Source organism: Sinorhizobium sp. CB7 (assembly GCF_041357635.1).
Lineage (GTDB): Bacteria > Pseudomonadota > Alphaproteobacteria > Rhizobiales > Rhizobiaceae > Rhizobium.
Genome location: NZ_JAULLL010000017.1, coordinates 57,417 through 112,168, shown reverse-complemented (window position 1 = coordinate 112,168; position 54,752 = coordinate 57,417). Strand labels below are relative to the sequence as shown.

The window sequence follows — 54,752 nt, the reverse complement described above, 5'->3', positions numbered from 1 at the left end:
GCTATAATGCGCTGCAAAAGCTTACTTATCTGATCGTCATCTTCATCTTGCTGCCGCTGATGCTAGCGACCGGTCTCACCATGTCGCCGGCCATGGATGCGGGCTTTCCGTTCTTGCTCGATCTTTTCGGCGGACGTCAGTCGGCGCGGGCGATTCACTTCATCAGCGCCTCAGCGATCGTGCTCTTCGTGATCATCCATATCGTCATGGTGATTCTCTCCGGCCTCTGGAACAATCTGCGCTCCATGATCACGGGCCGCTACAGTATCGAAACGGAAGGAGCCGACCGATGACCTTTTTCATCACGCGCAGGCGCCTGCTGATTGGGTCGGCTGCCGGACTCGGCGCCATTGGGCTCACCGGTTGCGACGACCTCTCGGAGAACCCGAATGTTCGCAACGTGCTCGACATGGCTGAAAACCTGACGATGAAAAGTCAGAGGCTTCTGGTTCCGAAGGACAGACTCGCGCGGGAATTTTCGCAAGCCGACCTCTCCCCGGTCTTCAGATCGAACGGCACCAGCCAACCCGACAGCGAGGAATATGCACGCCTGTCCGAGACCGGCTTTGCCGACTGGCGGCTCAAGATCGACGGCATGGTGGAGCGACCGGTTGAACTTTCGCTTGCGGAGCTGAAGAAGCTACCGTCCCGCACGCAGATCACCCGGCACGACTGCGTCGAGGGATGGAGCGCCATCGGAAAGTGGACGGGCGCTCCCCTCGGCCCGATCCTGCAGAGCGTCGGACTGAAGCCCGGCGTGCGCTATGCCGTCTTCTATTGCGCCGATCAGCTTGAACAGACGCTTGACGGCAGTGGCACCTATTACGAAAGCATCGACCTGATCGACGCCTTTCACCCGCAGACGATCCTTGCCTATTCGCTGAACGACAAGGATCTTGATGTTCCGCATGGCGCTCCGCTCCGGCTTAGGGTCGAGCGGCAGCTCGGCTATAAGCACGCGAAATATTTGATGCGCCTCGAGATCAGGGACAGCTTCGCCGGTATCTGGGGCGGGAAGGGCGGTTTCTGGGAAGACCGCGGCTACGAGTGGTATGCGGGGATATAAGGTGAGGGCAGCCAGTTCTTTTGGCGATCGAGCGCATTGCATCCTCGGCTGCGCTCATGCCGCTCCACAAGTGATCCTTGAAATCGCTCGCGATCAGGTGCCGGTTCGAAATGACAGGGTGACCGGGGCGCGTCCTGTCCGACGCGGCGTCCTCGCTTCGCCAGGTATTAACTGACGCAAAGTCAGGCTTTGTGCGGCTTCGACCATCTGCCTGAGATGATCCTCATCGCGGACGCCCTGTCGATAGAGCGCGATGGCGATGGCGGCTATCCTTTGCGCCTCTTCCGAGTCCTTCGGCGCCCCGAATTCTGTTCGCACGGTGTCAAATACGCGTTGGCATAACGCCAGATCCCGGGAATTCAACGGCTCCTCGGGTCGCCCCATGACCGTCTTCACCATGGTGGCTCACCTCTCCTGAGGCCCGCCCCGAGAGGTGGCGGGCCGATATTGAGAATTTAGAAGTCCATGCCCGCGCCCGGCGGCATGGCCGGAGGCGCCTCCTTCTTCGGTTTCTCGGCGACCATGGCTTCCGTCGTCACCAGCAGGCCCGCGACGGAGGCCGCGTCCTGAAGGGCGGTGCGTACGACCTTGACCGGGTCGATCACACCCATCGCGTAAAGGTCGCCGTATTGGTTGGTCTGAGCATTCCAGCCGAAGGAGAAGTCCGTCTTCTCGCGCAGCTTGCCGACGACGATCGAGCCTTCCGCGCCCGCGTTCTCGGCAATCTGGCGAACAGGAGCCTCGATCGCGCGGCGGACGATGTCGACGCCGACGCGCTGGTCCGGATTCTCGGGCTTGAGGCTATCGAGAGCCTTGATGACGCGCAGCAAGGGCACGCCGCCACCCGGCAGGATTCCTTCCTCAACGGCTGCACGGGTCGCATGCAGCGCATCGTCGACGCGATCCTTCCTCTCCTTCACCTCTACTTCCGTCGAGCCGCCGACGCGGATGACTGCGACGCCGCCAGCGAGCTTGGCAAGGCGCTCCTGCAGTTTCTCGCGGTCGTAGTCGGAGGTGGTTTCCTCGATCTGTGCCCTGATCTGAGCGACGCGGCCCTGGATATCCGGCTTCGAACCGGCACCGTCGATGATCGTCGTGGTTTCCTTCTCGATGACCACTTTCTTTGAGCGCCCGAGCATGTTCAGCGTGACATTCTCAAGCTTGATGCCGAGATCTTCGGAGACGACGGTACCACCGGTGAGGATGGCAATATCTTCGAGCATGGCCTTCCGGCGATCGCCGAAGCCCGGGGCCTTCACGGCAGCAATCTTCAGGCCGCCACGCAGCTTGTTGACGACGAGCGTTGCAAGCGCTTCGCCTTCGACGTCTTCAGCGATGATGAGGAGCGGCTTGCCGGACTGGACGACGGCTTCGAGAATGGGAAGCATGGATTGCAGATTGGAGAGTTTCTTCTCATGAACGAGGATATAGGGATCCTCGAGCTCGACCCTCATCTTGTCCTGGTTCGTGACGAAATAAGGGGAGAGATAGCCGCGGTCGAACTGCATGCCTTCGACGACTTCGAGTTCGGTTTCGGCGGTCTTGGCTTCTTCGACCGTGATGACGCCCTCGTTGCCGACCTTTTCCATGGCCTCCGCCAGGAACCGGCCGATCTCCGCATCGCCATTGGCCGAGATCGTACCGACCTGGGCAATTTCTGAATTGTTGGAGATCTTGCGGGCATTCTTCCTCAGTTCGGCGACCAATGCTTCGACTGCGAGGTCGATGCCGCGCTTCAGGTCCATCGGGTTCATGCCTGAAGCCACGGCCTTGGCGCCTTCGCGAACGATGGCCTGGGCAAGCACGGTCGCGGTCGTCGTTCCGTCACCTGCGACATCGCTGGTCTTGGAAGCAACTTCGCGCAGCATCTGTGCGCCCATGTTCTCGAACTTGTCTTCCAGTTCGATTTCCTTGGCGACCGTAACGCCGTCCTTGGTGATGCGCGGTGCGCCGAAGGACTTGTCGATGACGACATTGCGGCCCTTCGGCCCAAGCGTGACCCTGACGGCATTGGCGAGAATATCGACGCCACGTAGCATGCGCTCCCGGGCATCGACGTTGAATTTGACTTCTTTTGCAGCCATTTCCTCACTCCTTATAAACGGCTAGCGTGACGGCAGATACCGCGTTCAGGCGGCCTGCTCCCCTGCGTCCTCGGCCCCGATGATCCCCATGACATCGCTTTCCTTCATGATCAGAAGGTCCTCGCCGTCCATCTTGATCTCGGTGCCGGACCACTTGCCGAACAGGATGCGATCTCCCGCCTTGACATCAAGCGGCTGGATCTGGCCAGCCTCGTTGCGCGCGCCGGGACCTACGGCGATGACCTCGCCCTCCTGCGGCTTTTCCTTGGCTGTATCGGGAATGATGATGCCGCCCTTGGTCTTTTCCTCGGACTCGACGCGGCGGACGAGAATGCGATCGTGAAGCGGTCGGAACGTCATGTCTTCCTCCTGGACAAGTGACGATTATGTTTGATGCTCCTCCTCCCAGACCGGAGCCCCAGCCCGGATAGCCGCCGCGCTTCTTGTCGAGCGTTCGGCGATAATGATCTGGTTTGAAGATTTTCATTTTCAAGGGGAAGAAATGAAAAAATTAGCACTCTGTAATATAGACTGCTAATTACAGGAAAGAAATAATGAATTGGCCTTGCAGGTTGGACTGTCCTGATATCGGCGGACTGCGGTAGCTTTGGAATTATAGCGCGGCTTGCATTTCTTCATGCGATTTGAAATGTCAGCTCAATGGCTGCCGATGGACAAGCGCAACGGCATCGAGCGCCGCGTTCGACACGACGCTCTATCGGGACCGGCGCGCCCGCTTCAGGATTTCATTTCCTGACGCCTATTTGGTGTTGATCGCAATTCGTTTGCCGGCCGACTGTGCCTTTTCCGTCTTCGGCAAAGCAATCCGCAAGACGCCGTTCTTGAACGTCGCATCGACCTTGCTCTCGTCGATCTCGTAGCCCAACGGAATCCGGCGTTCGAAGCGGCCGTAGAACCGCTCGGAGAATTGTTTGTCCTTGTCCTCGCTCTCGGCGCGTTTTTCCCCGCGCAGCGTCAACACGCCGTTGTCGAGCAGGATTTCGACGTCCTTATCCTCAAGTCCGGCCAATTCCGCCGTTATCAGGATTTCCTGATCCTTGTCGGTGATTTCGACATTCGGCCAGTTGGCGCCAAACGCCGGAAAGCTTCCGAAGCTTGTCGGCAAGCGCGGTTCGAATCCGCGGAAGGCATCATCGAACAAGCGGTTCATTTCCCGATGCAGGGCCAGGAAAGGGTTCCGCTCGATGTCGCGATAGGAAATTGGAGCCTGACTGCTGCGGCCCCAGGGAATGAGATCACGTACATTCATTATTCAGCTCCTTTCAATTCAACTGACGCCGGCGACCGCCGGCGTCAAAGCATGTGAGATATTGACTGCTATGCTACCTGTTTTTCGCCTTCGATCTGGTGAACCCCGGCAGCGGGCGAGTCGTCTCGAGCGATCTCGATCTTGCGCGGCTTCATACCTTCCGGCAGTTCGCGTACGAGATCGATCGCCAGAAGCCCATTGACGAGGCTTGCGCCTGTGACCGTTACATGGTCGGCGACCTGGAACCGGCGCGCGAAGTTGCGGCCGGCAATGCCGCGGTAGAGATATTCAGCCTTCTCTTCATCGGCCTTTGTGCCGCTGACGACGAGCATATTCCGCTCATGGATGATCGAAATTTCATCCTGGCTGAAGCCTGCGACTGCTATCGCCACCCGGTATTGGTCTTCGCCGGTGCGAATGATGTCGTAGGGTGGCCAGTTATCGATGGGCGCGGCGCGATTTGCGTCGTCGAGCAGATCGAAGATGCGGTCGAAGCCGACGCTCGAGCGGTAGAAGGGGGAGAAATCAAATGCTGTCCTCATAGCCATATCCTCCTTGGAAGCAACATGGATAGAAGGAAGCCGCCGAAGAGAGCGGCTCCCCGACACACCAGCCCCATTTGGCGGCCGGTAATATCGATTTAGTGAATAAATTCAGCGTTTCAAGGGGTAAAGCTGAGGATTTAGATACGCATTTAACACGGCACCCATATTGCCGATACACGCGATAAACGTGTAGACTGAAGTGGCGCATCGCAGAGGGGAACCTGCATGGACATACGTCTGGCCACGCCGGCGGAGGATCACATTCTCGTCCGGCATTATCTTGGAATATGGGAAAGCTACGGCACACCAACCGATCATATTCAGGAGGACGCAAAAGAGCGGATCTCCCGCTTTATTGCCGAAGGCCGCGAGAGGCGGCAACTTGCGTCATTTCTGGCGGTATCCGGCGACAAGGTCGTCGGTTCCGCCTCGTGCCAAAAACATATGTCTCCCTTCCCGGAAATCATCAAGCCGGCATTCCGTCAGCACGGCTATATCTGGAGCGTCTTCGTCGAGCCGGATCATCGCAGACAGGGGCTCGCGAAAAGGCTGACCGACCATGCCGTGCAGTATCTCAGATCCATCGGTTGTACGACGGTCGTTATCCATGCTTCGGATGCGGGCGAGGCGGTCTATGCATCCCTCGGCTTCATGCCGGCAAAGGAGATGCGGTTGAAGTTCGAGCAGGGTGACGATTCCTGATGAGCCCATCATGGCCACCGCCGTGTATCGCGCTGTCCGATTCCAGCCGTTGTTGTGCTACACTAACAAAGGGCTTCTGAGAGCGCGAAGAATAGCGAGGACGGCATGTCGAAGGGCATTGGCGATACCGGCGGATTTGCGGAGATGGCGACATTCGTCCGGTCATTTCAGATCTCGAGGATGATTTCGGTGGCAGCCTCGCTCGGTATTGCCGATCGACTGGCTGAAGCGCCGCAGCCGGCAGATAGGCTGGCGCAGGAATGCGGAGCGGATCCTGGGATGTTCTTGCGTCTCTGCCGTGCCTTGGCGGCGTTCGGCATATTCACTGTCGATAATGAGGACAATGTCGCCCACAGCGATCACTCACGCTGGCTTCGCACGGATGCCGTACCCACACTCCACTACGCTGCGCGATACTGGGGCATGCCCAGCACCTGGACGACCTGGGGCGAGCTGGAACAGGCAATCCGGACGGGGAAGGCGCCATTCGAGGAGATCTTCGGAAGGCCCTATTTCGATTATTTGAAGATGAATCCGGCCGATGCCGAAATTTTCGAAAGCTTCATGCGCCACAGTCCCGACGACCGCCATGCCGCGGTGGTCGAGGCATACGACTTCTCCGGCAAGGAGGTGGTCGATGTCGGCGGCGGAAACGGCGCGCTTCTCGCGGCGATATTGGAGGCCAATGCGGATGCGAAAGGCCTTCTCTTCGATCAGCAGGCCGTCGTAGCGTCGGCGGGCGAAGTCCTCGGCAAGCACTCGGATCGCTGCAAGATCCAATCGGGAGATTTCTTCGACAGCTTGCCCGCCGGTGGCGACATCTACACGCTTTCGCAGATATTGCATGACTGGAGCGACGAGGCCTGTCTCAAGATCCTCAGCAATTGCAAAGCCGCCATGAGCGAAGCAGCACGCCTGCTGGTGATCGAGCGGGTGCTCGAGGTGGAGCCGTCCCGTTCCCTTGCGCTGAACTTCCTCTCCGACATGCATATGATGATGATGTTTCCGGGGGCAAAGGAGCGGGCGCCTGCCGAATTCTCGCAGCTCTTCCGGCAGGCAGGCTTTGCCGATCCGCGGATCATACCGACGCGTTCGGTATTTTGCGTCCTGGAGACGCGCCTGCTCGGCTGAAGCGGTCACACCACCAGCGCGAGGACAGCGATTGCCGTCAGATACAGGGAGGCGATGTCTATCGAGCGGCCTCAGTCATCATCGAACGTAAACTGGACGGCGACCCGATCGACAGTATTCAGATGCCGCCCACCAAACGGAAGATATCCCATGGAGAGTACAGACCAGAACCGCAGTCCGGCCGAAACCTATGACGAATTCTTCGTTCCTGCGCTGTTTGCGCAATGGGGAAACGTCGTCTGCGACGCGGAGGGAGTGGCACCCGGTCAGCGGGTGCTGGATGTCGCATGCGGTACGGGCGCATTGACACTTTCGGCCGCCGATCGTGTTGGAGCGACCGGCTCGGTTGTCGGGCTGGATGCGAATCCGGAGATGCTGGCGGTAGCGCGGCGAAAGCCGACCCGGATCGAATGGATCGATGGCAGGGCGGAGTCGCTGCCGATGCCGGACGGCAGTTTCGACGCCGCGGTCAGCCAGTTCGGCATCATGTTCTTCGACGATCGCCCTAAAGCCATGCGCGAGATGATGCGCGTTCTTCGTCCCGGCGGAAGGTTGGCTGTCGCCGTCTGCGACAATATCGGACACTCGCCGGGCTATTCGGCCTTCGCCGCGCTATTGGACCGTCTTTTCGGATCTGCGGTTGGAGACGCGTTCCGCGCGCCCTTTGTCCTGGGTGACCGCGAAACCCTTCTAGGCATCTGCAAGGAGGCAGGGATTACCGGCGCCGAGATCGTCCGCCACACCGGATCGGTGCGCTTCAAATCGATCGCGGCTCTGGTTTCGACCGAGCGGGCCTGTGTCTGGACCTTGGGAGGGCTGCTCGACGACAAACAGTTCGAGCGTCTGCTCGCCGGCGCCGAGACGTCCCTGCAGCCGTTCGTCAAGACCGATGGATCGATCGAGTTCGATATGCCGGCGCTTATCGTTACGGCGGTAAAGCAGGCAACGTCTTAAGACTGAACTTTCCTGCCTGCCCAAGATTTGCCCGAAAGGCCCGTTCATCAATCGCGCATGACGTGCAATCGGGGGAATCGCTGCCGTGTTCATAGCTCATCTGCCGGCCGGTTATCTATTAACAAGCCGTCTGGTTCGAAAGCATCCGACCCGCGGATCCGCGCTGCTTGCGGTGGGTCTTGTCTGCTCGGTGCTGCCGGATATCGACCTCGTCCATTTCTATCTGATCGATCATCGTCGGCACGTGCATCACGACTATCTGACCCATACGCCTTTCTTCTGGCTCGCGGTTGCGGCCCTTCTGGCCCTGGGTTCGGTTCTGGCCGGCAAGCGGCAATGGTTGGTCCTGGTGTGGGCGGGACTGCTCAATGTTCTGTTGCATCTCGTTCTCGATACCGTCGCCGCTGACATTCGCTGGCTGTTTCCCTTCTCGGACATGCGGATGAACCTCGTCCATGTTCCCGCGCTTCATCAGCCCTGGTTCTTGAACTTCATCCTGCATTGGACGTTTCTCTGCGAGCTGGCGATCATCATCGTTGCGATCGTTATGTTCGTGCGTAAATGGCATAAGGGGCGCAGTCGAGTGCCGCAGGAAGCGGCTCTCGGCTGAGCGGTGCGGAGGCGTAGCAGTGCCGAGCCTCGCGAGAGTTTGCCCCTCACCCCAGCCCTCTCCCCGTTTTTGACGGGGAGAGGGGGCGCTCCGAGGCTGCCGCATCCCCTTCGCCCCGCTTGCGGGGAGAAGGTGGCCCGAAGGGTCGGATGAGGGGCGCGCGCCGCACGGCACTGTCCTTCGCTTGCGCTCAGAACGCTCGTCGCTTTCGCTCCTCGCCCCCCTCATCGCCTCGCGCTGCTCGGCACTTCTCCCCGCTGGGGAGAAGGGGGTATTCGCTGCAATCCCTCACTCGAACCCCTTGCCCGCGCGGGGCGAAGGTGCGCGAGGGCGAGCCGGCCTCGCAGTCAACGCATTCCGACATGGGTCCCGATCTGCTTGTCTCGACCCAGGCTCCACCGCCCTCGAAGGTCGCGAGATTGCGAAACGGGTTTCCCTAAAGCTCACAGCTAGCCGTGAACGGTCTCCGCATGCCGCTGCAGGCGCCGGCCGTAGGCCTGGCTGATGCGGTCGAAGATGATAGCGATGCCGACGATCGCGAGGCCATTGAAGATGCCGAGGGTAAAATATTGATTGGCGATCGCTCTCAGCACCGGCTGGCCTAGCCCCTGAACGCCGATCATGGAGGCGATGACGACCATCGCGAGCGACATCATGATCGTCTGGTTGATGCCGGCCATGATGGTTGGCATGGCGAGCGGAATCTGAACGTCCTTGAGACGTTGCCATGAGGAGGAGCCGAAGGCATCGGCGGCTTCGAGCACATCCTTGTCGACAAGGCGGATCCCGAGGTTGGTCAGGCGGATCATCGGAGGGATCGCATAGATGACCACGGCGATCAGGCCTGGCACCCTCCCGATGCCAAGGAGCATCACGACCGGGATCAGGTAGACGAAGCTTGGCATGGTTTGCATGACATCGAGGATCGGATTGATTGCCGCTTGCAGCCGATCCGAGCGCGCCATCAGGATGCCGATGGGAATTCCGATCGCGATCGAGAGTACAGCACAGACGAAGATCATCGAGATGGTCTTCATCGTGTCTTCCCACATGTCGAAATAGCCGATGACGAGCAAAGTGATGAGACAGCCCGCAACGACCTTCCAGCTTCGGCTGGCGAACCATGCGATCAGCCCGATCAGCACAAGGATGATCGGCCAGGGAGTCGTCGTCATGAAACGCTCAGAATGAATCAGGAAGACCTGCAGAGGATTGAAGAATGCTTCGATCGGATCACCGTAGGTCCGCGTGAAGGCGCGAAAGCCTTCATCGATCATCTTCTTGAGATTCCGCAAGGTATCGTCGTTCATATGCGGAAATTTGGTCAGCCATTCCATAGGGAACCCCCTGCCGGACTTCAGTGCCCGGTCTTTGCTTGATTAGCTACTGCATGGTTCCTTAAATCAGAACCGATCCAGGGATAAACCATGCAGTACTTCAAAGTGTTACAGCAACCTTTGTGCGTCTTATGAGACGCATGGGGCTGTAGAGCGGCAAGCGTTTTCTGGACGCGCCAATGGCTCTGCCGCTTTTGACGCAGAGCGTGAAAGGGCAGCGTCAAGGGCGCTGCCCTGAAGCCGATTAATCAAAGCGCAGCTTTGATCTTTTCCGCGGCATCCGGAGAAACCCATTTGGTCCAGAGGTCCTGATTCTCCTCGAGGAAATGCTTCGCGCCATCCTCGCCGCTTGCCTGGTTGTCGGTCATCCAGGCCATGAGCTTGTTGACCGTGTCATTGGTCCAGGCGCGCTTCTTCAGATAGTCCATCACCTCGGGGCTTGCCTGATCGGCGAATTTTTTCGTGACCAGTGTTTGAACCTTGTCCTTCGGCCAGTCATTGGGCTTCGGGTCCGGGCAATCGGCCACGGTATTGCAGCGCTTCCACTCGGCCAGGTCCGCAGGCGCGCCATGCTCAAGTTTCACCATTTCGTATTTTCCGAGCAGCGCCGTCGGCGCCCAGTAGTAGCCGACCCAGCCCTCTTTCCTTTCGTATGCCTTGGCGATCGAGCCGTCGAGACCGGCGGCCGAGCCGGTATCAATGAGCGAAAATCCAGCCTTCTCACCGCCATAGGCCTTATAGAGCTGCGTTGTCACGACCGTACCGCCCCAGCCCTGCGGCCCATTGAATATGGCGCCTTTGCTGGCGTCGTCGGGATTCTTGAAAATTTCAGGATGCTTGAGTGCATCCGGGATCGTCTTGATGTCGGGGTGAGCGTCGGCAACATATTTGGGGATCCACCAGCCCTGGACACCGCCATCCGACAGCGCGACGGCAGCTCCGATCAGCTTTCCTTCCTGCAAGCCGCGATTGACGACTTCCGGGACGAGATCGACCCAGCCCTCGGGCGCTATATCCGGCTCGCCCTTTTCGACCATCGAGGTGATTGTCGGCACCGTGTCGCCCTGAATGATGTTGGCCGAGCAGCCATAGCCTTCGTTCAGTATGAACTTGTCGAGACTGGCCAGCACTTCGGCGCTCTGCCAGTTCATGCTCGCAATCGTCACATCGCCGCATTCGGCCGCGGATGCTGCGCCATGCAACCCGAGGAGTCCAAAAGCAAGGCATGTCGTCGCAAGTAAAGCTTTCATTCCTGTTCCCCTTTTTGAGCGGTGATAAGGGCAAGATCTCAAAAGCACCGCCACAATCGAGATCGAAAACCGCCATCGTCACGCACGTGGCTTTGCGCATTCTCGCCCGGAAAACCGACCTGTACTTTTCAGAATGCGTCAACTGCTCTTCCATAAGCACCGATAGTGCCAATATTCGGTGGAGGATCAAGCCGTCTCGTCCGCTCGCCAGCGACGAAATGGTTTACCTCGGCGTATCGATCTGGCAGCCTGCCTTCAGCCTCGTGACTCCCGTGTCGGAAGAGGCTGGAATGACATGATGGAGCATGACAATGCCTTCTCTTTCGGATGTAGCCCTTACCCAGTCTGATGAAGGCCGCTGGCCAAGTCAAAGAAGAAGAATACTTGATTGGCTGGTGACAGAGACGCAGGGGGAGCGCTTCATTGACAATATCCTCGTGGAAATGTGCCGGCGGCTTCAGGAAGCCGGCGTGCCGCTCGGCCGCGCGAGCCTGCATTTCAGGACCAACCATCCGCAATGGATCGGTGCGCGCATTCTCTGGCGCACGGGGTTGTCGGAGGCCGAAATCCGCACTTTCGACTACGGTGTCGAGGAGACGGAACAATACCTGATGAGCCCGATCAACGAGATCAACAGCGGGGCGCGCGAGGTCCGGCAGCGTTTCGAGGCTGGTTACGACAAGGGCCCTGCCTATGAGCTCTATGACGAGCTGCGCGCGGAAGGCATCACCGACTACATTGCCTGGCCGCTCTACCACACGCTCGGCAAGCAGCACGTCATTACCTTCGCGAGCGACAAGCCAGGCGGCTTCAGCGAGGAAGATATCGTATTCTTCCAGGACCTCGTGCCCGCCATAGCGCTCGTCAGCGAGATCAGGGTGAAGAACCGCATGGCGCGCACCATTCTCGAAACCTATGTCGGGTCCCATGCCAGCGAAAAGATCCTCGCCGGCGCCACGAGGCGGGGCAGCGGTGTGACCGTCAGTGCCGCGATTCTCATCTGCGATCTGCGCGACTTCACGCGGCTTTCGGATCTATGGCCTCGCGACGATGTCATCGAACTGCTGAACGGCTATTTCGACGCCATGTCCGGCCCGATCGAACGGCATGGCGGGGAAATCCTCAAATTCATGGGAGACGGGCTTCTCGCGATCTTCCCGACGACGGACCCAATGGCCTGCATCAATCTCCTCCATGCCATTCGCGAGGCGCAGAACAACGTTGCAGCCCTGAACGAGGAGAACATCCACAAGGGCCGCGATCCACTCAGCTATGGCGTCGGTGTGCATGTCGGAGACGTCATGTACGGCAATATCGGCTCGCGCAACCGCCTCGATTTCACGGTCATCGGCCCGGCCGTCAACATCGCCTCGCGCTTGGAAACCCTGACCAAGGAGGTCAAGCGGCCGGTTCTCTTGTCTCGGGCCTTCGTGGAGATGGCGGGGTGCGAAAACGAACTGGAGAGCCTCGGCTCTTTCCCGCTGCGGGGCCTCGGCGAGCCGGTCGATGTTTATGCCTTTTCCAGCGAGGCGCCGGAGATGCGCAGGATTGCCGTCTGAAGCAATTCCAGGAAAAGTGTGAAACGGTTTTCCGTTCGGAATTGCGTAAAAATAAGGAAAGCAATTCCAGGAAAAGTGTGAAGCGGTTTTCCGTTCGGAATTGCGTAAAATAAGGAAAGGCGATGTCGCGCCGCCGCTGCTTGCCGTCTGCCGAGATCAAAAGCTCTTTGGCTTTCGCGAGCCGCTTCTTTCGAGAATGAACTGGATCGCGCGGCTGATCCTTCTGGCCGCTATCAAGGCAGCGACCAATGTCCATATTGTATGGCAGCCGTTGTTTACCAGCCCTGACGGCGGCTGATCTTGAACAGGTTCGCCCTTTCGATGGCGTCTGCCTCGGCGTCATGTGCCATCCAGTTTTCGATCTGCTGGCGCCGGGACGATGCCGAGCGAACCGGTATCAAAACGGCGCGCGCCATATAGCTGCTTTCGGGGACGAGCAGGGCCTGCAGAAGATTGCTGAGCTGCGTGCGATGAAAGGTAACAGCTCTGACGAGTCCGTTCCAGGCGCCCGTTGCGTTACGGCGTTTGCTGTGCTCCGACATGTCTTCCTCCATTCGGTTGCATCTTGACTGCGAGAATAAACCTCGCGCCCAAGATGGGCATCTATACCGATGTATATACGAGGTAGACATTGATCTTGTTTCTCTAATACTTTGCATGATGGCATCAATGCGTCAGGATCAACATCAGATCGCAGAATGCTCGCGATCTGACGAAGTGGCGCAAATATGCGCGATGGAAAAGGATAACGAGGATGCCTGTCCCTTACCTTTCGATCGACGTTTCCGAGACTGCACGGAAAGAACCGAACCATGTCGAAGTCGCAGAAGACGATGCATGGCTCGAGGTTGTGCTGACTGAGACCTTGGAAGAAACTTTCCCCGTCGAGGAATTTCAGTATTCGTTCCGGTTCGACTGATTACGTGGAAATTCTCGGTGAATGCGATGGCTGCGGGTCAAATTCGAGTCCAGAGCTTTGCCCCTCACCCTAGCCCTCTCCCCGCAAGCGGGGCAAGGGGACGACCGTTCAAACCGGATAATAGATGAGTAACAGAACGTACCGGTTGCATGGATGACAGTTTACCGCTTGCTCGATCGTTCCCTCTCCCCGTTTTGACGGGGAGAGGGCTAGGGTGAGGGGCAGAACTCTCCGCGAATCCGATCGGCCGACGCGCCAAAGCCTCGGTGCCGGGCCGGTTGCTCACGCAATCTTATAATTCGGGCGCACATAGGCGACTTCGAAGCCCGCGCTGCGATAGTTGCGATATGATGCGTATTTGCCTTCTTCGCCTGCCGGCGGTTGACCGGTCTCGGCGGTAAAACCTGTAGCACCGGCGGCGACGCCGGCCTCGAGGCGCCGTGCAATGAGCGCCGATTGCGCTCCGCGGCCACGATAGCCGGGAAGGGTCGTGTCAATGCCGAGCCACCCCCAGTCTCCATCCAGGAAGAGCGCACCGCCGGCGATCGGATCATCGCCGTCATAGGCGAGGAAGATCTTCCATTTTGGCCGACCTATCAGGGATGCGAACCAGGGAACCGTAGATTGCGGCAACCCGAAGCCCGCATGGGCGATGTGGCCGAATTCCTGGGCGTCATGCTCGTCGGCGAGGCGAACCTCGAAAGAGGAGGCTCGCGAAGTCTGTCGAACCGCGTTTGCGCCGCGATGGTGTTTCGCCCAGCCGTTGCCGCTCTTCGCCAGGCCTCGTGTTTCCATCCAATGTCCGATCACATCGGGCTGGACAGGCGGAGGGATCTGTATCGCCCATGACGGGCTCGCATTGTTCTTCAGCCAGGCGATCGCCCGGTCAAGTTCGGCTTCGGTCGCGGGATTGCTATGGCCGAGACAGAGAGCCCGGTTGAACTCGGTACTCGGGATGCTTTGATCCGCCAGAGCGATGAGGGTGCCGAGGCGCTCAAATTTCAGCCCAGACTGTCGAACATAAGCCCCAGGCGCTGCCGCATACATATCCAGCCAGGCCTCGCCTTCGATGCTTTCGATGGCCGCAACATTCGGGCCCGGGCTCGCTTCGACACCTGCGTCCATCATGCGTCTCCCTTGTTCCGCTGAGAGGGGCCTTCAGATCGTACACAGTTTTCAGCGATATTTCGCAAGGGCGCGGAATGATTACAAATGACATCAATGGCGCTCCGTCCTTCAGGTCCTTCCGATCGATACCCGGCTCGTCGCTTCGCACTTAGATGAATTTCCTCCTCAGGTTTTACGATGAGGGTTAGTCGTTTACACATTGAAAAAGCAATCGCTAATTTAGTTATCTATAATAAGATGTAAGTCAGGGCGCACCAAAAAATGCGCAAAATGATCGAGGAAGAGGCTGGCAGCGTTGGGTCTGCCGCCTTCACGTTCGACGGGGGGGAGCATGATTTTTTCCAATCGCATGTCTTTGCGCCTGCCAATCTGCCTGATCGCTGCAGCAATACTCGTTCCAGGAGACTATTTTCTCCGAGGTTTCCCAGCGCTCGCGCAAGGGCAGGCGCCAGGCCCGGAGGCGGCCGCCCAGCAGGCTCAGCCTGCCGACGACCAACCCGCGCCGCTTGACGAAGATGATCTGGAAGTTCTGGTCGCTCGGATCGCACTTTATCCGGACGAACTGATCGCTCTCGTCAGTTCCGCCTCGCTCTATCCGCTACAGATCATCGAGGCGTCGCGCTATCTCGACAACCTCAAGAAGGATGCCAGCCTCAAACCGAAGGATAGCTGGGACGGCAGCATCGTCTCGCTCCTCAACTATCCCGAGATCGTCAAGATGATGAGCGAAGATCTCGACTGGACTCAGACCTTCGGCGACGCGATCGCCTACCAGCAGAAAGATGTTCTCGTTGCGATTCAGACACTGCGCGACAAGGCAGTCGCCGATAACATCATCAAGACCGACGATAAGATCAAGGTCGTTGAGGAGAACGATAACGTCATCATCCAATCGGCCGATCCCGACAGCATTTACGTTCCGCGCTACGAGCCGCAGATGCTCTATGCCGAGGATTATCCGCCGGAACCGATCGGATATTATGCCGATCCCTATCCAAACTATTACTATCCGACGGCGACCTTCTTTGCCGGTGCGGTCACCGGCGCGATTTTCGGCGCCGTCGTGGATTGGGACGATTGGGGCGTCTGGGGCGGGGACTTCGACGGCTCCGACATCGATATCGACTGCGACAAGTGCTTCAACAACATCAACGTCGACAGGAAGATGAATTTCAACGAAGTCGACTGGAAGAATGTCGACCGCAGCAAGATCAAGTTCGACAAGGATCAGTTCTCCAAGCTCGACAGGACAAACGTCAAGAACAAAATCCAGGCGAATGAGCGCAATAATATCCGCGAGAAAGCAAGGGTCGCGAAGAACGAAAACGTCTCGCGTCAGCGCGCCGGTTCCACCGCATTGAACGACGTCCGGGCAAACAGAGTGGGCGAACAGCGCGAGAGACCGGGGGCGGGCGAAGGAGAGCTGGGTGGAGCCGGCCTGGCAGCGGCTGCGGGGGCTGGCGCGGCAGGTGCGATCGCCGCACGAGGAGCAGGCGGCGCTCAGAACCGGCCCGCACGCAATGCCAGGGAAACCGGCAGGGTCAACCACCCGGTGAGCAAGCCAAAGCCGGCGGCGAAACGCGACAATCGACCAAGCCGGCCATCGGGGCTTGGCGAGGTGCGCTCCGGAAAGACGACGAAGCTGCAATCCAACCGCGGAGGCCAGGCGATGGGCGGCGGCATCAGCGGCGGCAATCGACCCCAAAAGCAAATCAGTCGCGGGGGAGGCGGTAGCAGATCCATGCAACGTCCGAGCGGTGGCAGGTCAATGCAGCGCCCAAGCGGCGGGGGCAGGTCGATGAGCCGCGGTGGTGGTGGCGGCCGCGGTGGTGGCGGCCGCGGCCGTCGTTAACAGGATCGAGCGAAGAGGAAGGAAACATGGCAATGCATCATAGCCGCATGATTTTTCGTTCGAGCCTTCTTTGTTCGGGTCTGGGGGTTCTCGTCCTCGGCGTCACGATGCTGGCAGGGGTGGCCAAGAGTGCCGATGGCGACAATCCGCCGCCTCTTACCGAATATGTGGCAGAAGCCGCGCCGCCGGAATATGACGATCCCGACAAGGCCCTTGCGGCGTTCAAGGATGCCCTGACGGCAAATGATTTCGACAAGCTTGCCGGCATTCTAGGTCTCGACGCGCAGAAGCTCAGGACCAGCGAAGGCGTGATGGATACCTTCGATAAGATGAAGGAAGGGGCCGCGAAGAAGATCGTGCTTGGCGACGAGGAAGGACACAAGGTGATCGAGATCGGCGAGGACCTCTGGCCGTTTCCCTTCCCGATCACCAAAGGCGATGACGGCAAATGGGCCTTCGATACGCGTGCCGGGATCGAAGAGGTGATCAACCGTCGCATCGGCGAAAACGAGCTGGAGGCGATCGCGGCTGTTCGCGCCTATGTTGATGCGCAGGAAGATTACGCTGGGGAGGACCACGACGACGACGGCGTCCTGGAATATGCACAGAAGCTGATCAGCAGTGAAGGCAAGACGGACGGTCTCTATTGGCCGGAGGAGCAGGGCAATGGTGAAAGCCCCGCCGGATCCCTTATCAATCAGGTGCAGCTCGGGAAGGCCCGGGAGGACAAGGGATATTACGGCTATCGCTTCAAGATCCTGACCCGCCAGGGCAACAATATCGCAGGGGGAGCCTATGATTATATCATCAACGGCAACATGATTGCGGGCTTCGCTCTCGTTGCCTGGCCGGTCAAGTACGGTGAGACCGGCGTCAATACCTTCGTCGTCAACCGCAACGGTATCGTCTACCAGGCGGATCTGGGGGAGGACACCGAGAGACTGGCGCGGGACATCCAGCAGTTCAATCCGAACGACGATTGGCAGATCACCAAGGATTGACGAGGGCGCACCTTGGCCCGGCTGGGGCTCGCCAATGCGGGCCCTGCCTCTCGGCCAATTTCGCTGCGGCTGGTACTCGCGGGCTGTCTCCGTTCCGACTATTGTCACGATCGCTGCAGGAGGCCGAGAGCCGCATCGGCGAGCTCGTCGGCGCTTGCAATCAGCAGATCGGCGCCTGCTGTTTCCAGCTCTTCCCGGCTGCCGTATCCCCAGAGCACGCCGATTGCGCGCACGTCGTTCGCATGTGCGCCCGATATGTCGTAGCGTCGGTCGCCGACCATGACGCAGCGATCAGCCGCCAGGTCGTTTTCCGCAAGAATATGGGCGATGAGCTCGGGCTTATGGTCGATTGCGCCTCCCGGGACGGATCCGTAAATGCCGTCGAAACAGGCAGAGAGGCCAAGATTGTCAAGGATCCGCTCCGCAAAGGTCCTGCGCTTGGAAGTCGCGAGAAAGAGACGAGCCCGGCCGGTATCATGGATCGCATACAGTGCGTCGGCAATGCCGGGATAAAGTTCGGTCTTCAACAGGCCGTTGTCGCCGTAGTCGGCGCGATAGGCTGCAACACCTTCGGCGACGCGGTCGTCCCCATAGGGCGCGAGCAGATATCGCATCACGTCCTCCATGGGCGGTCCGATGATCGAAGCCAGATCCATCGAGGGCCCCGGTTCATGGCCGAGCGCGCGCAGCGCTGCGCGGCAGCTTGCCAGAATACCCGGCTGGGAATCGACCAAGGTGCCGTCGAGATCGAGCAGAAGGGAAGGGGCGGATCGGTGCATGGCGAGTCGGGTCTCCTGAATGAAAACATCGTCGCCTGCAGATACACGATAAATCCGGATTCGCGCACCGTATCGCCGCTTTGCCTGAACGCTCTAAGTTCGACTTTGGATTTGAAAGACGTGGACGGCTGAGGATAAGAATCTCTTGCCGGTGGTTGAAACAGTAACAAACAGGAAGATGGCGATGAAAATCGGATTTATCGGATTGGGACAGATGGGCTCCGGCATGGCGGCGAACCTGCTGAAGGCGGGGCATGAGGTGAGCGTCTATAATCGCACGCGCGAGAAGGCCGAGGCTCTCACCGGAGCCGGTGCGCATGTTGCCGCCACCATCCGGGACGCCTGCCAGGGCGAGGCGGTCTTCACCATGCTTGCCAATGACGACGCTCTGGAAGACGTGGTTTATGGCGACGGGGGTCTGCTTGCGAGCCTTCCAAAGGACGCTGCGCACATTTCGGCCAGCACGATCAGCGTGGCGCTGTCGGAGAGGCTGACTGCCGATCATGCCGCTGCCCGACAGCGTTTCGTCTCGGCGCCCGTCTTCGGTCGACCGGAAGTCGCCGCCGCAGGCAATCTCTTCGTGGTCGCCGCCGGCGCTGGGGAGGTAATCGAAAAGGTGAAGCCGCTGCTCGATGCCGTCGGGCAGAAGACCTTCATCGTCTCGAATGAGCCGAAGGCCGCCAATCTGTTGAAGCTTAGCGGCAACTTCCTCATCGCCTCAGTGATCGAGTCGCTCGGCGAGGCGATGGCGCTCGTCGAAAAGGGTGGGATCGACCGGCATCAATATCTCGAGATTCTCACCTCGACGCTGTTCACCGCGCCAATCTACAAGACCTATGGCGGGCTGATTGCCGACAGGAAATTCGAACCCGCCGGCTTCGCGGCGCCACTCGGTCAGAAGGACATCCGCTTGACTCTTGCCGCGGCCGAGGAGCTGCGCGTGCCTTTGCCACTCGCAAGCTTGCTGCGCGACCGATTCCTCAGCCTGCTCGCAACGGGCGGCGAAAAACTGGACTGGTCGGCCATCGGCGCTCTCGCAGCGCGGGATGCCGGGGAGGGCTGAAACACGGAGGCAGCATGTCACGTTCGCCCCAGGGCGTGACATCGCTTGCGAGGGCCGAGCGCGCCTTCGAGCAAACGACCAGAAGATCGCCATAAGCTCTTGATTCCAGAATCTATTGCCGGGTTCATGAAGCGGCACTTGAGCGCGGTGTGTTTCAGTGACTGTACCGACATTCAAACCAGCGTCATGTGGCTGCATTATCAGGCGGTCGCGCGGCTGCCCCTGGCGGAGAGCGCGTCGATGACAATCAGCAGGAATGGAATGTCTACCCTTCAGCAAGTCGCCTTTCGCGCCGGATGTTCGGTCGCTACCGCCTGCCGGGTTCTCAACAGGACGGGTCCGGCAAGCGAGGCGATGGTTCGCCGCGTGCGCCGGGCCGCCGCCGAGCTCGGCTATCGCCCGGCGGGCCGCTCGTCCGCCTTCGTACAGAAGCGGCCGGTGGTCGGCGTGCTTATCCCGAGCATCACCAATCCCGTCTTCGCGGCCTCACTGTCGAGCATTGAGCAGCGCATGCTGCTTGCCGGTCATAGCGTCCTAATCGCGCAGTCGAATTATGATCCGGCGCAGGAGGCCGATGCCGTCGCCTCCCTTATCAGCGAGCGCCCGACAGGGCTGATCCTGACCGTCTGCGATCCGAAGAAAAGTCCGGCGCTTTCACCGCAGCTGCCGCCGACCGTGCTGCTCCATAACCGCCCGACCTCGCGTTTTGCGGCGGCGGTGACGACGGATAATTTCATGGCGGGCCGTGAATTGACGGAGCTGCTGCTGAAGCGTGGGCATCGGCGCATCCTGTTCATCTCCGGCCATTTCGGCGCTTCCGACCGGGCGCTGCTGCGCTACCAGGGATATCTGAGTGCCATGGATGAAGCCGCTGTACCCGCTCTCGATGCCTGCGAAATTCCGTTCATCAACAGCTTTGAGCAGCTTGATCTGACGGATCCGATATCCTCGCTGGACCCGACCGCCATCATCGCCTCGAACGATCTTCTCGCCTGTGGCGTCATTGGGGCGCTGCGCCGTCTCAATCTCTCCATCCCGCGGGATGTCTCGGTCGCGGGCTTCGACGGCATTGCGATAGGCCGGCTGATGGATCCGCCCCTGACGACGGTCGAGATGCCGGATGCCACGATGGGGGCGGCCGCGGCCTCCCTGCTCCTCGACATGGCGGAAAATGCAGCGCCCGCCCGCCACCTGACGGTGTCCTACAGGCTGCGTCCCGGCGGGACTGTGCGCGATCTCAACGCAGGCTGACAGTCTCTTCACCGAAAAAAAGCCGCCCCGTGAGGGGCGGCGAAATTTTCTGGCCTTTGGCTCAACGAGATCAGCTGCGCGGCAGCAGGCCCTGGACGTCGGCGGCCGCGTCGTCGAGCGCTTCCTTCGGCGTCGCCGACTGGTCGACGATGCGCGACAGGTTGTCGACGATGGTCTGGGTGACCTTGACGCCGTTCGAACCGGGGAAGGCGTACCACGGAACCATCAGCGACATCTGGCTGAGGCCTGCCCGGAACAGCGGGTTCTTCTGGTAGAAGTCGCCGAGATATTCCGGGGACTTGGCGGCAAGCTCGTTGTTCGGCACATAGCCCGTGCCCGGAACTACGACGGAGGCGCCATAGGGGCCGGCGGCGAACTTGGCGAACTTCCAGGCGGCTTCCTGCTTGACCGGATCCTTCGTCAGGATGACGACCGCGTTGCCGCCGGTCGGCAGCTTGCCGTTGACCGGATCGATCAGCGGGATCTTGGCGGTGCGCAGATCGAACTTGCTGCCGACGTTCTTGATCGTGTTGACGAGCGCGCCGGTCGTCTGGAAGGCGAAGCCGACCTTGCCGGCCGCGAAGGCCTGTTCACCGGCCTGCTTGGTGAAGACCGGCATGCCGCCTTCCTTGACCAGGCGGGAGATGATCTCGACGGCCTTTTCGCCTTCCGGACCGTTGAAGGCAACCTTGCTCTCGTCCTCGCTCAGCATCTTGCCGCCGGCGCCGAAGAGGAGGGCGGAGAACATCCAGTCGTCGCCCTGCCAGCGGAAGTCGATGCCGTCGACGCCGTTGCCGAGCGCCTTGATCTTTGCCCCGAGCGCGATGACCTCATCCCAGGTCTTCGGAGGGCTGTCCGGGTCGCCGCCGGCAGCTTTCACCAGATCGGCGTTGTAGTACATGATCGGGTTGGACGTCGCGAAAGCGAGGCCGACCTGCTTACCGTTGATCTGGGCGAGCTTGAGGATGGTGTCGGAGAAGCCCTGTTCCGCCATGTTGCCGTCCTTCTGGACGAGCGGCCCGAGATCGACGGGGACGTTGCGCTCGTTGATCATGCGCAGACGGTTGAGGCCGATGAAGGTGACATCCGGCAGCTCGTCGGTGCCGACCTGGCGCAGGATCGTCTGGATGCCTTCCTCGTAGGTGGCCGACGGGCTGGCGAACTGGATCTTGATGTCAGGATTTTCTTCCATGAACTTCTTCGAGATCGTGTCCATCACGTCCTTGAAGAAGCCCGGCATGGGATAGTGGACCGTCAGCGTCGTCTCGGCATAGGCCGGTACCGACACCGCCATGGAGATGGCGGCGGCGGCGAGAAACTGGGTGATATGCTTCATCGCTCGTGCTCCTGGGTTGAAGCCGGTCAACCTTTGAGACCGGTCATGGTGATGCCCTCGACGAAGCGCTTCTGTGCGAGCAGGAAAGCTGCGACGAGGGGAAGGGTGATAATGAGGGTCGCCGCCATCAGGGCGCCGTAGTCGTCGCCGGCTTCGGCCGCGCGGAAATACATGAGGCCGAGCGGCGGCGTCGCATAGGCCTGCTTGGAGATGACGATCAGCGGCCAATAGAGGTCGTTCCAGTGCGCCACGACCGAGAAGATCGCAAAGGCGGTAACCGCCGGCCATGCATTCGGAACGATGACGCGGGCAACGATGCCGAGTTCCGACATGCCGTCGAGCCGGGCGGCATGGATCAGATCATCAGGCATGGCGCGGAAGAACTGCAGGAACATGAAGATCGCGAAGACGGAGATGGTGAAGGGGGCGACCAGAGAGGTGTAGCTGTTGAGCAGCGACAGCTCGTCTAAGGCGACGTAAAGGGGCAGGGCGGTCGCGTGGATCGGCACCAGCAGGCCCAGCATGACGAGCACCATCATGAAACGGGCGGCTCGGAAGCGCAGCTTCGCCATGGCATAGGCGCAGGGGATGGCGACCAGTACCTGGAAAAAGAAGATCAATCCGCAGACGAGCACGCCGTTCCAGAGCAGCGTGCCCATCGGCACACGGCTCAATGCCTTTGCGAAGTTCTGGACGTAATAGAGCTCGGCCGGGACCAGCGAGAGCGCGGAGGTGAAGATGTCGCTCTGCGCCTTGCCGGCGGTCGAGATCATGAAGACGTAGGGTGCCAGGAAGACGATCGCGCCGAGGGAAAGCAGCGTCAGGCGGACGATCCTGCCGAAGGTGAGGGTGTTCGTCGTCATCATGTGTAGTGCACCCGACGGTCGAGGACGCGGTACTGCAGGAACATCAGCACCACGAGGATGGCCAGGAAGACGACGGTCATGGCCGAGGCGTAGCCGACGCGCAGATAGACGAAGCCTTCCTGGTAAATGGTGAAGAGCAGCACTTCGGACGCCTTGTTCGGGCCGCCGTCGGTCAGCGTCTTGACCGTCTCGAAGACCTTGACCGCATTGGTGATGCTGATGGTGAGCACGAAGAGCGTGGTCGGCCCGAGCATCGGCCAGGTGACGAGCCGAAAGCGATCAAGCGCGGATTTCGCACCATCCACTTCGGCGGCGGCGTAGATCTCCCGCGGGATCGCTGTCAGCCCGGCCAGGAAGAGGACCATGTTGAAGCCGGCCGATTGCCAGACACCGATGATCGACAGGCTGTAGAGAACCGTGCCGGAGGCGCCGAGCCAGTTCGGCCCGGAAATGCCGATAAGCGCCAGCATGGCGTTGATCGGACCGATTGTCGGATGGAAGAGATATTGCCAGACGGTCGCCATGGCGACGATCAGCGAGGCGACGGGGAGGAAGTAGGCGGTGCGGAAGAAACTGCGCGCCGCCGTCTCGCTCTCGATCAGGAGCGCGATGCCAAGCCCCAGAACGATCGAGATGGGTGCAACGATGGCGGTATAGACCGTCGTATTCCACAGCGACTTTCGGAAGGTGCGGTCGGTGAGGAGATGGGCGTAGTTCTCGAAGCCGACGAAACGGAACTTGCCATAGCCGAGCTCGAAATCGGTGAAACCGAGAAAGATGACAGCGACAACCGGCGCGAGTACGAAGACAACGAGGAGGATGATTGCCGGCAGCGCCAGCAGCCAGGCGGTACGGGCTTCGCGACGCTCGCGGGCGGCGGCCGTATCGAGTGGTACGGCGAGGGACGCGACGCTAGCCATGGGCCTTCTCCCGCGCGGCGTCGGCGCTGCTGAGTGAGGTGCGCAGGCGGCGGCCATCCTCGGAAAAGACCATGGCGCGATCCGGGGAAAGCGCGAGAGCGATCGGCATGCCGGCGGCGAGGCCCCTGGTCTCGGAGGGCGCAACACGGGCAACGATGGTGCCGCCGATGGCGTCGAGACGGCAATGGAGGATTACCTCCGAGCCGAGGAATTCCATGCGCTCGATATGTGCGGCAAGCCCATCCTGGCGGCTGTCGGCAAGCTGGACGAATTCCGGACGGATACCGATGGTGACGGCCGTGCCGTTGAAGCCGGCGTCCTTCAGCGAAAGCCGCATGCCGCCGAAGGCAACGATCCCGCTCTCGGCAAGCGCTGGCAGAAGATTGATGCGCGGCTGGCCGATGAAGCGGGCGACTTCGACATGGGCCGGATCGTCGTAGATCGCCTGCGGTGTCGCAAGCTGCAGCAGATTGCCGCCGATCATCACAGCGACACGGTCGGCCATCGACAGAGCTTCGGCCTGATCGTGCGTGACATAGACGGTCGGCACGCCGGCGCGGCGATGCAGCTCGACGATCTCGCCGCGGGCATGGACGCGCAGATTGGCATCGAGATTGGAGAGCGGCTCGTCCATCAGGAAGACGCTCGGATGGCGGACCATGGCGCGGGCGAGCGCCACGCGCTGGCGCTGGCCGCCGGACATCTGGCCCGGCTTGCGGTCGAGCAGGTGGTCGATCTTGAGCGAGACCGCCATCTCGCGCACATCACGGGCGATGGTGGCCCGGACATTGCGCTGGCCGGGCATGAACGACCCGATGAAGGGCAGGCGCTGCGTCCGCGTCAGGCGGCGCATGATAAGCGGCACGGCGATATTTTGCGCCGCCGTCAGATGCGGATAGAGCGCATAGGACTGGAAGACCATCGCGATGTTGCGGTCGGCGGCGGCAACTGTCGACATATCCTTGCCGTCGATCAGGAATTCACCTGTGTCGGCATGGTCAAGGCCAGCGAGAATACGCAACAGCGTGCTCTTGCCGCAGCCGGACGGACCGACCAGGGCGATGAATTCTCCGGGCCCGACATCGAGGCTTACGCCCTTGAGGATGGCGTTGTCGCCGAAGGATTTGGTGATGCCGCGAAGCGAAAGCGCAGTCATGACGCGCGCTCCCGCTGCAGCTTGGCAGCCACCGTCGGGTAGACTTCCGCAATGACCTCATCGATGACATGGGCCGTCAGGCCGGGAACGGTGATGATCTCGCTTGCGACCTCGTCCGCGAAGGTGTGGACGACGGCGCCGACCAGGCGTTCTCCCGGCATTTCGCGCTCCATCGTGTCGATGATGAAGGCCGCCGATGGTCCCCAGACGAGCGAGGTCTGCTCGAAGGCGCCTTTCCAGGCCCAATGGAGATGGCCGCTGGCAAAGAGCGCGACATCATGGGCGGCGATCAGGTCGTAAAGGCGACGGCGCTGGGCAGGGCGGATGCTCCAGTAGCCGGTGTCGCCTTCGTGCGGTTCGTCGACGAAGAGCGGCTTGTGGGCGAAGATCGCGACCCGGCGGCCGTTGCGTTCATCGAGCTGCTTCTGCAGCCATTCGAACTGTGCTTCCTCTTCCGAGTCTTCGAAGCCCATCAGCAGGCTGTCGAGGCCGATCAGGCGCCAGTTGCCGGCGTCCTCGGCCCAGTAGTCCGGGCCGACCAGACGCCTCCAGCGTTCCAGGCGCACCGGATCGACCGGCTGGTCAGAGCCCGGGACATGGCCGACGTCGTGATTGCCGGGAACGATCAGCATCGGCGCGGAGACCTGACGCATCAGGTCCATCGAGAAGGCAATGTCGTCTTCCAGATCGGCGCCGTCAACGGTGAGGTCGCCGGTATGGATCACGAGGTCGGCGGCCTCAGCGTTGATCCAATTCACAAGCGGCTCCCAATTGCCATTGAAGTGCTGCTTGCCGGGGCTGAAATGCGTATCGGTAATCTGGATGATCTTCATGGGGCGCGCGCCTCTTCGATATCGGTCTGGAAGCGCTATGGACTGTCGTCCCCCTCGCCAGTCGACGCTTCTCAGCGATCTGTTTAGAAGGCGCCGGTGTCAGTTTGGTAACAGGCTTTTTCAGTCGTTTTTCAGTTTTGTCATGGATCTGTCAAACAGCGAAAAGCATGCGGGCAAATTCGCGAATGGGTTGCGAACTGGCCGCATGGAAAGGGGCAGGTGCCCACGATTGGGCGGCGTCCCAAAGGCAACAGAGGTCTCGACCGATGGCTCCATGGAGGCGGAGCAACCCTGGATCGAGCATGTCGATCCGGCCGCAATTCGTCGGGCGAAGCCGGAACAACGGGGAATACGATGCGTTCTGCCTGATCACGTCACCAGATGAAAGGGATGCTGGTGTCTGCGCTCAAAACCCATGACGGTTCCGCACATGCGGACATAGTGAAGCAGATTCCGGCGCTTCGCGCTTTTGCAAGAAGCTTTTATCGCGATCCCGCCGATGCCGACGACCTCGTTCAGGAAACGCTTGTGAAGGCTCTCGCCAATCTCGACAAGTTCGAGCAGGGCACGCGGTTGAAGTCCTGGCTGTTCACCATCATGCGCAATACCTTCTGCACAAGGGCAAAAATTGCCAGACGCGAGGCGCCCGGCGACGACGAGAGCGCCATGCTGGAAGCGACATTCGAGCCGACGCAGGAATTGTCGGTCCGGACGCGGGAGGTCGAGCGTGCCTTCGAGAACCTTCCGGGACAATACAAGCAAATCCTCACTCTGGTCGTCATTCTCGGCGAAAGCTATGAAAGTGCCGCCGAAATCTGTGATTGCTCAGTCGGCACCGTCAAAAGCCGGCTTAACCGCGCCAGGCATCATCTTCTTGTGGAACTCGGGGATGAAATGCATCAGCAGGTGAATTGAGAGGCTGCTGGCGAGGCGGACGCGAAGAAACCGCAAGTGCGGATAGGTGCCCGCCGCGATTTGTGGTCGAAACTGCTCGCCGATGTGCCGAATTGAAACAAGCGTATTGATCTCGGTAGGCTGGTGCAGTTCGGCGGCGGACCGCTGCCGGGCTCAACCCTGTAAGGTTCGGTTGACATTGGCCGGAAAGTTTCCAAAAAGAAGACAGCGATTTATCCTGGTCTAATCGCCCGGCCAAATCGCTTTGAGCGAACATTTCTGTTGATTCTGACGGGGTTTGCGAACGCTGGTAACGTTAATCGTTAATTAGTCATAAAATGTTTGCTTGTGTGCGATCCAAAAGTGTCCACATTAGCACTATGGAAAATATTCAATCGCCAAGACCTGACGCCGATCCCATGGAACGCTCGCTGGAATGCGAGGAAGTTCTCGAGGCGGCATTTAACGAGCTCGTTCGTCGCGCCATCGCGGCGGGCTGGCGCCAGGCGGAAGTCGCGCTTGTGCTTGCCGATATTGCAGACGATTACGTCATGGATCTCGCCGAGCGTCAGAAGCGGACATCCCTCGATATCAGCCTCAATTGATGCCGCATCTCCGCAGAACGCTCTAACTTTTGCTTTTTTGCACTTCCGCGCGAAAGCTGCCTGGTACTTTCCTTCGAATTACCAGGCTCATTTCGGCATCGACTGCTGGATGGTCTCTGGCGGCTGTTCGTGCCCGCCCGATCCTTGAATGTAGGGCTTGATTGCGAGGATGCCGAGGATCGATCCGACCATCAACATGATGATGATGAGCATCAGGGCGCGCATGATCTTTGTTTTTCCAATACGTTGCGGTGTTGGCTTCAGCCCCTGAAATTGCCTTCCTTCATCTTGAGCGGATCGTAGTTGATGTCCCAATCCTTTTTCGGTTCCCGCTGACCGGGCGGCAGCTTGTGTATGGTTGCATCGTCCGAGCCGGTGATGACGCGCGGTTTGGCGCTGCTGACGCCGCTGTTGACCGCACCTTCCCTTGTCCTGACAAACTGGGCCTCGGCGTCCTTGCGGATCGCTGTCATCGAATTGTCGTCCTTCGGCATGCCGGACTTTGGCATCGTGATGCTCCTTGGTAATATGGTCTTAACAGAGGGGGAGGTCACATTGTTCCCGGAGATGTCGGCAGAGCGAGATCCGGAGCCTTCCCGATACATGATCGCTTTAATCAAAAATGGGGGGCCGCCATGGATCCGATCATCAGTCTCGCATCATTGAAGCTTGATCATTGGAGCCGGGGCGAGCGCTATGAATCGACCGACACGTCCTTCGGCTCCCTGATCGGCCTGTCCGGCCTCGGTGTCAGTTACAGCGAAGTACCGCCCGGAAAATCGGGATGCCCGTATCATAACCACCATGGCGAGGACGAACTGTTCTTCATCCTGGAAGGAAACGGAACATACCGGTTCGGTGAAAGGGAGTTCGCGTTCAAGGCCGGCGACGTGCTCGGTGCACCCTGTGGAGGGCGGGAAACCGCCCATCAGATCATCAACACCGGCGAGACAGTTCTTCGCTACTTGGGGATTTCGACGAAGGTAAAGTTGGAAGTGGTGGAATATCCCGATTCCGGAAAGTTCCTGGTGTCGAGCCACAAGCCGGATGGCTCACGCTTCAGAACCGTTCGTCGCGACGGTGACGAGGTGGATTATTGGGATGGCGAACCGGGAACCTGACGACAACAATGATCGCGCACGGGCGGACCTGTCCGTGCGATCACAAAAAAGTGAGACCCCAGACTGTCACTTGGCAAAACGTTCCATGACAAAGGCGGTCTGGACGCCCGGCGGCTGCAAGCGATCCGTCTTTGCGGTGGTGACCGGTCCGGTCGGCTGCGAGAGATAGGCAAAAGCCAGTCCGGCGGCCACTACAAAGCCGATGCCAACAAGTGCTAATGATTGACGCATGGCGATACTCCCCGTTTTGGTCTACAACGTGGATATGCTCGCGAAAGTTCCATTCGAGACTTCTTGCGATGGAATCTCGAAATAAATCGGTTCTTCGATTGCGAATACTTGCGGTGCCGGGGACGAATTCTTTTGCTTTCGTCGGCAGAGCTGCAAGATGGATTGCCTCCAGTTTCCGGGAAGTTAGCGGCTGGTTAACGTCGGCGGCGATCGGCATCTCTATGTATTCCTATAAATTCTATAGAAATTTATCCCGGCAATTTTGGACATTCCGAAAGAGTTTTTCAGACTCCGGTTTGGTCGAAGATGTTCGTGCTTGGCTTGAAAAGGGTGTATTTGAGATGATCCGCACGCTCGGGGCTCTGCCTCATTCAGTCAGACGGGATCAAAATGACAAACACGAATTTCACCCTTTCGCGCCGCGCGGCTCTCGCCGCCATCGCCGCTTCCGCAGTGCTCGTTGCCTTTACGACGCCCGCTCCCTCCTTCGCTGAAGACAAGTCGATCAAGATCGGCATCATGGCGGGCGAGGACGAGGATGTCTGGCGGGTCGTAACAGCGGAAGCCGCCAAGAAGGGGCTCAAGATTGAAACGGTCATCTTCAATGACTATACCCAGCCGAACGAGGCGCTGGAGCGTGGCGAGATCGACGCCAATGCCTTCCAGCATAAGCCCTATCTCGACAATCAGATCCAGACGCACGGCTATCACATCGTCCCGGTCGGCTACACCGGCATCTGGCCGATCGGCCTTTACTCGAAGAAGCACAAGGCGGTGGCCGAGCTTCCGGAGGGGGCGGTAATTGGCGTACCGAATGATCCGTCGAACGAAGGTCGGGCCCTGCTCGTTCTCCAGAACGAAGGTCTGATCAAGCTCCGGGAAGGCTCCGGCATTCTTGCGACCGTTGCGGACGTTACGGAAAACCCGAAGAAACTCGATATCAGGGAGCTGGATGCCGGCATCGTCGGCCGTTCGACCGACGATCTCGATGCGGGCGTCGTCAATACCGACTGGGCGCTGAAGAGCGGCCTGTCGCCGGCCGAACGCATCGCCCAGGAGCCGATCGCCGACAATCCCTACCGCAACTTCATTGCCGTCAAGCAGGAAAACGAGAAGGCGGACTGGGTCAAGACGCTTGTCTCTTCCTATCAGAACGACACGGTGAAGGCGGAATTCGACAAGGTCTATAAGGGGACGGGCCTCAGCGCCTATTGACCTATTGATCATAACCGCATCTGCGGTAAGCGGGGAACCGAGGCGGCCGGGCGTTCAAGCCCAGGCCGCCTCGGGCATATCCGGAAGGACAGAAGATGAACTCATTCGTTTCCGCATCGGCAATCGAAACGCCGTTGCAAGCCGCAACCGAAGAGGTGGTGCGGCTGATCGATGTCAGACGCCGCTTCGGGACGACGCCAGCGCTCGACGGTATTTCGCTCACGGTGCACAAGGGCGAAATCCTCGGCATCATCGGTCGCAGCGGTGCCGGCAAGTCCACATTGATCCGCTGCCTGAACGGGCTGGAACGGGCCGATAGCGGCGAGATCTATATCGAAGGGCGCAACATCGCCGGCCTGGAAGAAAAGGAGCTGCAGCCGCTTCGCCGCCGCATCGGCATGATCTTCCAGCATTTCAATCTGCTCTCCGCCAAGACCGTCGAGGAGAATATCGCCCTGCCGCTGAAGATCGAAGGCGTGGCAAAGGCGGAGCGATTGCAGCGCGCACGCGAACTGCTCGACCTCGTGGGTCTTGCGGACAAGGCGAAGGCCTATCCTTCGGCGCTTTCCGGCGGCCAGAAGCAGCGGGTCGGCATTGCCCGCGCACTTGCCGCGCGACCTGCCTTGCTGCTTTCCGACGAAGCCACCTCGGCGCTCGATCCGGAAACGACGCGGTCGATCCTTTCGCTTCTCAAGGATATCAATCGCAAGCTCGGCCTGACGATCCTGCTCATCACCCATGAGATGGAAGTGGTGCGCACGGTTGCCGATCGAGTCGCGGTCATCGATGCCGGCCGGATCGTCGAGGAGGGCTCGGTCTGGTCGGTCTTCTCCGATCCGCAGGCAGCAATCACACGAAGCCTGCTCGGCGGTATCCGCCCGCAACTGCCGGAGCACATCGCTCAACGTCTGTCACCGACGACGGGGAGGGAAGCGATCCTCAGCGTCGATCTTGCAGGCCCTGCGGCACAGGGCGCGGTTTTTGCAGAGCTTTCGGCTGCTCTGCCGCATTCCTTCAGGCTCGTTCACGGTGGCATCGACCACATCCAGAACCAGCCGGTGGCGCGGTTCTTCATCGCCGTTCCAACGCGGGACGCTTCGCTTGCCGACAAGGTCCAACAATTTCTGACAGCCCGCTCGGCCCGGGTGGAGGTGCTCGGCTATGACACCGATCATGTTTGAACTGCTGGTGCGCTCCCTCTGGGAGACCATTCTCATGACTGCCGCTTCGGGATTGATCTCGCTCGTTGCCGGTCTGCCGCTTGGTCTTGCGCTGGTGCTTACGAACCGCGGTGGCATCGCCGAAAACCTCTGGATCAACCGCGTTCTCGGCGGGATCATCAACGGTTTCCGGTCCGTACCCTTCATCATCCTGCTGGTGGCGCTCATTCCGGTGACACGGCTGATCGTCGGCACCGCGCTCGGCACTTGGGCGGCGATCGTGCCGCTCGCCATTGCCGCAACGCCTTACTACGCCCGCATCGCCGAGGTCTCGCTGCGCGAGGTCGATCGCGGTCTGATCGACGCGGTCCGCGCCATGGGTGGCAACCGCTGGACGATCATCCGCGAAGTTCTGGTGCCGGAGGCGCTTTCTGGCATCGTGGCAGGCTTCACCGTGACACTCGTGACGCTGATCGGCGCTTCGGCCATGGCGGGTGCGATCGGCGCAGGCGGGCTCGGCGATCTCGCCATTCGCTACGGTTATCAGCGCTTCGAAACCAATGTCATGATCGCCGTCGTTGCCGTGCTGATTGTGCTTGTCAGCGGCATCCAGTGGCTCGGCGACCGGCTGACCGCCCGGCTCGACCATCGTTGAGACGCGGTTCCGGGCGCTCTCGTCAATTGCGGAGACGGCTGGTCGTCGTCTCCGTCTGCTTTCGACCGTCTCACCATGACGGTCCTTGCCGGTGTAAAGTCAGGTATTTTGAGACAAACCGTTACTCCCCACAGGCGGAGCCGGGCCTGGTTTTTGATCAGGCTATTTTTGTGCTATGATACCAATGGATTGGGGGCAATGTCTTGAGGAGGAAAAGACATGGCTATTCAGGTCCCGAGCGATTTCCGCCGCGTGATCGTTGCCGCTTCGGTGGGAAACATCATCGAATGGTATGACTTCTATATCTTCGGAAGCCTGGCCGCGGTTCTGTCGGTCAAGTTCTTTGAACAATCCCACCCCGTTGCAGCTCTCTTGAGCACGATTGCGCTGTTTACCGCGGGATTCCTGATCCGGCCATTAGGAGCGTTCCTTTTCGGCTGGATGGGAGACCGGGTCGGCCGCAAATACACCTTTCTCATCACGCTCAGCGGAATGGGGTTGGGCACGGGCGCGATCGGTCTGATTCCGACCTACGAGTCGATCGGCCTGACCGCTGCGTTCATTCTCTTCGGCCTTCGGATGATCCAGGGCCTGTGCCTGGGCGGCGAGTATGGCGGTGCCATCACCTATGTCGCCGAGCATGTCCCCGACGAACGCCGCGGCTACTACACCGGCTGGCTTCAGACCTCGCCCACTCTCGGGATCGTGGTGTCGCTCGCCGTGATCATCGCGACGCGCAGCTATTTCGGCAATGAAGTTTTCAGCGCATGGGCGTGGCGCGTTCCGTTCCTCGTGTCCTTCCTGCTGGTCGCCATCGCAATCTACATCCGGCTCCAGCTCCAGGAGACACCCATTTTCCAGGAGATCAAGGCGAGGGGGCAGATGACCCGAAATCCGTGGAAGGAAGCCTTCCTGAGCTCCAACATGAAATATGTCGGGATCGCCATCATCGTGCTGATCGGGCAGGGCGTGGTCTGGTACAGCGGCCAGTTCTGGGCACTGTACTTCCTGCAGCAGGTTTCGAAGGTTGACGCGCTGACCTCATCCTACATCGTCGGGCTTGCATTGCTCATTGCGACGCCGAGCCTGATCTTCTTCGGCTGGCTGTCCGACATCATCGGTCGCAAGCCGGTGATCCTGGGAGGCATGGCACTTGCCGCGCTCACCTACTATCCCCTGTATTCGTGGCTGGGAGCAGTCACGCAGCCTGGTGCCATCAACATTCCGGCCGCGGTCTTCATCATCTTCATCCTCGTTTGCTATGTCGGGATGGTATACGGACCTGTCGGGGCGTTTCTTGCTGAATATTTCCCCGGCCGGATCCGCTACACGTCGGTATCGGTGCCGTATCACATCGGCAACGGCTGGGGCGGCGGATTGGTGCCGTTCATCACCTCGGCAGCTTTCGCCGCCACCGGCAGCGTCGGATATGCGCTGATCTACCCGATTGCAGTTCCTGCGGTATGCTTCCTGCTAGCTCTATTCCTGATGCCGGAGACGCGCCAGATAAAGATCTGGGAGCAGCCGGCTGAGCCTACGCCTGGAGTGTAAGGGTCGCCATGTGCGGGGGCGGGGGCTCTCCGCGTCCTTCATCCTCGCCATGCCCTCTCAGACACGGAACGGAGGGCTCCGAAAAGAGGCCGCTGGATGCGAGGCCGGCAGCCTCCCGCTTTCGCCCCCAAAGATTTTCTGCCGCAGCGGTCCCTCGGCATAGCCGGCCTTAAAGAGGCCACGCTCCTGCAGCTCCGGGACGACGAGATCCACGAAGTCCCGCAAGCTTTCCGGCGCCACCGTCCGCGCCAGGTTGAAGCCGTCGATTCCGCCCTGTTCGATCCACGTCTGCAGATGGTCGGCGATCTGTTCCGGTGAGCCGACGACCGGCTTCATGCGGCTGCCGAGCACCATCTGGTCGATGATCTGGCGCAGCGTCACTGGCTTCGATGCCTGTTTGGTGATTGCCGCGAGCGCCGATTGATTGGCGTTGGTCGTCGACTGTTCGATCACGTCATCCAGTCCGTATTTCGATAAATCGACGCCGATGGAACTGGAATAGTGCGCGAGCGACGCCTCGATGCTCGCATGCCGGCGATAGTCTTCGAGTTTGTCCTGTGCTTCCTTCTCGGTGCGCCCGACGACGACAGTGATGAGAGACAGGATCCGTAGGGCATCGGCGCCGCGGCCGAATGCCTCGGTCTTTCGGCGGAGCGCATCGACCGTGGGCCTCGCGGCCTGCGGGCTCGGGGCGGCAATGAAAACGCATTCGGCATGGCATGCGGCGAAGTCCTGTCCGCGGGCGGAGGCGCCGGCCTGGAAGAGCAGGGGCGTGCGCTGCGGTGAGGGCTCGCTCAGGTGGATGCCTTCCATACGGTAGTATCTGCCGTCGTGCCTGATGGCGCGGACCTTGGCCGGGTCGGCAAATATGCCTTTTGCCCTGTCGCGCAGCACGGCGTCGTCGTCCCAGCTTCCTTCCCAGAGCTTGTAGAGAATTTGGAGATATTCCTCCGCCGCGTCATAGCGCGCATCATGCTCCGGCAGCCTGTCGAAACCCATGCTGCGGGCGGCACTGTCGAGATAGCCGGTGACGATATTCCAGCCGATGCGGCCCTTGGTCAGATGGTCGAGCGTCGACATGCGCCGGGCAAGCAGGAAGGGTGGTTCATAGGTGGTGTTGACGGTGACGCCGAAGCCAAGATGCTTCGTGACATAGGCCATTGCCGAGATCGGGATCAGCGGATCGTTGACTGGGATCTGCGCGCCGGTCGCGATCGTCGGTGCGGGGCTTGCCTTATAGATGTCGTAGACGCCGACGATATCGGCGAAAAATATGCCGTCCAGCATGCCGCGTTCGGCCGTTTGCGCAAAATCTGTCCAGTAGTCGAGATCGGTGTAGTGCCAGGAGGTGTCGCGCGGATGCGTCCACATGCCGTGATTGATATGGCCGACGCAGTTCATGTCGAAGGCGTAGATCTGCATTTTCTTCATGGACATATTCCTTGAGGGCATGAATCGCCGTCCTGATGACCGATTTGGCCCCACGTTGGAAACCGGAAAGATTTTTCTCCGCGCAGGCGAATATCGGCCGATTTTTATTATCAATGAATTTTATAGACTTTATATTTTACCCATTTGTCAATGAGCGGTGTTCAAGCCGTCGTCTTTTGGAGAATGCCATAAATGAGCGCTGCACCTGAAAAAATAAACGTCCTCTGGTTCCTGCCGACGCATGGCGACAGCCGTTACCTCGGCACGTCGATCGGCGGGCGCAATGTCGATCTCGGCTATCTCAAGCAGATCGCGCAGGCGGCCGATGCACTCGGTTACTACGGTGTTCTCATCCCGACAGGGCGCAGCTGCGAGGATAGCTGGGTGGTCGCCTCGGCACTTGCGCCGTTGACGGAAAGGCTCCGTTACCTCATCGCGGTACGGCCCGGCCTGTTGTCGCCCACGCTTGCGGCGCGCATGACGGCCACGCTTGACCGGCTTTCGAGTGGCCGGGTGCTCATCAACGTCGTCACCGGTGGCGATCCGATCGAGAACAAGGGCGACGGCATTCATTACGATCATAGCGAACGCTATGAAGTCACCGAGGAATTCCTCAACATCTACAAGGCGGTGCTGCGCGGCGAGAGCGTCACCACCAAGAGCAGGCACTTCGATATCGAGGATGGCAGGCTGCTTTTCCCGCCATACCAGCAGCCGCATCCGCCGCTCTATTTCGGGGGCTCATCCGGCGTCGGCCAGCAGGTGGCAGCCCGCACGATCGACAAATATCTGACCTGGGGCGAACCGCCGGAAGACGTTGCGAAGAAGATCGCCGAGGTGAAAGCGCTCGCCGCGGCGGAAGGGCGCGAAGTGACCTTCGGGATAAGGCTGCATGTGATCGTGAGAGAGAGCTCGCAGGCGGCATGGAAGGCCGCCGACGAGCTCATCCAGTATGTCGATGATGAAACCATTGCAGCGGCGCAGAAAGTGTTCGAGCGCATGGACTCCGTCGGCCAGAGCCGCATGAGCCGCCTGCATGGCGGCCGGCGCGACAGGCTGCAGGTGAGCCCGAACCTCTGGGCCGGCGTCGGCCTTGTGCGCGGCGGCGCGGGTACGGCGCTTGTCGGCAATCCCGACGAGGTGAAGGCCCGGATGGAGGAATATCGCGAGATCGGCATCGATACCTTCATCATGTCCGGCTATCCGCATCTGGAGGAAGCCTATCGCTTCGGTGAACTCGTCCTGCCGAACCTGCCGCTCGCAACGCCGGTGAAACCGCGCGATGCCTCGATCAATACAGGGCCGTTTGGCGAAACGATCGCGGGCGATCATCGGCCGAAGCTGAAGGTCTCCCAGTCGTGATTGGCGACGTCTTGATAGTCGAAGTCGACGTTGCCAAATGATCTTGGCTGAAGCGAATGCGAGGAAAGAATGCCACCATCACCGCAATTGCGGCTCGGCGCGTTCATGCGCCCGGTCAGTCTCCACACCGGCGCATGGCGCTATCCTGGCTCCTTTCCGGACGCCAATTTCAACTTCGGACATCTCAAGTCCTTCGCATTGAAGCTCGAGGCGGCGAAATTCGACGCCTTCTTCATGGCCGATCATCTTGCCGTGCTCAACATGCCGGTCGAGGCGCTGAGGCGCAGCCATACGGTTACCTCTTTCGAACCGTTCACGCTGCTTTCGGCGCTTGCAGCGGTGACCACGCGTATTGGCCTTGTTGCCACCGCTTCGACCACCTTCGACGAGCCCTACCACGTTGCCCGCCGCTTTGCGTCGCTCGATCATATCAGCAATGGCCGGGCAGGGTGGAATATCGTCACGACTTCCAATCCCGATGCCGCTCTTAATTTCGGCATGGAAACGCACGTGGAGCATGGCGAGCGTTATCACCGGGCGCGGGAATTTTACGACGTCGTCACCGGTCTCTGGGACAGCTTCGCCGATGATGCGTTCATTCGCGATGCCGAGAGCGGCATCTTCTTCGATCCGGAAAAGATGCATGTTCTCAATCACAAGGGCGAGGAACTAAATGTCCGTGGCCCGCTGAATATCGCTCGCCCGGTGCAGGGCTGGCCGGTGGTCGTGCAGGCCGGCCAGTCGGAGCCCGGCCGCCAGCTTGCAGCGGAGACCGCTGAAGTCGTCTTCTGTTCGCCGCGCGACCTCGCCGCCGGCAGGGCGCTCTATGCGGATATCAAGGGACGGATGGATGGGCTTGGCCGCAATTGCGATCACCTGAAGATGCTGCCTGCGGCTTTCGTCGTCATCGGCGACAGCGTCGAGGAAGCCCGCGCCAAGCGCGCGAAGCTTGACAGCCTCGTGCACTATGACAGCGCCATCGCATCGCTGTCGATCGCACTCGGCCACGACGCGTCCGGTTTCGATCCAGACGGTCCTCTGCCGGAAATACCGGAAAGCAATGCCAGCAAGACCGGCCGCGCCCAGGTGCTCAAGCTTGCCGAAGAGGAAAAGCTGACGGTGCGGCAGCTCGCGCAGCGCTATGGCGGCTATTCCGGGCTCGCCTTCGTCGGCACGCCCGAGACGGTCGCGGACGAGATGGAGCAATGGCTTTTCGAGCAGGCATCGGACGGTTTCAACGTCGTCTTCCCCTATCTGCCGCAGGGGCTGGACGACGTGACGCAGCGCCTTGTTCCGGAATTGCAGCGGCGATCGCTGTTTCGCAGGGAGTATGAGGGTGCGACACTGCGCGAGCATCTCGGCTTGCCTAGGCCCGAAAACCGATTCTTTTCCCGCTCCAAAAAGTAAGCAGCCGGCTGCGCCGGCAGCGCCAAATCTTAATCGCTATCGACCTGGTAGAGATTTTGCCTTGTCGCTGGAACCGGCCTCCCGGGACCCGCGTTTCAGTGCCAGTTAGTCACGAGAGGAGCAGACATGACAAAGGCTCTGCCACCACTTTGCGATGGACATGCGCCGATCACCCAGCAGGAATTGTTCCGGGACGCACTTCTCGCTTTCGAGGAGTGGAAGCCGCATACGGAAGAGCCCTTGGTTTCTTATGAGGGGTCTTCCTATCCGATAAGCACCGTTTTCGGAGCGATGCGGGGTTGCACCGATATCGTGCCGATGAATATCGTGGGCGAGGTCACCGAACGTCTGACAAAGCCATGGGAAGGCGAGGGACCTCTTCACGAAATGACCTTCTCCACCGCCGCCCGCGTGATGGGCGTGCTCGTGCGCAAGCACCTTTTTGCCGAGCATCTGGATGAGGCGCATGCCGCCGCAGACGCACGAAGGTGACTGTGAGTGCGGGAAAATCATTTGGCCTATGATGTCGTTGTGGTGGGGTCCGGATTTTCGGCGATCGCCGTGACGATCAATCTCCTGTGCCTGTTGCCTGCAACGAGATCCATTGCGGTGGTTGGAGATGATCCCGGCTTCGGCCGAGGTACAGCCTATCGCACCGAATTCTATCTTCACCGCTTGAACGTGCCGGCCGGACGCATGTCGGTTTTCCCGGACAGGTCGAACGATTTCATCGAATGGCTGCATCGACGGGGCAGCGCCATATCTGCCGATGAATTTGCCTCGCGCGGCGATTATGGACTCTATCTTCGAGACACACTCGCCGCCCTGCTGCGCGGTCGGGATAGTCGTGCCAGGATTGATTTCATCAAGGCGAAGGCAGCGGGATGCGTCGAGCGCTTTTCAATCGGAATGGTCTTTCAGCTGGACAATGGTGCACAGTTGACCGCCCGGAAAGTTGTACTTTGTCTCGGGGTCGGCAACGCGCAGCTGCCTGTCTCATGCAATCACCTTGCACCGCTGTCAAAATCCCGGATCGTCGTAAATCCCTGGAAACTGTCCTGGCTGTCGCATGTCGGTACACAGGATCGCGTGTGCATCCTGGGCTCCGGATTGACGATGATCGATCAGGTTGTGGCATTGCGCGCCCACGGTCACAGGGGCCGCATCGATGTGTTGTCGCGCCGCGGCCTTCTTCCCCATTCTCATCAGATCCAGCGGACAATTCCGGTGGAACCGCAGTTCCCGGCAGGCACGCGCGAGATCAGCATTCTTCTTTCAGCCCTGCGCCGGCAGGTGCGCCACGGCGCCAACTGGCGGGCTGTGATGGACGGATTGCGGCCGCGAACTCAGGAACTGTGGCAGGAGTTGACCAGCCAACAGCGCTCGCGCTTCCTGCGCCACGCCCTGCCGTGGTGGAACATCCACAGGCATCGGATCTCGCCGGCCATCTTCGAAAGGTTCGACGCTTTGGTGCGCAGTGATACGGTGATTGTCCATGCAGGATTTCTGGAAGCCATCGCAGAGGCTACCGCCGGCATGGTGCTGAGCTACCGGCCACGGAAGAGCGGTAGTACCGCCTCGTTGCATGCGGACTGGATCGTCAATTGCACCGGCATGGAGCGCGCCGGGCTCGGCCATTCCCCGCTCCTGAAGGAAATGCTGGAACAGGGAATGATCCGTGCGGACGAGCTCGGTCTGGGTCTCGAGGTCGACAGGGACTCGCGGGTGCTCGGTGCCGATCGGCAGGTGCAGAAAGACATCTTTGCCGTCGGCGCATTGACGGCCGGACAGTTCTGGGAAATCACGGCGGTGCCCGATATCCGGGTTCAGGCGAAACACGTCGCCGATGCAATTGCCTCGGGCATGTCCTGAGCGAATTTCGGGCCATCACTATTCGTATCTGGACTAGTCAACACGCCTCACCGGGGGCGGCTTCCAGGTGCCGTCAAGCACTTCGGTCCTCGGCCAATAGAGGCGCAGGCTCATCATGAACGCACCGCTGGCGGGCGTCGGCAGCCAGTTTGACTCCTTGTCCTTGCCCGGGGATTGGCGCTGAATGTGGAGGTCGAGAGAGCCGTCGGAGTTGTAGCTCAGTTTGTCGCGGTCGCCGATCGCGTAACGGTCAATCGGGTTGGCTGCAAATAGCTGGCGCTCATTGTACATTGTCAGTGACCAGAACGCGCGCGACGGCGGAATTCGGCTCTTATCGAAATGCAACACGTAGCGCCGATCGCTGCGGAATGGCGCTCCACTCGCGTCGGTGAACACGGTCGCATGGACCGCGTCCTCGACCGGATTGGCCCCAAGGCCGGCATAGGCGATGCCTGCTCGATGCAGATAATCGGTGCCATAGGTGCCGATAGCCGTGAGGTTGATGCGCCAGCCATTGATCAGCACTCCGGATTTGGCCACGCTGGCCTTGATCTTGTCGAGTGCTTCCGCCGGTGCAGTGTTGAGCGCGTCCTGCACTTCCTCCGGAGCCGACGCAAACGAGAAACTCTTGCCGGGCTCGAGGCCGATCCGCTGCATACGCGAAAGAATCGGATAATCGTTCGCGTGCGGCGGGTTGTCTTTCATCAGTTCGGCGAAGCGGGAAAAGAACGTCTCCGCATCCATCCTTTCAACCTGCTCTAATGGCGCTCCCATGTCCTGGTTTGGATTCACCGTGGCTTTCGGCGGTGTATAGGGTTTGCCATAGGCGCTGAGCGGCCAGGCTTTGATGCCATCCTGGAATTTGTGCACGGCAGGATAGTCGGCCTTGCCATCGGTCCGCGTGCGCCCAATCAGGGTCACGATCGCCGTGGGACTCCGGTACTCGGTCATGCCGGGCGGCAACTGCCCCTGCCAGCGCGGTCCGACGACGGCAAAATTCTGCGCGTCGGTTCCTGTTGTGCGTTTGCCCGGTGCAGTGAACACGTCGCTCCACAGGTCGAGCATGGGCAGGAGATAGTAACGCCCGCTGGAATCGGGGACGCTGAAGACCATCGGCTCCTTGGACACGTCGAAATACATCATCGAATAGAGCGCATCGGTATTGGGGCGCACCACATCGGTGAACGATGCGTCAGGAAAGGCGCGCGTGTGCGACATCTGGTTCATCGGCGCGCGCAGCCCGGTCGCCTCTGCAACGTTGGTCATGACGTTGCGCGTCACGTCCCCCAATATCATCGGATAAGCGTAGATATAGGCCTCTTGTGCAATTTCACGCGCCTCTTCGGACGAGACGCTCTGTTGCGCCTGAGCCTTCGGAATCGAAAGCATCGCCCCGGCACATAGCGCGGCTAACAAGAAGGTTCTCATTTTTCTCCTCCTGATATGCGCTTGACGCCAATAGCATGAGGCCATGCTGAGTTTTGACGTTTCCGAAATTGCGTCATCGGGTCGAGAAATTTTAGCACGCAACAGTAAACGGCCCCACCGAAGGTCACGCTTCAGATCAATTTCCGGGAACACATCGGCAACCGAGTGGGATTAAGGAAGGATCTTCAAGCGTCGATGAACAATCCACCGCCAGTTAATTCTGGATACGGCGCTGCTTCGGCTCATGCGATGACGGTGCATCTCCCTGTGGGCCTCTACCCTCGAAGAGATTGCGTTCCCTGGCAAGCGCTTCGCCGACAAGATCGAAGAAGGCGCGCACCCGCGCGGTGCTTTTCAGGTCGGCATGGGTGATGATCCAGAGCTCGCCCGTCAGTTCGGAAATGGGCTCGCTCAATGCGCGGGTGATGCCCGGTTCTGCATCGCCGAGATAGCAGGGAAGCAGCGAGACGCCCATTCCGGCCCTGGTCGCGACAAGCTGATTGACGAGGCTGCTCGTGCGATAGGTAAAGGTCTCCGGCGGTGCATGACGGGTCAGCCAGTCGGCGGCCATGATACCGGCAGCAGTTTCCTCCCAGCCGATCAGGGTGTGGCGACCGAGATCACCCGTATCGGCCATTGGCCCACCATTCGCGTCGAGATAGGCGGGCGCGGCGTAGAGGCTCCAGGCCACGCCCGAGAGCTTACGGCCCCAAAGATCCGTCTCCTTCGGGCGGATCGGCCGCAATGCGATATCCGCCTCGCGGCGCGACAGGCTAAGAACACGGTTGTCGACGACAAGTTCCACCAGGATCCCCGGATGCGTTTGGCGAAACGCGGCGAGATGACCGGTGAGGCGGCTGTAGGCGAGTGTTTCCGACGAGGTGACGCGAAGCCGGCCGGAAAGTTGATGATCACGGCCGGCGATATCGCGATCAAGGGCGAGTGCCTCGTCCTCCATCCGTTCGGCCGTCACGGCCATCCGCTCTCCCGCGGGTGTGGGCTGATAGGCGCCGCCCGGCAAGCGTTCGAAGATGCGCACACCGATGCGCTCCTCCAGTGCGTTAAGGCGGCGGAAAGCGGTCGAATGGTCGATGCCGAGCGCTTTTGCGGCGGCTGTCAGGCCGCCCGTTCGGCGAACCGCCAGGACAAGTTGCAGGTCGTTCCAATCCTTCATGTCATCCTTCATAGCACGGAGCTCGTTTGCAGTCATGCAAGCGCGTCTGGCGAAATCCCAACGTGCATTGCAGATCGTCGCACCGTAGATCTTGGCCGAAGACGAACGAAGCCATCGCTCCCATTCGAAAGGACCGCGCCATGAAGCTCTATTACGCCACCGGAACCTGCTCGCTCTCACCGCATATCGTCGCCTGCGAGGCAGGTCTTTCGCTTGAACTTGAGCGAGTCGACATTTTGAGAACGCCTCACCTCACCGAAACAGGGATCGATCTTACTACCCGAAATCCTAACGGATATGTGCCGCTTCTGGAACTGGACGACGGTACCCATTTGACGGAAGGGGCGGCCATCGTTCAATTCCTCGCCGACCTGAAGCCGGAAGCAGGGCTTGCGCCGGCGGCGGGGTCGCTGGAGCGCTATCGATTTCAGTCCTGGCTCAACTTCGTCGCGACCGAGCTTCACAAGATGTACAGTCCCTGGCTGTTTCATCCGGAATATGGTTCGCAGGCGCAGGATGTCGCGCGCAGGAAAATTGCCGACCGTCTTGGCTTCGTGGAAACCCATCTTGCAAAATCGGGACCATTTCTGATGGGCGAGCGTTTCACCGCCGCCGATGCCTATCTCTTCACCATCGTCGGCTGGTCGGCATTCACGAAGGTCGATCTTTCCGCCTTTCCGCATCTGCGCGATTTCATGGCGCGCGTCGGGGCACGCCCGAGGGTGCGTGAGGCGATGCAGGCCGAAGGGATGAGGGTGGCGGCATGAATGCGAAGCATCCTCCACCGCTGACACTCGTCAGCCATCACCTCTGCCCCTATGTCCAGCGCGCGGCGATCGCCCTCGATGAAAAGGGGATCCGGTTCGAACGGATCCTCATCGATCTTGCGGACAAGCCGGCATGGTTTCAGGCGATCTCGCCACTCGGCAAAGTGCCGCTGCTTCGGGTTCGATCGGCAGATGTCCCGGAAGCGGTTCTCTTCGAAAGCACTGTCATCTGCGAATATATCGAGGAGACCGGAAGCGGCCCACGCCTGCATCCGGCCGATCCGTTAGAAAGGGCCCGTCACCGGGCCTGGATGGAGTTCGGATCCGCTATCCTGTCCGATATTTGGAGGCTTGAGACGGCGCAGAACCCTGAACATTACGACCAGGCGCGCCAGGCAGTGGCTGCGAAATTCGCCCGTGTCGAAGCTATCCTTGCCGACGGTCCTTATTTTGCCGGGGAAGCCTTCAGTCTCGTCGATGCCGTCTATGGGCCGATCTTCCGCTATTTCGACGTTTTCGACGCCATCTTAGACATGAAGCTTTTCGCTGATCTGCCGAAAACTGTCGCCTGGCGCTCGGCACTATCCAGGAGGCCAAGCGTCATCAGGGCGGTCGATCAGGACTATCCCGATCGCCTACGCGCTTTTCTGGAACGTCACGACGCTTATCTTCTCAAGGTCGCGGCGCGTCTCTCTCCGCCCTCATCCCTGTGCCTGTCACAGGGATCCAGCAGCGCCGTGTCCACTGCGCGGGAGACTCGCTTTTCGTGATGCCGGCCGATGAGGGAGAGCTATTTGCCGGATCCATCATAGCGATCTCAGAGAAAGTTGATCAGCTGAGAGGAGTCTTTTCGCCGTGCCGACGCACGGCGGCTGGATTCCTGTGACAGGCACAGGAATGAGGGTGGAAAGAGACGCGCCCGATTGTGGTATGAGACTCTGGAGCGCCCTATCGCGCTACCCCGGACCGAGCCTTGGACGGCTCGATCCATTCGACATTCGGGGCGTGCGCTTCGGGCAGGGGTTGCGGATCGAGCTCGTAGCTGTAGCCGTCGAGCATGCTCGAGGCGCGCAGCGCCGCTTCGATCTTGGCCTCTGTCTCGGCGATGGCCTTTGCAATCGCCTCGACACGGGCACGAAACATATGTGCAAGCACGTCCCTGCCGGGACGTTTGCCGAGTCGCTCCAGGTGGAGCGTGATGCGGGAGGAATGACGTTCCAGTTCGCTTTTGCTGAAGCGCGCCTTGCGGACTTCTTCCGAAAGGCTTGCCTGCATCTGCGCTACCGGATCGAAGCTTCCCGGGTCGCGTTCGTCCAGGACGGCGTCGGTGACAAGCTTTTCGACGATGGTCAAGGCCTGCAGATCGACGGCGTCGGCGAGTTCGACGTCGTAGCCGGTGTCATCGAAGACCTTGCGCCTTATGGGATCCTGCAGGAGTTCATAGGCTTTCTTGACCCGGTCGAACGTCTCCGGATCGCCGCCGGAATCCGGATGAGTCGCTTTCGCGTGCCGCCGATAAGCTGCCTTGATCTGCGCCTCGTTCGCGTCGCGCTCAACACCAAGAATATCGTAGGGATCCGTCACGTCCACTCCGCTGCCTCTCACATCCAGCCACGCAGGCCATCGACGCTTTCTCTACCATCACAAGGGCGAAGTTTGGACAAAAAGAACGGGAAAAATTTGAAAGTTGATAGCTCTCAGCCCGATCAATCGCCGTAAAGATATTCCGGCAGCCAGAGCGTCAGGCCGGGCCAGATATACATGAGGACCATGCAGACGATGACGATCAGCATGTATGGCATCATGCCCGCGAATATCTGGTTGAGGGTCACGTGCGGGGGAGAGACACCCTTCAGATAGAAGGCTGACATGGCGACCGGAGGCGACAGGAATGCCGCCTGCAGGTTCACGAAGACGAGGACGCCCCAGAGGACCGGGTCGATGTCGAAATGCCTCAGCATCGGCAGGAATATCGGTACGAAGATGATGATGATCTCCGTCCACTCGAGCGGCCAGCCGAGGATGAAGATGATCGCTTGCGACAGGATCATGAACTGGATGGGCGTCAGATTGAGCGCCAGAACCCATTGTTCGAGGAGCGCCTGACCGCCGAGTATGGCGAAGACGGCAGAAAAGAGCGCCGAGCCGACAAAAAGCCAGCAGACCATGGCCGTGGTCTTTGCGGTCAGGAACACCGCTTCCTTCGTGCGTTTCCAATTGAGGGTCCGCGCCTGGAACGCCAGCAGGAAGGCGCCGGCGGCGCCGACCGCGGCGGACTCGGTCGCAGTCGTGATCCCGAACAGGATGACGGCAAGGACCACGACGGTCAGGATGCCCAGAGGCATGACGGACGAGATTAGAAGCTTCGCAAGCGCGAGGCGCTCGGCATTCATCTTCCAGTAGTAGCGGGCGAGCATCAGGATCGCTATTGCAGCCACGATGCCGAAAGAGACGTAGAAGGCGGTCGCAGGTCCCTCTGGCGTGGTCGGTGCCGCATCCGTCGCCGGAGCGCCGAGCTCTTCGAGCCCGGCAGGTGCTTCGGAGCCCGAGGCGGCCTGCTGATAGATGACCACATACCACCAGACCAGCAGGAGGGTGAAGGCCAATAAGGCGAAGGGCACAAGTGCGGCACAGAGATTCTTCAAGAGCGCCAGATAGGTGAGGGGGTGGCCATTCTCCCTCTTGAGGGCCTTTGCCTTCGACGGTGAAACCAACGCAGAAAGTAGCCCAACGAACATATTCGGCGAATAGGCCTTTTGAAGACCTCGCATCCAGGCCGGTACGGGCACCTTCGTCTGTTCCTCCGGCAAGGTGGGTGCGATCTTCGGGTTGAGCGTCGCCCAGACGAAGATATAGACGAGATAAAGGAAAGCGAGGAAGAAGCCGGGGAACATCGCGGCGGCATAGAGCTTGACGACCGACTGGCCGGCGACGGCGGCATAAACGATGATCATGACGGATGGCGGGATCAGGATGCCGAGCGTGCCGCCGGCGGTGATCACGCCGGAGGCGAGCTTCACATCATATCCCGCCCGCAGCATCGGGTTGAAGGCGATCACGCCCATCAGCACGACGACGGCACCGACAAGGCCGCTGGCGATGCCCCAGAAGGTACAGACGATCAGGGTGGCGACGGCGAGAGAGGCAGGCACACGGCTGAAGGAAAGCTGGATGCTGTAGAACATCTTGTCGACCAGCGCTCCGCGTTCCATCACATAGCCCATCAGCACGAAGAGCGGGATGGAGATGAGCACGTCGTTGGTCATCGCCCCATAGGTGCGCTGGACCATCAGGTCGAAGACGCGATTGTCGATCCAGTGTTCGGCGGGGTTATAGAAGGCATAGAAGCCGAAGAACATGCCGAGGCCCATCAGTGTGAAGGCAGTCGGGAAGCCCATGACGATAACGACCACGATGAGGACCAGCATCAACAGCCCGAGAAGCGGATCGCTCACGTCTTCAGATCTCCCGTTCCACGTTGCCGCGCCGCCTCTTCGATCTGCTGTGCACGCGCGATCGCGGCTTTGCGCGTTTCCTCATCCACGTGCTCGCTGTGAGCAAGCTGTTCCTCGACGACGTCGATCTCCGCGACGTCCTTCAGCCGGCTCGGCCATTCACCGGTCCTGAGGCAGACGATACAGCGCGTGATCTCGGCCAGACCCTGGAGCATCACGAGCGCGCCGGCGACCGGAATGACCGTCTTAAAATAGTAGATAGGTGGACCCTCCGCCGTCACCGTCGAATGCTCACCGATCCGCCACGAAAGCGCTGCATAGTGGTAGCCGGCATAGAGGAGGGCGGCGATGCCGGGCAGAAAGAAGACGATATAAAGCACGAGGTCGAGCGCTGCCTGCGTGCGCGGTCGCATCGAGCTATAGAGAAAGTCGCCGCGCACGTGGCCGTTCTGCGCCAATGCATAGGCGCCCGCGAGCATGAACAGCGTGCCATAGAGCATGTTGCTGGCGTCGAATATCCAGGCCGTCGGCATGTTCATGATGTAACGCTTGAAGACTTCGACGCAGACAAGCGTCATCAGGCCGATGATGAGCCAGGCAGCGGCCTTTCCCACCCACAGGCTGATTGAATCGACTGCATTGAGAAAATGCTGAACAGTCACGCGTGCCCCCGATCATGCGAGAAATTGAAGCGGCAAGGCACCACCGATTGATGATCGCGACGATGCCTTGCCTGCGTGGCCCACGCTGTCAGATCTTCTTTGCCACCCCTTCCTTTCCGAAATAGTGGTCGAACGCCATGCGGCGGTTGACGATGGTATCCTGTTCCCACCGTGTCGCGCGTTCTGCGAAAGCGATCTGGGATTCCAGGATTTCCCGGAAGAGCGGGTTTTCTCCGGCCTTCTTCTTCACTACTTCGTCATAGACCTCCAGCTGCTTCTTCAGGATCGCGTCGGGCGTCTTGTAGAACTTGACCTTGTCGGTGGTCTGCATCTCCCGATAATCCTTGGAGTAGCGGTCGATGGCTTTCCACTGCATGTCCTGGGAGGCGGCCTCGACGCCGTTGGCGACTATGGCCTTTATCTGCTCGGGCAGCGCGTCGTACTTGGTCTTGTTGAACATGACCTCGAACTGCTCCGCATTCTGGTGATAGCTCTGAAGCATGCAGATCTTGGAGACGTCGGGGAAGCCGAGTACGCGATCGGATGAGGCATTGTTGAATTCCGCCGCATCGAGCAGGCCGCGATCGAGTGCCGAGACGATCTCGCCGCCCGGCAGCGCGTTGACCGCCGCTCCCATGCCGGTGAAGACGTCGATCGAAATTCCGACCGTTCGGAACTTCAAGCCCTGAAGGTCTTCGGCCTTGGCGATCGGTTTCTTGAACCAGCCGAGCGGTTGCGTCGGCATCGGGCCATAGGGGAACGAAACCACATTGGCGCCGATGGACTCGTAGAGCTTTGCAAGAAGCTCCTTGCCGCCGCCATATTTATGCCAGGCCAGAAGCATGTTGGCATCCATCGCAAAGCCTGGGCCGGAACCCCACAGCGCCAGCGCCGTCTGCTTCCCGTAGTGATAGACGAGCACGCCGTGACCGCCGTCGAGCGTCCCTTGCGAGACCGCGTCGAGCAGACCGAATGCGGGCACAACCGCGCCTGCCGGCAGCACTTCGATCTTGAGATCGCCGCCTGTCATATCGTTGATCTTCTTGGCGAAATCGAGTGCGAATTCATGGAAGATATCGGCTGACGGCCATGTGCTCTGAAAGCGCATGTTGACCGGTCCCTGCGCCTTGACGACGTGCGGCGCCGCAATCATGGCAGCACCGGCCACCGCCGCCCCGCCAAGGAATTTACGGCGCGACCTATTGCCCCCTGTTGGGGTCCTTGCTTTTGTCATTTGTTCTCCTCCCAGAACTGGGCTTTCCGCCCATATTAGAAGATACTACTGAAAAGCGGCGCGAGCAAAGGCCTCTGTCCGGCATCGTTAGATATTTTCAATCCAACATTGCTAAAATCGAGCCAGACCAGCCAAGTGGGGCGGTGGTACCCGAAAACTTGCAAAACAGTGCTACGCCGGAGCTACGGTCAGGCGTTTGCCATAGCGTTGGAAAAGCTTCCGGCAAACCTCGCAATCGAGGCTGCCATGTTCAAACAGGACGGCGGCTTGGTCGACTACGAAATTATCTTCATTCAGAGCAGCAAGTTGCACGACGGCGTTCCCGAGCAGCATGTCACATGGCGCCTCGAGCACATGCTGTCCGTTGTCAAGACGCAGCCAGATGCCTTTCAAAGTGGCGGGTCTGGTGCGCATTTCAAAAATCTCTTCGAAACTTGCCATGAGACCTCTTTTGCGTGTCGGAGCGTTTACGACTCCCTTATTGCCCGGGCTGTTGTTGTGGCGTTTCACCCGGCCGAATCTCCGGCATGGCGTCGGTATGAGGGGCAGGCTCGACGAGACCTTTGTCGCCGGTCGCCGGCGGCTTGAGCACACCCTTGCACCTGCTCAAATCCGTGCTCGCGACGGCGCCCGGATTGGCTGGCTTACGGTCGGTTTTCGCCATTGCACCGTTTTGCTGAACATCAGGTGCCTGGCAGGGCGGCCCGGAATCCGATTCCTGGCAAAGTGCAGAAAGGGAGAGGGCGCAAAGGAAGACGGCGCCATAGACGGGCAGTAAGCCATTGACACTAGTTCTGGTGCGGGATCGCATGGCAAATGTTCCGCGTTCTCCTTTACTCAAACTTTAAAAACGCCAGGATGTTCCCGGTCGGATGAGGCGTGACGAGCCATCAAGCGAGATAGACGTACATTCTTTAAGACGTATCTCTGATGGCCGTGACGGAGGAGGGCGGCAGATTGGAGGCGCCGATCAGGCTCTTTTCCATGAAGACGCTGAGTGGATCGGCCTCATAGTTTCCAAATGGCCCACGCTGCCTGTAACCAAGGCGACCATACAGACTGATCGCTTCGGCCGATTTTACGCCCGTCTCCAGCTGCATCAGCCGAACCCCGATGTGTCGCGCCTCCTCTTCGATGGCCTCTACGATCCTCCGGCCGACGCCTTGCCCTCTAGCCTCCGGATCGACGAATATGCGTTTCAATTCTGCCGTTCCGTCGGGCCCTATTGCGAAGCCGCCACAACCGACCGCGCGTCCTTCCGAGCGAGCCACGAAAAAGCGCATGTTTGGAGATGCCAGGGAGGCAAGGTCCGGGCCCGCGCGGTTGTTTCCGGGATAGAGCAGCAAAGATCGCTCGTCTGCCATTCGCAGAAATGTCCGCACTTCTTCCTGGTCCAGAGGTTCTGGCCGTATCGACAATTTCATCTGGCTTTCCGATCCATATCCTAAATAGAAGGCGTTTAGGGAGGGTTATGCGACAACCCATTCGAGCAAGGCATTTTGTGCATGCAGCAGGTAAGCCTTTGCGGCAGGGCTCTGGCATGCCGGATGTGTCATGGCGTCGGCGGTGACTTCCTCGCCCCTGATGACAGGCGGGCAGGGGAGGAAGATCGTATCTGTGCGGCACCTGTCGAGGAGCGCTGCGTCGATCCGATAGTCCTTCAGTACCGCTTCCGCGGCGTCATGCGGCCAGGAATCCGTCAGGATCACGTCGGCATCCAGCAATTCTTCCACATCGGTGCTGGTCCTGAATCTCGCATTGAGGAGAGCCGGATCGCGAACATGCCACCTTTCCGGATAAACCTGGACCACGGTGATCGGCAACACGAGCGAGGCCTCGACCCATGACCGCAATATGTTCGCATCGGCGGCTACGCCGACGACCTTAAGGCCCTCCAAGCTACCTCTCCTGTCTTGAACATAGGAGAGATCGCCAAGCGTTTCGCAGGGGTGGTTCGATCTGGTTCTCGCATTGATGACAGGTGCTTTCGCCACGGCGCTTAATTTGCGCAAAGCCGACAGCTCCTTCATGCGAACAACCAATAAATCAAACCAGTTATCAAGGTAGGCTGCCAAATCGTCCGTCGTTTCCCTCCCATTGAAGCTGATCGGAGCATGCACGCAGATGCCTCCCATCGCCTGGACGCCGAGGTCGAAAGCCGTCGTATTTCTCCATCCGCTGTCATCTGCAATCAGTGCCACCCGCTTACCGTCCAGGCTCTGAGGCATGGCGCGTCTGGACCAGGCATCAGCCAGAACACCAGCGCGCCGAATGATCGCTGTCAGTGCTTCCGTCGGGATTTGGTGGAATTCTAGAAAGCTTCTATCAGTTGCAATGAACATTGTTGCCTCAAAATGTGCTTCGGTGTGCAGGATATCGCCAATATCTCACGGCAAAAGCAGCATGGCTCCGGCTTTTCGAGCTCGAAATCGCGATCGGCCTTGATCGCTGCGTCTACAACTGGAAGATAGCAGCCAATCGATAAGCTCAATGAATCGAGTCCCCAAGAGGACCCGGTTTTCACTTAGAGCCGGATGATTTCAGGTCGAATCGATCTGAAATCTGAATCCGTCTCTACATCAAAAAGTAAGAGCGGGACGTCGCCCGAAAACCGCACACACTTTTCGGCATCCTGCTCTAGCATTGCTGATAACGGTTGGCTGCTCCGCAGCATTTTCACGCTCCACTTTGCCGCAAAGCCAGATTGAACGAAACCGCTCTTGCCATGATGAAGACCATCGTACTTTCACCCGTCTCTGAAGTCCTTCGCGCCTACTGGAAGTCCGACCGGTGGACGCTGCTGCTCGTCGCTGTCGTCGTGTTTCTCTCCAGTGTTGCGAGTGTCGCAGCACCCTTCCTCTTCTCGCGACTGGTTGACCGACTGCCCCAGGAGAGCGCGATTGCTACGCTCGCCTGGGGCTTTGTCATTTATGCCGTGCTGCTCGGCCTGTCCTCTGCCCTGCAACACATGGTCCAATACCTCTCGTTCATGAGCGCTGAGAATCTCGGCTTTATCGCCGGCACACGCTTCTTTGAACGATTGCTGAAGAAGACTGCTGCCTTCTTCGTGGAGCACAATCCCGCCGAAATCCAGAATGCGAGCGCACGAGGGCGAGGCGCGCTTACGATACTGGTGCAGCTCGGGCTCATCGTTTTCATCCCCGGTGTGACGCAGATCGTCCTTTCGATCGCAACCCTCGGCGCACTCATCAATATAGAGGTCGCCGCAATCGTCATCGTCTACGGTACGGTCGCTATCACGCTCACGCTGATCGCCACCCGTCGTGCGCGCGTCTTCCTGGATAAGGCAGTCGAGGCTGGTCAGGAGAATGCGCGCTTTGTCGGAAACGCCATGAACGCAATGGAGACGCTGCGGCATTTCGGGAGCGATAGCTGGATGAGCAGGCGCTTTACCGCGAAGGCAGCGGAAGTGCGCGACAACTGGCGCGCCTATGTGATGCAGCGTGTCGGCTACATCGCACTCCTCGGGCTTGCCCTCACCATTCAGTTCGCGGTGACCTTCCTGCTGCTCGTGCCGCGCTATCAGGCCGGCGCGCTCACGATCGGCGACATCGTGCTGTTCAACACGCTGCTGCTCCAGCTCAACATGCCCTTCGAGATGATCGCTTATGCCATTGACGACGTCGCCCGGTCACGCGCAGCGCTCGTTCCGCTGGCGACGATGTGGGCAGCGCCTGAGGAAAGGCAGGTCTTGCATGCGCGGACCTTCGTGCCTCGGCAGGGCAGGATTGCCTTCGAGAATGTCAGCTATGCCTATGGCAATGGCCGCGGCATAGAGGGCATCACCTTCGCAACAAAGCGCGGCGGCATCACCTTCCTGGTCGGCGAAACCGGCTCCGGTAAATCCACTATTTTCAAGCTCGCCCTGAAATCCATCGAGCCGGAGGTCGGCCGCATCCTCGTCGATGGGGTGGATCTTGCGCAAATCGATCGCGCAGACTGGTATGGCGTCGTCGCCGTCGTGCCGCAGGACGTGGTATTGCTCAATGAGAGCCTGGCCGACAACATCCTTTTGGGTCGTCCACGGGACGAGGTGCGTTTAGAACTGGCGGCAGAGAAGGCCGCGATCCTGCCTTTCATCGAAGCGCTACCCGATGGTTTCGAAACAACCGTTGGCGAACGGGGCCTGAAGCTCTCCGGCGGCGAGCGCCAGCGCATAGCTATCGCCCGTGCACTTTATGGGGATCCGGCAATCCTGTTTTTGGATGAGGCGAGCGCCGCCCTCGATGAGGCAACCGAGCGGGACATCCTGGAGCACATCAGAACGCTGTCGCGAGACGTGACAGTCCTGGCGATCACACACCGACTGAGTGTCATAGCTGAAACCGACCAGGTGGTGTCGCTCGGTGAGGGAAGACATGGTCGAAGCGATGACCATCCTTAGAACAAGCCGATCTCTTTTCGTCAAGCTGTCCCGGATCGAGGCGGCTACTGCGGCTTAGCAAAAAATAATTTGAATGCTAACTATTTTAATGCTAATAGGTGCCTATGCAATCACTAAACTCGCTCCAACGAATCTTCACGATGAATCTCCTGACGACCGGTCGACAGTGGCGAAAGGCCGTCGACCAGGCTCTGAGCGCGCATGGTATTTCCGAGGCCTGCGCCTCGCCCCTGGTCTGGATCGGCCGTCTCGGCGGCGGTGTGCGGCAGGTCGTCCTGGCCAATCATGTCGGCATCGAAGGACCGTCGCTCGTACGGCTGCTGGATCAGCTCGAGGCCCTTGGTCTCGTCGTGCGCAAGGACGATCCGACTGACCGGCGTGCGAAGGGTCTGTGGCTGACGGCGGAGGGCGAGAAGCTGGCCGCTCACATGGAAGATGTTCTTGACGAACTGCGCGGCAGAATTCTTGCGAAGGTCGACAAGTCCGACATCGAAGCGGCTATCCGTGTATTGCAGGCATTCGAGGATGCGCCACAGCCCGCAGCGTTCAATCAGCCGGCCGAGGCAGCATCGTGACTTTCCCATCCTGGCGTGACTGGCTGTTCTCGGGCAAGGCCTTCCTGGCGTCGATGTCGGCGCTCTTCATCGCCCTCTCGCTTGATCTGCCCCGGCCTTACTGGGCGATGGCGGCTGTCTATGTCGTCGCCAATCCGCTTGCCGGCGCAACCAGCTCCAAGGGCCTTTTTCGCGCGCTCGGGACACTGATTGGGGCTGCCGCTGCCGTATTCTTCGTACCGCTTTTCGTGAACGCGCCCACATTGCTGAGCCTGGTCATTGCGCTGTGGACCGGTACGCTGCTTTTCATCTCGATGCTTGACCGCACGTCGCGCAGCTATGTCTTCATGCTCGCCGGCTATTCCCTTCCGCTGATCGCGCTGCCGTCGGTCGGCTCCCCCGAGACAATCTTCGATACGGCGCTTGCCCGATCCGAGGAAATCATCATCGGCATCGTCTGCGCGAGCGTCGTCAGCGCCGTCGTTTTCCCGACCAGCGTCGGAACGGTCTTCGGCCAGCGCATCTCCTCTTGGCTGGACGATGCCGGCACCTGGGCCGACGAAATCCTCCGAGGCGAGGGGGCTTCACCCGCGACACCGCTCAAGCGCCAGAAGCTGGCAGCCGACGTCACCGGCCTCGATCTCATCATCAGCCAGCTCGGCTACGATGCCGGCACGCGCGATATCGTGCGTCATGCCCGCGAATTGCGCGGCCGCCTGCTGATGCTTCTCCCATTGTTCTCGTCGCTGGCCGACCGGCTGCACAGGCTGAAGATGAGCAGCGGCGGTGGCCTGCCCAAGGACCTCATATCGGTGCTGAATGCGGTCGCAGACTGGTTGAAGAAGGGAGGCAACTGTTCGGACGAGACGGCCGACAGCCTCAACCGCGAAATCGCGCGCCTACAGGAGCGCAATCGTTCCTTCACGTGGAATGATCTGGTTCTGTCCAGCGCGCTGACGCGCCTGAAGGAGATCGTGGATCTTTGGCAGGATTGCCTGACCCTGCGTGACGAAATCGTTAGCGGCCGTCACTCCGGTCCATGGCGATATGTCTTCCGCCACCATGGCGTGGTCGGACGGGTAAGACACTATGATTACGGCCTTTTGGCATTTGCCGCCGGCTCGGTCGTCGTCGGTACCTTCGTTGCATGCATGTTCTGGATCTGGACGGGTTGGGCAAACGGCGCGGGTTTCGTCACGCTGGCCGCCGTCGCCTGTTCTTTTTTTGCTGCATTCGACCGTCCCGCGCCATTCATCACGTCGATGTTTATCTGGTGCGGCGTCAGTCTCATCATTGCCTTCGTCTACATTTTCGGCATCCTGCCTGCCGTCAACAGCTACGAGATGCTGGTGCTGGTCTTTGCGCCGCCCTTCCTGCTTCTCGGCCTCCTGCTTCCGAAACCGCAGTTCAACCTGCTCGCCATGCTGCTGACGATCAACAGCGCGTCCTTCATCGCCTTGCAGGATCATTACACCGCCGATTTCACAACCTTCGTCAACGAGGCGATAGCAGCCGTCGGCGGTGTCGGTTTCGCGCTGGTCTGGACATTGATCACGCGGCCTTTCGGCGCGGAGATCGCCGCCCGACGCCTGGTTCGCGCCGGCTGGGCGGATCTTGCCGAGGCGGCATCGGGCACACGGCGCGACGATTACCAGCGCCTGTCCGGGCGCATTCTCGACCGCCTGGGGCAGCTGGTGCCGCGCCTGGCAGCCATCGAGCAACGGGAGTTGAAGAAGGTCGACGGCTTTGCCGACGTCCGCCTCGGGTTCAACGTGCTGATGCTGCAGCAGGCACGTGGCGACCTGCGCATGCCTGCCGTTACTGCGATCGATACGGTTCTTTCCGGCATCTCGGAATTCTATCGTGCCCGGGTGAAGGCAGGCGAAGCGATCGATCCGACGCAGGCATTGCGACAGTCGATCGATGACGCCCTGGAGACGATCTTGTCCGGGGATCC

Annotated in this window: 58 protein-coding genes (2 of these 58 cut by a window edge); 29 read left to right on the top strand and 29 right to left on the bottom strand. The window is 59.9% G+C overall.

Annotation, left to right across the window (positions count from 1 at the left end):
* Positions 1–293, top strand: partial view of a cytochrome b/b6 domain-containing protein gene (locus AAE029_RS27365; RefSeq protein ID WP_371076054.1) — the end only. Its footprint begins 565 nt before the window's first position; only the last 293 of its 858 coding nucleotides appear in the window; the start codon falls outside the window, past its left edge; the stop codon is at positions 291–293.
* Positions 290–1,066 carry a molybdopterin-dependent oxidoreductase gene (locus AAE029_RS27360; RefSeq protein WP_371076053.1) on the top strand — a complete coding sequence of 259 codons (777 nt, stop codon included), beginning with the start codon at positions 290–292 and terminating at the stop codon, positions 1,064–1,066. Before AAE029_RS27365 ends, AAE029_RS27360 begins: the two co-directional genes overlap by 4 nt.
* Before the next feature lie 93 nt (positions 1,067–1,159).
* On the opposite strand, the gene AAE029_RS27355 is transcribed toward AAE029_RS27360, so the two are convergent.
* From AAE029_RS27355 to AAE029_RS27335, 5 genes are all read right to left on the bottom strand, one after another.
* Positions 1,160–1,465: a hypothetical protein gene (locus tag AAE029_RS27355; protein WP_371076052.1), complete on the bottom strand. Its 306-nt coding sequence runs from the start codon at positions 1,463–1,465 to the stop codon at positions 1,160–1,162.
* A 56-nt stretch (positions 1,466–1,521) separates the two neighbouring features.
* The gene (gene groL, locus AAE029_RS27350; protein WP_371076051.1) at positions 1,522–3,150 is read right to left on the bottom strand and encodes a chaperonin GroEL; all 1,629 of its coding nucleotides are present in this window, start codon (positions 3,148–3,150) and stop codon (positions 1,522–1,524) included.
* 45 nt (positions 3,151–3,195) lie between these two features.
* Positions 3,196–3,510 carry a co-chaperone GroES gene (gene groES / locus AAE029_RS27345; protein ID WP_371076050.1) on the bottom strand — a complete coding sequence of 105 codons (315 nt, stop codon included), beginning with the start codon at positions 3,508–3,510 and terminating at the stop codon, positions 3,196–3,198.
* Positions 3,511–3,910: 400 nt separating this feature from the next.
* The gene (locus AAE029_RS27340; protein ID WP_371076049.1) at positions 3,911–4,420 is read right to left on the bottom strand and encodes an Hsp20/alpha crystallin family protein; all 510 of its coding nucleotides are present in this window, start codon (positions 4,418–4,420) and stop codon (positions 3,911–3,913) included.
* A 68-nt stretch (positions 4,421–4,488) separates the two neighbouring features.
* Complete coding sequence (locus AAE029_RS27335; RefSeq protein ID WP_371076048.1) at positions 4,489–4,962, bottom strand: Hsp20 family protein; 474 nt, start codon at positions 4,960–4,962, stop codon at positions 4,489–4,491.
* 228 nt (positions 4,963–5,190) lie between these two features.
* On the opposite strand from AAE029_RS27335, the gene AAE029_RS27330 reads away from it, so the two are divergent.
* From AAE029_RS27330 to AAE029_RS27315, 4 genes are all read left to right on the top strand, one after another.
* Positions 5,191–5,667: a GNAT family N-acetyltransferase gene (locus AAE029_RS27330; protein ID WP_371076047.1), complete on the top strand. Its 477-nt coding sequence runs from the start codon at positions 5,191–5,193 to the stop codon at positions 5,665–5,667.
* A 105-nt stretch (positions 5,668–5,772) separates the two neighbouring features.
* Positions 5,773–6,798, top strand: a complete 1,026-nt coding sequence (locus AAE029_RS27325; protein ID WP_371076046.1) for a methyltransferase — start codon at positions 5,773–5,775, stop codon at positions 6,796–6,798.
* Positions 6,799–6,948: 150 nt separating this feature from the next.
* Positions 6,949–7,752 (top strand): class I SAM-dependent methyltransferase, encoded by an 804-nt coding sequence (locus AAE029_RS27320; protein ID WP_371076045.1) that lies wholly within the window; start codon positions 6,949–6,951, stop codon positions 7,750–7,752.
* Between the two features lie 85 nt (positions 7,753–7,837).
* Positions 7,838–8,362, top strand: coding sequence for a metal-dependent hydrolase (locus AAE029_RS27315; protein WP_371076044.1), 525 nt, complete (start codon positions 7,838–7,840; stop codon positions 8,360–8,362).
* Between the two features lie 449 nt (positions 8,363–8,811).
* Here the strand turns inward: AAE029_RS27315 and AAE029_RS27310 are convergent, their stop codons facing one another.
* On the bottom strand, positions 8,812–9,699 hold the full coding sequence (locus AAE029_RS27310; RefSeq protein WP_371076043.1) for an ABC transporter permease: 888 nt from the start codon (positions 9,697–9,699) through the stop codon (positions 8,812–8,814).
* A 248-nt stretch (positions 9,700–9,947) separates the two neighbouring features.
* A complete protein-coding gene (locus tag AAE029_RS27305) occupies positions 9,948–10,949 on the bottom strand; it encodes an ABC transporter substrate-binding protein (protein WP_371076042.1) in 1,002 nt (333 codons plus the stop codon).
* Here AAE029_RS27305 and AAE029_RS27300 point away from each other — a divergent pair.
* Positions 10,925–11,248 carry a hypothetical protein gene (locus AAE029_RS27300; RefSeq protein ID WP_371076041.1) on the top strand — a complete coding sequence of 108 codons (324 nt, stop codon included), beginning with the start codon at positions 10,925–10,927 and terminating at the stop codon, positions 11,246–11,248. The two genes, AAE029_RS27305 and AAE029_RS27300, sit on opposite strands and share 25 nt — an antisense overlap.
* A 12-nt stretch (positions 11,249–11,260) precedes the next feature.
* Positions 11,261–12,508: an adenylate/guanylate cyclase domain-containing protein gene (locus AAE029_RS27295; protein ID WP_371076040.1), complete on the top strand. Its 1,248-nt coding sequence runs from the start codon at positions 11,261–11,263 to the stop codon at positions 12,506–12,508.
* Between the two features lie 275 nt (positions 12,509–12,783).
* On the opposite strand, the gene AAE029_RS27290 is transcribed toward AAE029_RS27295, so the two are convergent.
* Positions 12,784–13,050, bottom strand: coding sequence for a hypothetical protein (locus AAE029_RS27290; protein WP_371076039.1), 267 nt, complete (start codon positions 13,048–13,050; stop codon positions 12,784–12,786).
* A 212-nt stretch (positions 13,051–13,262) separates the two neighbouring features.
* On the opposite strand from AAE029_RS27290, the gene AAE029_RS27285 reads away from it, so the two are divergent.
* A complete protein-coding gene (locus AAE029_RS27285) occupies positions 13,263–13,427 on the top strand; it encodes a hypothetical protein (RefSeq protein ID WP_371076038.1) in 165 nt (54 codons plus the stop codon).
* Between the two features lie 282 nt (positions 13,428–13,709).
* On the opposite strand, the gene AAE029_RS27280 is transcribed toward AAE029_RS27285, so the two are convergent.
* Positions 13,710–14,555, bottom strand: coding sequence for a hypothetical protein (locus AAE029_RS27280; protein ID WP_371076037.1), 846 nt, complete (start codon positions 14,553–14,555; stop codon positions 13,710–13,712).
* Positions 14,556–14,886: 331 nt separating this feature from the next.
* Here AAE029_RS27280 and AAE029_RS27275 point away from each other — a divergent pair, with 331 nt between their 5' ends.
* Both AAE029_RS27275 and AAE029_RS27270 read left to right on the top strand, forming a co-directional pair.
* A complete protein-coding gene (locus AAE029_RS27275; protein WP_371076036.1) occupies positions 14,887–16,407 on the top strand; it encodes a DUF3300 domain-containing protein in 1,521 nt (506 codons plus the stop codon).
* A gap of 32 nt (positions 16,408–16,439) precedes the next feature.
* The gene (locus AAE029_RS27270) at positions 16,440–17,408 is read left to right on the top strand and encodes a DUF2950 domain-containing protein (protein WP_371076095.1); all 969 of its coding nucleotides are present in this window, start codon (positions 16,440–16,442) and stop codon (positions 17,406–17,408) included.
* 104 nt (positions 17,409–17,512) lie between these two features.
* Here the strand turns inward: AAE029_RS27270 and AAE029_RS27265 are convergent, their stop codons facing one another.
* Positions 17,513–18,187, bottom strand: a complete 675-nt coding sequence (locus AAE029_RS27265; RefSeq protein ID WP_371076035.1) for an HAD hydrolase-like protein — start codon at positions 18,185–18,187, stop codon at positions 17,513–17,515.
* Positions 18,188–18,371: 184 nt separating this feature from the next.
* On the opposite strand from AAE029_RS27265, the gene AAE029_RS27260 reads away from it, so the two are divergent.
* Positions 18,372–19,250 (top strand): NAD(P)-dependent oxidoreductase, encoded by an 879-nt coding sequence (locus AAE029_RS27260; RefSeq protein ID WP_371076034.1) that lies wholly within the window; start codon positions 18,372–18,374, stop codon positions 19,248–19,250.
* Positions 19,251–19,511: 261 nt separating this feature from the next.
* A complete protein-coding gene (locus AAE029_RS27255) occupies positions 19,512–20,501 on the top strand; it encodes a substrate-binding domain-containing protein (RefSeq protein ID WP_371076033.1) in 990 nt (329 codons plus the stop codon).
* Between the two features lie 70 nt (positions 20,502–20,571).
* Here the strand turns inward: AAE029_RS27255 and AAE029_RS27250 are convergent, their stop codons facing one another.
* The 5 genes from AAE029_RS27250 to AAE029_RS27230 are packed head-to-tail and all read right to left on the bottom strand — an operon-like array spanning position 20,572 to position 25,612.
* Positions 20,572–21,837, bottom strand: a complete 1,266-nt coding sequence (locus tag AAE029_RS27250; protein ID WP_371076032.1) for an ABC transporter substrate-binding protein — start codon at positions 21,835–21,837, stop codon at positions 20,572–20,574.
* A gap of 26 nt (positions 21,838–21,863) precedes the next feature.
* Positions 21,864–22,700: a carbohydrate ABC transporter permease gene (locus AAE029_RS27245; protein ID WP_371076094.1), complete on the bottom strand. Its 837-nt coding sequence runs from the start codon at positions 22,698–22,700 to the stop codon at positions 21,864–21,866.
* Positions 22,700–23,623 (bottom strand): carbohydrate ABC transporter permease, encoded by a 924-nt coding sequence (locus AAE029_RS27240; protein WP_371076031.1) that lies wholly within the window; start codon positions 23,621–23,623, stop codon positions 22,700–22,702. The genes AAE029_RS27245 and AAE029_RS27240 overlap by 1 nt, the downstream gene beginning before the upstream one ends.
* A complete protein-coding gene (locus tag AAE029_RS27235) occupies positions 23,616–24,779 on the bottom strand; it encodes an ABC transporter ATP-binding protein (RefSeq protein ID WP_371076030.1) in 1,164 nt (387 codons plus the stop codon). The genes AAE029_RS27240 and AAE029_RS27235 overlap by 8 nt, the downstream gene beginning before the upstream one ends.
* Complete coding sequence (locus AAE029_RS27230) at positions 24,776–25,612, bottom strand: metallophosphoesterase (protein ID WP_371076029.1); 837 nt, start codon at positions 25,610–25,612, stop codon at positions 24,776–24,778. The genes AAE029_RS27235 and AAE029_RS27230 overlap by 4 nt, the downstream gene beginning before the upstream one ends.
* A 390-nt stretch (positions 25,613–26,002) precedes the next feature.
* Here AAE029_RS27230 and AAE029_RS27225 point away from each other — a divergent pair, with 390 nt between their 5' ends.
* Both AAE029_RS27225 and AAE029_RS27220 read left to right on the top strand, forming a co-directional pair.
* The gene (locus AAE029_RS27225) at positions 26,003–26,527 is read left to right on the top strand and encodes a sigma-70 family RNA polymerase sigma factor (protein ID WP_371076028.1); all 525 of its coding nucleotides are present in this window, start codon (positions 26,003–26,005) and stop codon (positions 26,525–26,527) included.
* Positions 26,528–26,925: 398 nt separating this feature from the next.
* The gene (locus AAE029_RS27220) at positions 26,926–27,111 is read left to right on the top strand and encodes a hypothetical protein (protein WP_371076027.1); all 186 of its coding nucleotides are present in this window, start codon (positions 26,926–26,928) and stop codon (positions 27,109–27,111) included.
* 87 nt (positions 27,112–27,198) lie between these two features.
* Here AAE029_RS27220 and AAE029_RS27215 read toward each other — a convergent pair whose 3' ends face one another.
* Complete coding sequence (locus tag AAE029_RS27215) at positions 27,199–27,336, bottom strand: hypothetical protein (RefSeq protein ID WP_371076026.1); 138 nt, start codon at positions 27,334–27,336, stop codon at positions 27,199–27,201.
* A gap of 35 nt (positions 27,337–27,371) precedes the next feature.
* Positions 27,372–27,620 (bottom strand): hypothetical protein, encoded by a 249-nt coding sequence (locus AAE029_RS27210; RefSeq protein ID WP_371076025.1) that lies wholly within the window; start codon positions 27,618–27,620, stop codon positions 27,372–27,374.
* Positions 27,621–27,746: 126 nt separating this feature from the next.
* Between AAE029_RS27210 and AAE029_RS27205 the strand changes: the two genes are divergently transcribed.
* Entirely contained in the window at positions 27,747–28,232 is a 486-nt protein-coding gene (locus AAE029_RS27205) for a cupin domain-containing protein (protein ID WP_371076024.1), read from the top strand.
* Between the two features lie 66 nt (positions 28,233–28,298).
* Here the strand turns inward: AAE029_RS27205 and AAE029_RS27200 are convergent, their stop codons facing one another.
* Complete coding sequence (locus tag AAE029_RS27200; protein ID WP_371076023.1) at positions 28,299–28,463, bottom strand: hypothetical protein; 165 nt, start codon at positions 28,461–28,463, stop codon at positions 28,299–28,301.
* 390 nt (positions 28,464–28,853) lie between these two features.
* Here AAE029_RS27200 and AAE029_RS27195 point away from each other — a divergent pair, with 390 nt between their 5' ends.
* The 4 genes from AAE029_RS27195 (at position 28,854) to AAE029_RS27180 (ending at position 33,044) form a co-directional block, all read left to right on the top strand.
* Complete coding sequence (locus AAE029_RS27195) at positions 28,854–29,678, top strand: MetQ/NlpA family lipoprotein (RefSeq protein ID WP_371076022.1); 825 nt, start codon at positions 28,854–28,856, stop codon at positions 29,676–29,678.
* A 95-nt stretch (positions 29,679–29,773) separates the two neighbouring features.
* Entirely contained in the window at positions 29,774–30,859 is a 1,086-nt protein-coding gene (locus tag AAE029_RS27190; RefSeq protein WP_371076021.1) for a methionine ABC transporter ATP-binding protein, read from the top strand.
* Positions 30,840–31,493, top strand: a complete 654-nt coding sequence (locus AAE029_RS27185) for a methionine ABC transporter permease (protein ID WP_371076020.1) — start codon at positions 30,840–30,842, stop codon at positions 31,491–31,493. The genes AAE029_RS27190 and AAE029_RS27185 overlap by 20 nt, the downstream gene beginning before the upstream one ends.
* Before the next feature lie 219 nt (positions 31,494–31,712).
* Entirely contained in the window at positions 31,713–33,044 is a 1,332-nt protein-coding gene (locus AAE029_RS27180) for an MFS transporter (RefSeq protein ID WP_371076019.1), read from the top strand.
* Between the two features lie 57 nt (positions 33,045–33,101).
* On the opposite strand, the gene AAE029_RS27175 is transcribed toward AAE029_RS27180, so the two are convergent.
* Positions 33,102–34,475 (bottom strand): LLM class flavin-dependent oxidoreductase, encoded by a 1,374-nt coding sequence (locus AAE029_RS27175; protein ID WP_371076018.1) that lies wholly within the window; start codon positions 34,473–34,475, stop codon positions 33,102–33,104.
* A 192-nt stretch (positions 34,476–34,667) separates the two neighbouring features.
* Between AAE029_RS27175 and ssuD the strand changes: the two genes are divergently transcribed.
* The 4 genes from ssuD to AAE029_RS27155 all read left to right on the top strand — a co-directional run bounded on the left by ssuD (position 34,668) and on the right by AAE029_RS27155 (position 39,116).
* Positions 34,668–35,837: an FMNH2-dependent alkanesulfonate monooxygenase gene (gene ssuD, locus AAE029_RS27170; protein WP_371076017.1), complete on the top strand. Its 1,170-nt coding sequence runs from the start codon at positions 34,668–34,670 to the stop codon at positions 35,835–35,837.
* Positions 35,838–35,906: 69 nt separating this feature from the next.
* Positions 35,907–37,244 carry an LLM class flavin-dependent oxidoreductase gene (locus tag AAE029_RS27165; protein ID WP_371076016.1) on the top strand — a complete coding sequence of 446 codons (1,338 nt, stop codon included), beginning with the start codon at positions 35,907–35,909 and terminating at the stop codon, positions 37,242–37,244.
* 126 nt (positions 37,245–37,370) lie between these two features.
* Positions 37,371–37,736 carry a hypothetical protein gene (locus AAE029_RS27160; protein ID WP_371076015.1) on the top strand — a complete coding sequence of 122 codons (366 nt, stop codon included), beginning with the start codon at positions 37,371–37,373 and terminating at the stop codon, positions 37,734–37,736.
* A gap of 21 nt (positions 37,737–37,757) precedes the next feature.
* Entirely contained in the window at positions 37,758–39,116 is a 1,359-nt protein-coding gene (locus tag AAE029_RS27155; RefSeq protein ID WP_371076014.1) for an FAD/NAD(P)-binding protein, read from the top strand.
* A gap of 33 nt (positions 39,117–39,149) precedes the next feature.
* On the opposite strand, the gene AAE029_RS27150 is transcribed toward AAE029_RS27155, so the two are convergent.
* Together AAE029_RS27150 and AAE029_RS27145 are read right to left on the bottom strand one after the other, a co-directional pair.
* Positions 39,150–40,544 carry a DUF1254 domain-containing protein gene (locus AAE029_RS27150; RefSeq protein ID WP_371076013.1) on the bottom strand — a complete coding sequence of 465 codons (1,395 nt, stop codon included), beginning with the start codon at positions 40,542–40,544 and terminating at the stop codon, positions 39,150–39,152.
* A gap of 214 nt (positions 40,545–40,758) precedes the next feature.
* Positions 40,759–41,718, bottom strand: a complete 960-nt coding sequence (locus tag AAE029_RS27145) for a LysR family transcriptional regulator (RefSeq protein WP_371076012.1) — start codon at positions 41,716–41,718, stop codon at positions 40,759–40,761.
* A gap of 140 nt (positions 41,719–41,858) precedes the next feature.
* Here AAE029_RS27145 and gstA point away from each other — a divergent pair, with 140 nt between their 5' ends.
* Together gstA and AAE029_RS27135 are read left to right on the top strand one after the other, a co-directional pair.
* Positions 41,859–42,485: a glutathione transferase GstA gene (gstA, locus tag AAE029_RS27140; protein ID WP_371076011.1), complete on the top strand. Its 627-nt coding sequence runs from the start codon at positions 41,859–41,861 to the stop codon at positions 42,483–42,485.
* Positions 42,482–43,255, top strand: coding sequence for a glutathione S-transferase family protein (locus AAE029_RS27135; RefSeq protein ID WP_371076010.1), 774 nt, complete (start codon positions 42,482–42,484; stop codon positions 43,253–43,255). Before gstA ends, AAE029_RS27135 begins: the two co-directional genes overlap by 4 nt.
* Before the next feature lie 178 nt (positions 43,256–43,433).
* On the opposite strand, the gene AAE029_RS27130 is transcribed toward AAE029_RS27135, so the two are convergent.
* From AAE029_RS27130 to AAE029_RS27095, 8 genes are all read right to left on the bottom strand, one after another.
* Positions 43,434–44,069 (bottom strand): DnaJ domain-containing protein, encoded by a 636-nt coding sequence (locus AAE029_RS27130; RefSeq protein WP_371076009.1) that lies wholly within the window; start codon positions 44,067–44,069, stop codon positions 43,434–43,436.
* Between the two features lie 122 nt (positions 44,070–44,191).
* Entirely contained in the window at positions 44,192–45,940 is a 1,749-nt protein-coding gene (locus AAE029_RS27125) for a TRAP transporter large permease subunit (RefSeq protein WP_371076008.1), read from the bottom strand.
* Positions 45,937–46,602, bottom strand: coding sequence for a TRAP transporter small permease subunit (locus AAE029_RS27120; protein ID WP_371076007.1), 666 nt, complete (start codon positions 46,600–46,602; stop codon positions 45,937–45,939). Before AAE029_RS27120 ends, AAE029_RS27125 begins: the two co-directional genes overlap by 4 nt.
* Positions 46,603–46,690: 88 nt before the next feature.
* Positions 46,691–47,836 (bottom strand): TRAP transporter substrate-binding protein, encoded by a 1,146-nt coding sequence (locus AAE029_RS27115; RefSeq protein ID WP_371076006.1) that lies wholly within the window; start codon positions 47,834–47,836, stop codon positions 46,691–46,693.
* Between the two features lie 171 nt (positions 47,837–48,007).
* A complete protein-coding gene (locus AAE029_RS27110) occupies positions 48,008–48,277 on the bottom strand; it encodes a hypothetical protein (RefSeq protein WP_371076005.1) in 270 nt (89 codons plus the stop codon).
* 37 nt (positions 48,278–48,314) lie between these two features.
* On the bottom strand, positions 48,315–48,500 hold the full coding sequence (locus AAE029_RS27105) for a hypothetical protein (RefSeq protein ID WP_371076004.1): 186 nt from the start codon (positions 48,498–48,500) through the stop codon (positions 48,315–48,317).
* Between the two features lie 250 nt (positions 48,501–48,750).
* A complete protein-coding gene (locus tag AAE029_RS27100) occupies positions 48,751–49,260 on the bottom strand; it encodes a GNAT family N-acetyltransferase (RefSeq protein ID WP_371076003.1) in 510 nt (169 codons plus the stop codon).
* Positions 49,261–49,305: 45 nt separating this feature from the next.
* The gene (locus AAE029_RS27095) at positions 49,306–50,178 is read right to left on the bottom strand and encodes an ornithine carbamoyltransferase (RefSeq protein WP_371076002.1); all 873 of its coding nucleotides are present in this window, start codon (positions 50,176–50,178) and stop codon (positions 49,306–49,308) included.
* Between the two features lie 362 nt (positions 50,179–50,540).
* Between AAE029_RS27095 and AAE029_RS27090 the strand changes: the two genes are divergently transcribed.
* The 3 genes from AAE029_RS27090 to AAE029_RS27080 all read left to right on the top strand — a co-directional run.
* Positions 50,541–52,241 carry an ABC transporter ATP-binding protein gene (locus AAE029_RS27090; protein ID WP_371076001.1) on the top strand — a complete coding sequence of 567 codons (1,701 nt, stop codon included), beginning with the start codon at positions 50,541–50,543 and terminating at the stop codon, positions 52,239–52,241.
* Positions 52,242–52,345: 104 nt separating this feature from the next.
* Complete coding sequence (locus tag AAE029_RS27085; protein ID WP_371076000.1) at positions 52,346–52,816, top strand: MarR family winged helix-turn-helix transcriptional regulator; 471 nt, start codon at positions 52,346–52,348, stop codon at positions 52,814–52,816.
* Positions 52,813–54,752, top strand: partial view of an FUSC family protein gene (locus tag AAE029_RS27080; protein WP_371075999.1) — the 5' portion only. The gene runs 130 nt beyond the window's last position; 1,940 of the gene's 2,070 nt are visible here — the first part of the coding sequence; the start codon lies at positions 52,813–52,815; the stop codon falls past the right edge of the window. Before AAE029_RS27085 ends, AAE029_RS27080 begins: the two co-directional genes overlap by 4 nt.

What these genes read in the sequence shown, in the direction of transcription:
- AAE029_RS27360 (WP_371076053.1), top strand. Translation starts at nt 290, where the DNA reads ATGACCTTTTTCATCACGCGCAGGCGCCTGCTGATTGGGTCGGCTGCC.
- AAE029_RS27355 (WP_371076052.1), bottom strand. Translation starts at nt 1,465, where the DNA reads ATGGTGAAGACGGTCATGGGGCGACCCGAGGAGCCGTTGAATTCCCGG.
- groL (WP_371076051.1), bottom strand. Translation starts at nt 3,150, where the DNA reads ATGGCTGCAAAAGAAGTCAAATTCAACGTCGATGCCCGGGAGCGCATG.
- groES (WP_371076050.1), bottom strand. Translation starts at nt 3,510, where the DNA reads ATGACGTTCCGACCGCTTCACGATCGCATTCTCGTCCGCCGCGTCGAG.
- AAE029_RS27340 (WP_371076049.1), bottom strand. Translation starts at nt 4,420, where the DNA reads ATGAATGTACGTGATCTCATTCCCTGGGGCCGCAGCAGTCAGGCTCCA.
- AAE029_RS27335 (WP_371076048.1), bottom strand. Translation starts at nt 4,962, where the DNA reads ATGAGGACAGCATTTGATTTCTCCCCCTTCTACCGCTCGAGCGTCGGC.
- AAE029_RS27330 (WP_371076047.1), top strand. Translation starts at nt 5,191, where the DNA reads ATGGACATACGTCTGGCCACGCCGGCGGAGGATCACATTCTCGTCCGG.
- AAE029_RS27325 (WP_371076046.1), top strand. Translation starts at nt 5,773, where the DNA reads ATGTCGAAGGGCATTGGCGATACCGGCGGATTTGCGGAGATGGCGACA.
- AAE029_RS27320 (WP_371076045.1), top strand. Translation starts at nt 6,949, where the DNA reads ATGGAGAGTACAGACCAGAACCGCAGTCCGGCCGAAACCTATGACGAA.
- AAE029_RS27310 (WP_371076043.1), bottom strand. Translation starts at nt 9,699, where the DNA reads ATGGAATGGCTGACCAAATTTCCGCATATGAACGACGATACCTTGCGG.
- AAE029_RS27300 (WP_371076041.1), top strand. Translation starts at nt 10,925, where the DNA reads ATGTCGTCGCAAGTAAAGCTTTCATTCCTGTTCCCCTTTTTGAGCGGT.
- AAE029_RS27305 (WP_371076042.1), bottom strand. Translation starts at nt 10,949, where the DNA reads ATGAAAGCTTTACTTGCGACGACATGCCTTGCTTTTGGACTCCTCGGG.
- AAE029_RS27295 (WP_371076040.1), top strand. Translation starts at nt 11,261, where the DNA reads ATGCCTTCTCTTTCGGATGTAGCCCTTACCCAGTCTGATGAAGGCCGC.
- AAE029_RS27290 (WP_371076039.1), bottom strand. Translation starts at nt 13,050, where the DNA reads ATGTCGGAGCACAGCAAACGCCGTAACGCAACGGGCGCCTGGAACGGA.
- AAE029_RS27285 (WP_371076038.1), top strand. Translation starts at nt 13,263, where the DNA reads ATGCCTGTCCCTTACCTTTCGATCGACGTTTCCGAGACTGCACGGAAA.
- AAE029_RS27280 (WP_371076037.1), bottom strand. Translation starts at nt 14,555, where the DNA reads ATGATGGACGCAGGTGTCGAAGCGAGCCCGGGCCCGAATGTTGCGGCC.
- AAE029_RS27275 (WP_371076036.1), top strand. Translation starts at nt 14,887, where the DNA reads ATGATTTTTTCCAATCGCATGTCTTTGCGCCTGCCAATCTGCCTGATC.
- AAE029_RS27270 (WP_371076095.1), top strand. Translation starts at nt 16,440, where the DNA reads ATGCATCATAGCCGCATGATTTTTCGTTCGAGCCTTCTTTGTTCGGGT.
- AAE029_RS27265 (WP_371076035.1), bottom strand. Translation starts at nt 18,187, where the DNA reads ATGCACCGATCCGCCCCTTCCCTTCTGCTCGATCTCGACGGCACCTTG.
- AAE029_RS27260 (WP_371076034.1), top strand. Translation starts at nt 18,372, where the DNA reads ATGAAAATCGGATTTATCGGATTGGGACAGATGGGCTCCGGCATGGCG.
- AAE029_RS27255 (WP_371076033.1), top strand. Translation starts at nt 19,512, where the DNA reads ATGTCTACCCTTCAGCAAGTCGCCTTTCGCGCCGGATGTTCGGTCGCT.
- AAE029_RS27250 (WP_371076032.1), bottom strand. Translation starts at nt 21,837, where the DNA reads ATGAAGCATATCACCCAGTTTCTCGCCGCCGCCGCCATCTCCATGGCG.
- AAE029_RS27245 (WP_371076094.1), bottom strand. Translation starts at nt 22,700, where the DNA reads ATGACGACGAACACCCTCACCTTCGGCAGGATCGTCCGCCTGACGCTG.
- AAE029_RS27240 (WP_371076031.1), bottom strand. Translation starts at nt 23,623, where the DNA reads ATGGCTAGCGTCGCGTCCCTCGCCGTACCACTCGATACGGCCGCCGCC.
- AAE029_RS27235 (WP_371076030.1), bottom strand. Translation starts at nt 24,779, where the DNA reads ATGACTGCGCTTTCGCTTCGCGGCATCACCAAATCCTTCGGCGACAAC.
- AAE029_RS27230 (WP_371076029.1), bottom strand. Translation starts at nt 25,612, where the DNA reads ATGAAGATCATCCAGATTACCGATACGCATTTCAGCCCCGGCAAGCAG.
- AAE029_RS27225 (WP_371076028.1), top strand. Translation starts at nt 26,003, where the DNA reads ATGCTGGTGTCTGCGCTCAAAACCCATGACGGTTCCGCACATGCGGAC.
- AAE029_RS27220 (WP_371076027.1), top strand. Translation starts at nt 26,926, where the DNA reads ATGGAACGCTCGCTGGAATGCGAGGAAGTTCTCGAGGCGGCATTTAAC.
- AAE029_RS27215 (WP_371076026.1), bottom strand. Translation starts at nt 27,336, where the DNA reads ATGCGCGCCCTGATGCTCATCATCATCATGTTGATGGTCGGATCGATC.
- AAE029_RS27210 (WP_371076025.1), bottom strand. Translation starts at nt 27,620, where the DNA reads ATGCCAAAGTCCGGCATGCCGAAGGACGACAATTCGATGACAGCGATC.
- AAE029_RS27205 (WP_371076024.1), top strand. Translation starts at nt 27,747, where the DNA reads ATGGATCCGATCATCAGTCTCGCATCATTGAAGCTTGATCATTGGAGC.
- AAE029_RS27200 (WP_371076023.1), bottom strand. Translation starts at nt 28,463, where the DNA reads ATGCGTCAATCATTAGCACTTGTTGGCATCGGCTTTGTAGTGGCCGCC.
- AAE029_RS27195 (WP_371076022.1), top strand. Translation starts at nt 28,854, where the DNA reads ATGACAAACACGAATTTCACCCTTTCGCGCCGCGCGGCTCTCGCCGCC.
- AAE029_RS27190 (WP_371076021.1), top strand. Translation starts at nt 29,774, where the DNA reads ATGAACTCATTCGTTTCCGCATCGGCAATCGAAACGCCGTTGCAAGCC.
- AAE029_RS27185 (WP_371076020.1), top strand. Translation starts at nt 30,840, where the DNA reads ATGACACCGATCATGTTTGAACTGCTGGTGCGCTCCCTCTGGGAGACC.
- AAE029_RS27180 (WP_371076019.1), top strand. Translation starts at nt 31,713, where the DNA reads ATGGCTATTCAGGTCCCGAGCGATTTCCGCCGCGTGATCGTTGCCGCT.
- AAE029_RS27175 (WP_371076018.1), bottom strand. Translation starts at nt 34,475, where the DNA reads ATGAAGAAAATGCAGATCTACGCCTTCGACATGAACTGCGTCGGCCAT.
- ssuD (WP_371076017.1), top strand. Translation starts at nt 34,668, where the DNA reads ATGAGCGCTGCACCTGAAAAAATAAACGTCCTCTGGTTCCTGCCGACG.
- AAE029_RS27165 (WP_371076016.1), top strand. Translation starts at nt 35,907, where the DNA reads ATGCCACCATCACCGCAATTGCGGCTCGGCGCGTTCATGCGCCCGGTC.
- AAE029_RS27160 (WP_371076015.1), top strand. Translation starts at nt 37,371, where the DNA reads ATGACAAAGGCTCTGCCACCACTTTGCGATGGACATGCGCCGATCACC.
- AAE029_RS27150 (WP_371076013.1), bottom strand. Translation starts at nt 40,544, where the DNA reads ATGAGAACCTTCTTGTTAGCCGCGCTATGTGCCGGGGCGATGCTTTCG.
- AAE029_RS27145 (WP_371076012.1), bottom strand. Translation starts at nt 41,718, where the DNA reads ATGAAGGATTGGAACGACCTGCAACTTGTCCTGGCGGTTCGCCGAACG.
- gstA (WP_371076011.1), top strand. Translation starts at nt 41,859, where the DNA reads ATGAAGCTCTATTACGCCACCGGAACCTGCTCGCTCTCACCGCATATC.
- AAE029_RS27135 (WP_371076010.1), top strand. Translation starts at nt 42,482, where the DNA reads ATGAATGCGAAGCATCCTCCACCGCTGACACTCGTCAGCCATCACCTC.
- AAE029_RS27115 (WP_371076006.1), bottom strand. Translation starts at nt 47,836, where the DNA reads ATGACAAAAGCAAGGACCCCAACAGGGGGCAATAGGTCGCGCCGTAAA.
- AAE029_RS27110 (WP_371076005.1), bottom strand. Translation starts at nt 48,277, where the DNA reads ATGGCAAGTTTCGAAGAGATTTTTGAAATGCGCACCAGACCCGCCACT.
- AAE029_RS27105 (WP_371076004.1), bottom strand. Translation starts at nt 48,500, where the DNA reads ATGGCGAAAACCGACCGTAAGCCAGCCAATCCGGGCGCCGTCGCGAGC.
- AAE029_RS27100 (WP_371076003.1), bottom strand. Translation starts at nt 49,260, where the DNA reads ATGAAATTGTCGATACGGCCAGAACCTCTGGACCAGGAAGAAGTGCGG.
- AAE029_RS27095 (WP_371076002.1), bottom strand. Translation starts at nt 50,178, where the DNA reads ATGTTCATTGCAACTGATAGAAGCTTTCTAGAATTCCACCAAATCCCG.
- AAE029_RS27085 (WP_371076000.1), top strand. Translation starts at nt 52,346, where the DNA reads ATGCAATCACTAAACTCGCTCCAACGAATCTTCACGATGAATCTCCTG.